The 55,554-nt window shown below is 35.5% G+C and carries 69 protein-coding genes, 1 tRNA gene and 1 other RNA gene (2 of these 71 running past the window's edge); 45 read left to right on the top strand and 26 right to left on the bottom strand.

Annotated features, from left to right (window positions below):
- From HUE88_RS13330 to aroC, 7 genes are all read left to right on the top strand, one after another.
- Positions 1–21, top strand: partial view of a DUF748 domain-containing protein gene (locus tag HUE88_RS13330; RefSeq protein WP_194369738.1) — the 3' portion only. 2,865 nt of this gene lie to the left of the window's left edge; the window shows 21 of its 2,886 coding nt (coding positions 2,866–2,886); its start codon lies off the left edge, out of view; the stop codon is at positions 19–21.
- A gap of 52 nt (positions 22–73) precedes the next feature.
- Complete coding sequence (locus HUE88_RS13325) at positions 74–1,138, top strand: YeiH family protein (RefSeq protein ID WP_194369736.1); 1,065 nt, start codon at positions 74–76, stop codon at positions 1,136–1,138.
- Positions 1,139–1,200: 62 nt separating this feature from the next.
- Positions 1,201–1,668, top strand: coding sequence for a hypothetical protein (locus HUE88_RS13320; protein ID WP_194369734.1), 468 nt, complete (start codon positions 1,201–1,203; stop codon positions 1,666–1,668).
- Positions 1,668–2,714 carry a tetratricopeptide repeat protein gene (locus tag HUE88_RS13315; protein WP_194369732.1) on the top strand — a complete coding sequence of 349 codons (1,047 nt, stop codon included), beginning with the start codon at positions 1,668–1,670 and terminating at the stop codon, positions 2,712–2,714. Before HUE88_RS13320 ends, HUE88_RS13315 begins: the two co-directional genes overlap by 1 nt.
- Positions 2,689–3,120: a ribonuclease HI gene (rnhA, locus tag HUE88_RS13310; RefSeq protein WP_194369730.1), complete on the top strand. Its 432-nt coding sequence runs from the start codon at positions 2,689–2,691 to the stop codon at positions 3,118–3,120. The genes HUE88_RS13315 and rnhA overlap by 26 nt, the downstream gene beginning before the upstream one ends.
- Complete coding sequence (gene rnc / locus HUE88_RS13305) at positions 3,117–3,794, top strand: ribonuclease III (protein ID WP_194369728.1); 678 nt, start codon at positions 3,117–3,119, stop codon at positions 3,792–3,794. The genes rnhA and rnc overlap by 4 nt, the downstream gene beginning before the upstream one ends.
- Entirely contained in the window at positions 3,794–4,867 is a 1,074-nt protein-coding gene (aroC, locus tag HUE88_RS13300) for a chorismate synthase (protein ID WP_194369726.1), read from the top strand. Before rnc ends, aroC begins: the two co-directional genes overlap by 1 nt.
- Positions 4,868–4,880: 13 nt before the next feature.
- Here aroC and HUE88_RS13295 read toward each other — a convergent pair whose 3' ends face one another.
- The 6 genes from HUE88_RS13295 to HUE88_RS13270 all read right to left on the bottom strand — a co-directional run bounded on the left by HUE88_RS13295 (position 4,881) and on the right by HUE88_RS13270 (position 9,942).
- Complete coding sequence (locus HUE88_RS13295; protein ID WP_194369724.1) at positions 4,881–5,939, bottom strand: DUF6781 family protein; 1,059 nt, start codon at positions 5,937–5,939, stop codon at positions 4,881–4,883.
- A gap of 13 nt (positions 5,940–5,952) precedes the next feature.
- On the bottom strand, positions 5,953–6,222 hold the full coding sequence (locus tag HUE88_RS13290; protein ID WP_194369722.1) for an HP0495 family protein: 270 nt from the start codon (positions 6,220–6,222) through the stop codon (positions 5,953–5,955).
- On the bottom strand, positions 6,203–6,673 hold the full coding sequence (gene moaC, locus HUE88_RS13285) for a cyclic pyranopterin monophosphate synthase MoaC (RefSeq protein ID WP_194369720.1): 471 nt from the start codon (positions 6,671–6,673) through the stop codon (positions 6,203–6,205). The genes HUE88_RS13290 and moaC overlap by 20 nt, the downstream gene beginning before the upstream one ends.
- Before the next feature lie 62 nt (positions 6,674–6,735).
- Complete coding sequence (mobA, locus tag HUE88_RS13280; RefSeq protein ID WP_194369718.1) at positions 6,736–7,308, bottom strand: molybdenum cofactor guanylyltransferase MobA; 573 nt, start codon at positions 7,306–7,308, stop codon at positions 6,736–6,738.
- A 1-nt stretch (position 7,309) separates the two neighbouring features.
- Entirely contained in the window at positions 7,310–8,596 is a 1,287-nt protein-coding gene (locus HUE88_RS13275) for an OmpA family protein (protein ID WP_194369715.1), read from the bottom strand.
- An 86-nt stretch (positions 8,597–8,682) separates the two neighbouring features.
- The gene (locus HUE88_RS13270; RefSeq protein WP_194369713.1) at positions 8,683–9,942 is read right to left on the bottom strand and encodes a 3-isopropylmalate dehydratase large subunit; all 1,260 of its coding nucleotides are present in this window, start codon (positions 9,940–9,942) and stop codon (positions 8,683–8,685) included.
- A 183-nt stretch (positions 9,943–10,125) separates the two neighbouring features.
- Here HUE88_RS13270 and HUE88_RS13265 point away from each other — a divergent pair, with 183 nt between their 5' ends.
- Both HUE88_RS13265 and HUE88_RS13260 read left to right on the top strand, forming a co-directional pair.
- Entirely contained in the window at positions 10,126–10,983 is an 858-nt protein-coding gene (locus HUE88_RS13265; RefSeq protein ID WP_194369711.1) for a helix-turn-helix domain-containing protein, read from the top strand.
- Complete coding sequence (locus tag HUE88_RS13260) at positions 10,980–11,126, top strand: hypothetical protein (protein WP_194369709.1); 147 nt, start codon at positions 10,980–10,982, stop codon at positions 11,124–11,126. Before HUE88_RS13265 ends, HUE88_RS13260 begins: the two co-directional genes overlap by 4 nt.
- 151 nt (positions 11,127–11,277) lie before the next feature.
- Here HUE88_RS13260 and HUE88_RS13255 read toward each other — a convergent pair whose 3' ends face one another.
- Positions 11,278–11,781 carry a hypothetical protein gene (locus tag HUE88_RS13255; RefSeq protein WP_194369707.1) on the bottom strand — a complete coding sequence of 168 codons (504 nt, stop codon included), beginning with the start codon at positions 11,779–11,781 and terminating at the stop codon, positions 11,278–11,280.
- Between the two features lie 160 nt (positions 11,782–11,941).
- Here HUE88_RS13255 and HUE88_RS13250 point away from each other — a divergent pair, with 160 nt between their 5' ends.
- Positions 11,942–13,156 carry a NifS family cysteine desulfurase gene (locus tag HUE88_RS13250; protein ID WP_194369706.1) on the top strand — a complete coding sequence of 405 codons (1,215 nt, stop codon included), beginning with the start codon at positions 11,942–11,944 and terminating at the stop codon, positions 13,154–13,156.
- A gap of 33 nt (positions 13,157–13,189) precedes the next feature.
- Positions 13,190–14,164: an iron-sulfur cluster assembly scaffold protein gene (locus tag HUE88_RS13245; protein ID WP_194369703.1), complete on the top strand. Its 975-nt coding sequence runs from the start codon at positions 13,190–13,192 to the stop codon at positions 14,162–14,164.
- A gap of 3 nt (positions 14,165–14,167) precedes the next feature.
- Here the strand turns inward: HUE88_RS13245 and HUE88_RS13240 are convergent, their stop codons facing one another.
- Genes HUE88_RS13240 through HUE88_RS13230 form a run of 3 tightly spaced genes read right to left on the bottom strand, consistent with a single transcriptional unit; the run spans position 14,168 to position 16,125 of the window.
- Positions 14,168–14,992 carry a UDP-N-acetylmuramate dehydrogenase gene (locus HUE88_RS13240; RefSeq protein ID WP_194372709.1) on the bottom strand — a complete coding sequence of 275 codons (825 nt, stop codon included), beginning with the start codon at positions 14,990–14,992 and terminating at the stop codon, positions 14,168–14,170.
- Positions 14,992–15,258, bottom strand: coding sequence for a flagellar biosynthesis protein FliQ (gene fliQ, locus HUE88_RS13235; RefSeq protein WP_194366629.1), 267 nt, complete (start codon positions 15,256–15,258; stop codon positions 14,992–14,994). The genes HUE88_RS13240 and fliQ overlap by 1 nt, the downstream gene beginning before the upstream one ends.
- A gap of 3 nt (positions 15,259–15,261) precedes the next feature.
- Positions 15,262–16,125 (bottom strand): menaquinone biosynthesis family protein, encoded by an 864-nt coding sequence (locus HUE88_RS13230; protein ID WP_194369701.1) that lies wholly within the window; start codon positions 16,123–16,125, stop codon positions 15,262–15,264.
- Between the two features lie 205 nt (positions 16,126–16,330).
- Here HUE88_RS13230 and recA point away from each other — a divergent pair, with 205 nt between their 5' ends.
- From recA to HUE88_RS13195, 7 genes are all read left to right on the top strand, one after another.
- Positions 16,331–17,368, top strand: coding sequence for a recombinase RecA (gene recA / locus HUE88_RS13225; RefSeq protein ID WP_194369699.1), 1,038 nt, complete (start codon positions 16,331–16,333; stop codon positions 17,366–17,368).
- A gap of 42 nt (positions 17,369–17,410) precedes the next feature.
- The gene (gene eno / locus HUE88_RS13220) at positions 17,411–18,676 is read left to right on the top strand and encodes a phosphopyruvate hydratase (protein ID WP_194369697.1); all 1,266 of its coding nucleotides are present in this window, start codon (positions 17,411–17,413) and stop codon (positions 18,674–18,676) included.
- Between the two features lie 25 nt (positions 18,677–18,701).
- A complete protein-coding gene (locus HUE88_RS13215) occupies positions 18,702–18,980 on the top strand; it encodes a hypothetical protein (RefSeq protein WP_194369695.1) in 279 nt (92 codons plus the stop codon).
- A 50-nt stretch (positions 18,981–19,030) separates the two neighbouring features.
- Positions 19,031–19,681 (top strand): AMIN domain-containing protein, encoded by a 651-nt coding sequence (locus HUE88_RS13210; protein ID WP_194369693.1) that lies wholly within the window; start codon positions 19,031–19,033, stop codon positions 19,679–19,681.
- A 255-nt stretch (positions 19,682–19,936) separates the two neighbouring features.
- Positions 19,937–20,305 (top strand): PEGA domain-containing protein, encoded by a 369-nt coding sequence (locus HUE88_RS13205; protein ID WP_194369691.1) that lies wholly within the window; start codon positions 19,937–19,939, stop codon positions 20,303–20,305.
- Positions 20,305–20,598, top strand: coding sequence for a hypothetical protein (locus HUE88_RS13200; protein ID WP_194369689.1), 294 nt, complete (start codon positions 20,305–20,307; stop codon positions 20,596–20,598). Before HUE88_RS13205 ends, HUE88_RS13200 begins: the two co-directional genes overlap by 1 nt.
- Positions 20,595–22,301: an Lnb N-terminal periplasmic domain-containing protein gene (locus tag HUE88_RS13195; protein WP_194369687.1), complete on the top strand. Its 1,707-nt coding sequence runs from the start codon at positions 20,595–20,597 to the stop codon at positions 22,299–22,301. The genes HUE88_RS13200 and HUE88_RS13195 overlap by 4 nt, the downstream gene beginning before the upstream one ends.
- A 19-nt stretch (positions 22,302–22,320) precedes the next feature.
- On the opposite strand, the gene HUE88_RS13190 is transcribed toward HUE88_RS13195, so the two are convergent.
- Positions 22,321–22,905 (bottom strand): lipid-binding SYLF domain-containing protein, encoded by a 585-nt coding sequence (locus tag HUE88_RS13190; protein WP_194369685.1) that lies wholly within the window; start codon positions 22,903–22,905, stop codon positions 22,321–22,323.
- A gap of 123 nt (positions 22,906–23,028) precedes the next feature.
- Here HUE88_RS13190 and HUE88_RS13185 point away from each other — a divergent pair, with 123 nt between their 5' ends.
- From HUE88_RS13185 to HUE88_RS13150, 8 genes are read left to right on the top strand one after another with little or no spacing between them, the layout of a single operon-like run.
- Positions 23,029–23,664, top strand: coding sequence for a DUF3313 family protein (locus HUE88_RS13185; protein ID WP_194369683.1), 636 nt, complete (start codon positions 23,029–23,031; stop codon positions 23,662–23,664).
- 6 nt (positions 23,665–23,670) lie between these two features.
- Positions 23,671–24,417: a metallophosphoesterase gene (locus HUE88_RS13180; RefSeq protein ID WP_194369681.1), complete on the top strand. Its 747-nt coding sequence runs from the start codon at positions 23,671–23,673 to the stop codon at positions 24,415–24,417.
- A gap of 40 nt (positions 24,418–24,457) precedes the next feature.
- Positions 24,458–24,928: a hypothetical protein gene (locus HUE88_RS13175; RefSeq protein ID WP_194369679.1), complete on the top strand. Its 471-nt coding sequence runs from the start codon at positions 24,458–24,460 to the stop codon at positions 24,926–24,928.
- Positions 24,925–25,998 carry an ABC transporter permease gene (locus HUE88_RS13170; RefSeq protein ID WP_268245916.1) on the top strand — a complete coding sequence of 358 codons (1,074 nt, stop codon included), beginning with the start codon at positions 24,925–24,927 and terminating at the stop codon, positions 25,996–25,998. The genes HUE88_RS13175 and HUE88_RS13170 overlap by 4 nt, the downstream gene beginning before the upstream one ends.
- Positions 25,995–26,618 (top strand): ABC transporter ATP-binding protein, encoded by a 624-nt coding sequence (locus tag HUE88_RS13165; protein ID WP_194369675.1) that lies wholly within the window; start codon positions 25,995–25,997, stop codon positions 26,616–26,618. The genes HUE88_RS13170 and HUE88_RS13165 overlap by 4 nt, the downstream gene beginning before the upstream one ends.
- Complete coding sequence (locus HUE88_RS13160) at positions 26,602–28,143, top strand: heme-copper oxidase family protein (RefSeq protein ID WP_194369673.1); 1,542 nt, start codon at positions 26,602–26,604, stop codon at positions 28,141–28,143. The genes HUE88_RS13165 and HUE88_RS13160 overlap by 17 nt, the downstream gene beginning before the upstream one ends.
- Positions 28,140–29,048, top strand: coding sequence for a hypothetical protein (locus HUE88_RS13155; RefSeq protein ID WP_194369671.1), 909 nt, complete (start codon positions 28,140–28,142; stop codon positions 29,046–29,048). Before HUE88_RS13160 ends, HUE88_RS13155 begins: the two co-directional genes overlap by 4 nt.
- 9 nt (positions 29,049–29,057) lie before the next feature.
- The gene (locus tag HUE88_RS13150; RefSeq protein ID WP_194369669.1) at positions 29,058–29,582 is read left to right on the top strand and encodes a YceI family protein; all 525 of its coding nucleotides are present in this window, start codon (positions 29,058–29,060) and stop codon (positions 29,580–29,582) included.
- A gap of 9 nt (positions 29,583–29,591) precedes the next feature.
- Here HUE88_RS13150 and HUE88_RS13145 read toward each other — a convergent pair whose 3' ends face one another.
- The 5 genes from HUE88_RS13145 to topA are packed head-to-tail and all read right to left on the bottom strand — an operon-like array spanning position 29,592 to position 34,730.
- Positions 29,592–29,975, bottom strand: coding sequence for an AMMECR1 domain-containing protein (locus HUE88_RS13145; RefSeq protein WP_229860098.1), 384 nt, complete (start codon positions 29,973–29,975; stop codon positions 29,592–29,594).
- Entirely contained in the window at positions 29,972–31,126 is a 1,155-nt protein-coding gene (locus tag HUE88_RS13140; RefSeq protein ID WP_194369667.1) for a cation:proton antiporter, read from the bottom strand. Before HUE88_RS13140 ends, HUE88_RS13145 begins: the two co-directional genes overlap by 4 nt.
- Positions 31,127–31,141: 15 nt before the next feature.
- Positions 31,142–31,987 carry a biotin synthase gene (locus tag HUE88_RS13135; RefSeq protein WP_194369665.1) on the bottom strand — a complete coding sequence of 282 codons (846 nt, stop codon included), beginning with the start codon at positions 31,985–31,987 and terminating at the stop codon, positions 31,142–31,144.
- The gene (locus tag HUE88_RS13130) at positions 31,980–32,504 is read right to left on the bottom strand and encodes a metallophosphoesterase family protein (protein ID WP_194369663.1); all 525 of its coding nucleotides are present in this window, start codon (positions 32,502–32,504) and stop codon (positions 31,980–31,982) included. Before HUE88_RS13130 ends, HUE88_RS13135 begins: the two co-directional genes overlap by 8 nt.
- 6 nt (positions 32,505–32,510) lie before the next feature.
- Positions 32,511–34,730 carry a type I DNA topoisomerase gene (topA, locus tag HUE88_RS13125; protein WP_194369661.1) on the bottom strand — a complete coding sequence of 740 codons (2,220 nt, stop codon included), beginning with the start codon at positions 34,728–34,730 and terminating at the stop codon, positions 32,511–32,513.
- Between the two features lie 201 nt (positions 34,731–34,931).
- On the opposite strand from topA, the gene HUE88_RS13120 reads away from it, so the two are divergent.
- From HUE88_RS13120 to HUE88_RS13090, 7 genes are all read left to right on the top strand, one after another.
- A complete protein-coding gene (locus HUE88_RS13120) occupies positions 34,932–35,744 on the top strand; it encodes a flagellin N-terminal helical domain-containing protein (RefSeq protein WP_194369659.1) in 813 nt (270 codons plus the stop codon).
- 189 nt (positions 35,745–35,933) lie between these two features.
- Positions 35,934–36,737 (top strand): flagellin, encoded by an 804-nt coding sequence (locus HUE88_RS13115; RefSeq protein ID WP_194369657.1) that lies wholly within the window; start codon positions 35,934–35,936, stop codon positions 36,735–36,737.
- Between the two features lie 190 nt (positions 36,738–36,927).
- Positions 36,928–37,737 (top strand): flagellin N-terminal helical domain-containing protein, encoded by an 810-nt coding sequence (locus tag HUE88_RS13110; RefSeq protein WP_194369655.1) that lies wholly within the window; start codon positions 36,928–36,930, stop codon positions 37,735–37,737.
- A gap of 379 nt (positions 37,738–38,116) precedes the next feature.
- Entirely contained in the window at positions 38,117–38,371 is a 255-nt protein-coding gene (locus HUE88_RS13105; RefSeq protein WP_194369653.1) for a flagellin, read from the top strand.
- A 210-nt stretch (positions 38,372–38,581) separates the two neighbouring features.
- Positions 38,582–39,952: a flagellar filament capping protein FliD gene (fliD, locus tag HUE88_RS13100; protein ID WP_194369651.1), complete on the top strand. Its 1,371-nt coding sequence runs from the start codon at positions 38,582–38,584 to the stop codon at positions 39,950–39,952.
- Between the two features lie 92 nt (positions 39,953–40,044).
- Entirely contained in the window at positions 40,045–40,419 is a 375-nt protein-coding gene (fliS, locus tag HUE88_RS13095; RefSeq protein ID WP_194369649.1) for a flagellar export chaperone FliS, read from the top strand.
- Positions 40,385–40,660: a hypothetical protein gene (locus HUE88_RS13090; RefSeq protein ID WP_229860097.1), complete on the top strand. Its 276-nt coding sequence runs from the start codon at positions 40,385–40,387 to the stop codon at positions 40,658–40,660. Before fliS ends, HUE88_RS13090 begins: the two co-directional genes overlap by 35 nt.
- Here HUE88_RS13090 and HUE88_RS13085 read toward each other — a convergent pair.
- Both HUE88_RS13085 and HUE88_RS13080 read right to left on the bottom strand, forming a co-directional pair.
- Positions 40,655–41,350 carry an SDR family NAD(P)-dependent oxidoreductase gene (locus tag HUE88_RS13085; protein WP_194369647.1) on the bottom strand — a complete coding sequence of 232 codons (696 nt, stop codon included), beginning with the start codon at positions 41,348–41,350 and terminating at the stop codon, positions 40,655–40,657. The genes HUE88_RS13090 and HUE88_RS13085 overlap by 6 nt on opposite strands.
- Positions 41,347–41,880 carry a 5'-methylthioadenosine/S-adenosylhomocysteine nucleosidase family protein gene (locus tag HUE88_RS13080; RefSeq protein ID WP_194369645.1) on the bottom strand — a complete coding sequence of 178 codons (534 nt, stop codon included), beginning with the start codon at positions 41,878–41,880 and terminating at the stop codon, positions 41,347–41,349. The genes HUE88_RS13085 and HUE88_RS13080 overlap by 4 nt, the downstream gene beginning before the upstream one ends.
- A gap of 80 nt (positions 41,881–41,960) precedes the next feature.
- Here HUE88_RS13080 and ffs point away from each other — a divergent pair.
- An RNA gene (ffs, locus tag HUE88_RS13075) (signal recognition particle sRNA small type) lies at positions 41,961–42,058 on the top strand.
- 35 nt (positions 42,059–42,093) lie between these two features.
- Here the strand turns inward: ffs and HUE88_RS13070 are convergent.
- A complete protein-coding gene (locus tag HUE88_RS13070) occupies positions 42,094–42,321 on the bottom strand; it encodes a hypothetical protein (RefSeq protein ID WP_194369643.1) in 228 nt (75 codons plus the stop codon).
- 94 nt (positions 42,322–42,415) lie between these two features.
- Between HUE88_RS13070 and rpmI the strand changes: the two genes are divergently transcribed.
- Together rpmI and rplT are read left to right on the top strand one after the other, a co-directional pair.
- Positions 42,416–42,607, top strand: a complete 192-nt coding sequence (rpmI, locus tag HUE88_RS13065; protein ID WP_194372703.1) for a 50S ribosomal protein L35 — start codon at positions 42,416–42,418, stop codon at positions 42,605–42,607.
- Between the two features lie 102 nt (positions 42,608–42,709).
- The gene (gene rplT / locus HUE88_RS13060; protein ID WP_194369641.1) at positions 42,710–43,069 is read left to right on the top strand and encodes a 50S ribosomal protein L20; all 360 of its coding nucleotides are present in this window, start codon (positions 42,710–42,712) and stop codon (positions 43,067–43,069) included.
- A gap of 76 nt (positions 43,070–43,145) precedes the next feature.
- Here the strand turns inward: rplT and HUE88_RS13055 are convergent, their stop codons facing one another.
- The 3 genes from HUE88_RS13055 to HUE88_RS13045 are packed head-to-tail and all read right to left on the bottom strand — an operon-like array spanning position 43,146 to position 46,081.
- Positions 43,146–44,327, bottom strand: coding sequence for a replication-associated recombination protein A (locus HUE88_RS13055; RefSeq protein WP_194369639.1), 1,182 nt, complete (start codon positions 44,325–44,327; stop codon positions 43,146–43,148).
- Positions 44,328–44,329: 2 nt separating this feature from the next.
- Positions 44,330–45,118, bottom strand: a complete 789-nt coding sequence (locus tag HUE88_RS13050) for a pseudouridine synthase (protein ID WP_229860096.1) — start codon at positions 45,116–45,118, stop codon at positions 44,330–44,332.
- Positions 45,119–46,081 (bottom strand): KpsF/GutQ family sugar-phosphate isomerase, encoded by a 963-nt coding sequence (locus HUE88_RS13045; protein ID WP_194369637.1) that lies wholly within the window; start codon positions 46,079–46,081, stop codon positions 45,119–45,121.
- Positions 46,082–46,163: 82 nt separating this feature from the next.
- Between HUE88_RS13045 and purN the strand changes: the two genes are divergently transcribed.
- Entirely contained in the window at positions 46,164–46,721 is a 558-nt protein-coding gene (gene purN / locus HUE88_RS13040) for a phosphoribosylglycinamide formyltransferase (protein WP_194369636.1), read from the top strand.
- 41 nt (positions 46,722–46,762) lie between these two features.
- Here the strand turns inward: purN and HUE88_RS13035 are convergent, their stop codons facing one another.
- A complete protein-coding gene (locus tag HUE88_RS13035) occupies positions 46,763–47,782 on the bottom strand; it encodes a cytochrome-c peroxidase (protein WP_194369634.1) in 1,020 nt (339 codons plus the stop codon).
- Between the two features lie 158 nt (positions 47,783–47,940).
- Between HUE88_RS13035 and HUE88_RS13030 the strand changes: the two genes are divergently transcribed.
- The 5 genes from HUE88_RS13030 (at position 47,941) to HUE88_RS13010 (ending at position 53,379) form a co-directional block, all read left to right on the top strand.
- Positions 47,941–48,675, top strand: coding sequence for an ATP-binding protein (locus HUE88_RS13030; protein WP_194369632.1), 735 nt, complete (start codon positions 47,941–47,943; stop codon positions 48,673–48,675).
- 2 nt (positions 48,676–48,677) lie between these two features.
- Positions 48,678–50,042 carry an NAD(P)H-hydrate dehydratase gene (locus HUE88_RS13025; RefSeq protein ID WP_194369630.1) on the top strand — a complete coding sequence of 455 codons (1,365 nt, stop codon included), beginning with the start codon at positions 48,678–48,680 and terminating at the stop codon, positions 50,040–50,042.
- Between the two features lie 79 nt (positions 50,043–50,121).
- Positions 50,122–50,901, top strand: coding sequence for a thiazole synthase (locus HUE88_RS13020; protein WP_194369628.1), 780 nt, complete (start codon positions 50,122–50,124; stop codon positions 50,899–50,901).
- A gap of 56 nt (positions 50,902–50,957) precedes the next feature.
- Positions 50,958–51,350, top strand: coding sequence for a response regulator (locus tag HUE88_RS13015; protein ID WP_194369626.1), 393 nt, complete (start codon positions 50,958–50,960; stop codon positions 51,348–51,350).
- Between the two features lie 7 nt (positions 51,351–51,357).
- The gene (locus tag HUE88_RS13010) at positions 51,358–53,379 is read left to right on the top strand and encodes a PAS domain-containing sensor histidine kinase (RefSeq protein WP_194369625.1); all 2,022 of its coding nucleotides are present in this window, start codon (positions 51,358–51,360) and stop codon (positions 53,377–53,379) included.
- Between the two features lie 6 nt (positions 53,380–53,385).
- On the opposite strand, the gene HUE88_RS13005 is transcribed toward HUE88_RS13010, so the two are convergent.
- Positions 53,386–53,718 (bottom strand): hypothetical protein, encoded by a 333-nt coding sequence (locus HUE88_RS13005; protein ID WP_194369623.1) that lies wholly within the window; start codon positions 53,716–53,718, stop codon positions 53,386–53,388.
- A 126-nt stretch (positions 53,719–53,844) separates the two neighbouring features.
- Between HUE88_RS13005 and HUE88_RS13000 the strand changes: the two genes are divergently transcribed.
- Complete coding sequence (locus tag HUE88_RS13000) at positions 53,845–54,381, top strand: YaeQ family protein (protein WP_194369621.1); 537 nt, start codon at positions 53,845–53,847, stop codon at positions 54,379–54,381.
- A 23-nt stretch (positions 54,382–54,404) separates the two neighbouring features.
- Here the strand turns inward: HUE88_RS13000 and HUE88_RS12995 are convergent, their stop codons facing one another.
- Positions 54,405–54,794, bottom strand: coding sequence for a NifB/NifX family molybdenum-iron cluster-binding protein (locus HUE88_RS12995; RefSeq protein WP_194369618.1), 390 nt, complete (start codon positions 54,792–54,794; stop codon positions 54,405–54,407).
- A gap of 130 nt (positions 54,795–54,924) precedes the next feature.
- Here HUE88_RS12995 and HUE88_RS12990 point away from each other — a divergent pair.
- Positions 54,925–55,000 (top strand) — tRNA-Arg (locus HUE88_RS12990).
- A gap of 9 nt (positions 55,001–55,009) precedes the next feature.
- Here HUE88_RS12990 and bamE read toward each other — a convergent pair.
- Positions 55,010–55,339 carry an outer membrane protein assembly factor BamE domain-containing protein gene (bamE, locus tag HUE88_RS12985; RefSeq protein ID WP_194369616.1) on the bottom strand — a complete coding sequence of 110 codons (330 nt, stop codon included), beginning with the start codon at positions 55,337–55,339 and terminating at the stop codon, positions 55,010–55,012.
- Between the two features lie 124 nt (positions 55,340–55,463).
- On the opposite strand from bamE, the gene HUE88_RS13925 reads away from it, so the two are divergent.
- On the top strand, positions 55,464–55,554 hold the 5' portion of the coding sequence (locus tag HUE88_RS13925; protein ID WP_229860095.1) for a hypothetical protein. It continues 290 nt past the right edge of the window; the window shows 91 of its 381 coding nt (coding positions 1–91); it begins with the start codon at positions 55,464–55,466; its stop codon lies beyond the right edge, outside the window.

Genomic DNA, 55,554 nt, shown 5'->3' with positions numbered 1-55,554 from the left:
CTCAATATAGAGGTTAAATAGAAGAAAATATATTTTTGATATAATTCGCTTATCAGTTAAATAAGGATTTTTTATGCCATTTTCAGCGACAAATAGAAAAGGTACTATTAACGGGATTGTTTTTGTTGCTATTTTTGCAGCAGCAGCCACTATGATTTCAGATATAGCATTCATCCGCTCTTTAGGGATTTCACCTCTGGTTATCGGTATTGTGATGGGGATATTTTATGCAAATACACTTCACAATAATACACCGGCAGAGTGGAGCGGCGGAATAACTTTTTCAGGTAAAAAGATTTTGCGTTTTGCAATAGTTTTTTATGGATTTCGTATAACGTTTCAGCAGATTGCTGAGGTTGGGATAGAGGGTTTTATGGTCTCCCTTATTATGCTCTCAACTACATTTATACTCGGAAGCTGGGCTGGATTTAAGTTATTTAAAATGGAAAAAGATACTTCAATGCTTATATCTTCGGGTGCTTCTGTTTGTGGTGCTGCAGCAGTTTTGGCGACAGAGCCTGTTTTAAAAGCAGAGGAGCACAAAACTGCAATAGCAGTCTCTATGGTTGTTCTCTTTGGAACAATATCAATGTTTTTATACCCTGTTTTATATACTGCGATAATTGAACCTGCTACCGGCTTTTTTCACATGAGCCCTAAAGAGTTTGGCATATATGTTGGTGGAACTATTCATGAAGTTGCTCAGGTAGTAGCGGTTCCGGCATCAGTGCCGGGCGCACCTGCTGATATGGCAAACTCTGCCGTTATTGTAAAGATGACTCGGGTTATTATGATAGCCCCGATGCTTATAATTTTAGGTATTTATCTCTCATATAGTTCTAAAAAAACAGGGGCTGTATCTGGTCCGGTAAAGCTGGTTATTCCTTGGTTTGCTGTTTATTTTGTCGCAATGGCAGGATTTAATTCACTGCAATTGGTTCCGCAAAACATAGTTGATGTTATTAATGAGATAGATACTTTTTTGCTTACAATGGCAATGACAGCACTCGGTATGGGTACAAGATTTGCAAAATTTAAAGGACTTGGTTTAGCACCTGTTTATACAGCAGGATTACTATTTATATGGTTGTTGGTTGGCGGTTTTGTGGTTACAAAGTGGGTTATGGCTACGTTTTAATCTAACTATATAAAAAAAAACTATATAATAGAGCAATAAATCTGTTATAGGAGCCAAAAAAGATGTCATTTTTGCCAAGTACACTTAACTCATTTTGGCTCTGGAGAGAAGTTTCTTCAAAACTTGGTGTATCAAATCCCGCATATAAATATTGGAAAAATACACCAAATTTAAAGCTGAACAATAAGTATCTTTTTGTGCAAAAAAACACTCTTCCACCTAAACATGAGCATGTAGAGAAAATATTAACTGATTTGTCCGGCTTTTTACCAATAAAATATGCTTCAGACAGGCTACATGTAAACGAGCATATATTTTCATACGACAAAATGAGACTAAATAAAGAGTTTGAGTATAAGTTTGTAGAAGATGTTAAGTTTGTAAATATAAAAAAGTTTTTTACTGAGTTCGGAATAAAGGTTAGCAAAAATTCTATTATTCAGCTTGGAAAAATTAAAGATTTGGACTTTAGCGCAGAGTGTACGTTTTACAATCTAAAAAATGATTACGGGATAGTGGTTTACGAATAATGAATATGTTTTTTTTAGAGTTCCGCGATCCTCTTTTTGGGATAATAATATTTTTTGTCCTTGTTTTTATCATAACATTTGTTTCGTATTGGTTGGCAAGATTTAAAAAAAGAGAAGATCATAAGCATCTTGATAAATTTTTGAAACAGTTTAATACTCTTCCCTCCCAAAATGAGTTGAAAGTTTTGATTAGCAGTGGCGAGTTGTCTGAAAAATCGTGGCTTCTTCTTGCCAACTCTTATACAAAAAATGGTAATTTTGAAAAGAGCATAGAAATATATAGGGAACTATTAAAAGTTGGAGATAAGGCAAACTACAGAGATACGATGTTTTTGCTCGGCAAGACATATTTTAAGGCAGGTTTTTTAGAGCGTGCAAGACAAATTTTCTTGGAGATTCTCAAAAACAATCCAAGAACACCTCAGGCACTAAACTACTTACTCTTGGTATATGAGCACATGCAAGATTATAAATCTGCACTAGAAGTTTTAGAGCCTCTTGAGGAGTTAAAAAAAGATATTAGCAGTGATAGTGCTTATTTAAACTCTCTGATAATTTTAAATAATCCGGAACTCTCAACGGAAGATAAGGTCCAAGAGCTATTAGCAATATATAGAAAATATAATCAACTTACATATATGATATTTGAGTATATATTCAGGGTCAACCCAAAGATTGCTTGGGAAAATTTTGACTATTCAAAAGCTGAATTGCTCGTTGATATCCTATGGAGTGTTGATAAAAAAGATTTGAACTTAGATATAATAATGCAAAACAGTTACCTAAAAGAGCTTTACAGCGCAAAGGGGTATATTAAAGAGAGTTCAAAAAGTTCTATTTTTGAGTTTAATGTATTGATTAATCTTAATCCAAAGGTTAATGCTACTCTTAGCTTTGAGTATATTTGCGATAACTGCAAACAGGTTTACCCATTTTCATTTAATCGTTGCAGTAGTTGCCACACCATAGATACATCAAGAGTTGAACTTGGTTTAACAAAAAATTATTATAAGGATTTCAGTGAAGAAAATAGCTCTTTTCAGTGATGGCAGTGCTTTGGGAAATCCAGGACCTGGTGGCTATGGGGTAATACTCAGGTTTGCAGGCAAGGAGAGAGAGATATCTGGCGGAGAAGCTCATACTACAAACAATAGAATGGAACTTCTTGGTGCTATAGAGGGTTTAAGAGCCCTTACGGAGCCATGTGAAGTTGATATAGTTTCTGACTCATCATATGTTGTAAAAGGTATAAATGAGTGGTTGGTAGCTTGGATAAAAAGAGATTTTAAAAAGGTTAAAAATCCAGATTTATGGAGAGAATATATTGAAGTTTCAAGGATTCATAAAGTAAATGCTATATGGGTTAGGGGACATGATGGGCACGAGGAAAATGAAAGATGTGATAAACTTGCACGAGATGAGGCAGAAAAAATGAAAGAGTCACTAATATGAATAAACATATAGATATTTTGGAGAAAACTTTAGGATATAAGTTTAAAAACGAAAAGCTCATTATCGAAGCGCTGACACATAAAAGTTATAAACAGCCCTACGATAATGAGCGATTAGAGTTTTTAGGTGATGCAGTTTTGGATTTGATTGTTGGAGAGTATTTGTTTAATAAATTCCCACAATCAGATGAGGGAAAACTCTCAAAGATTAGAGCATCTTTGGTGAATGAGAGCGGCTTTGATATGCTGGCACGCTCCATTAATCTTGGGGAGTATATTTATCTTTCAAATGCTGAAGAGAATAACGGGGGGAGAGATAAGGCATCTCTCTTGTCAAATGCTTTTGAAGCTATTATTGGTGCAATTTATCTTGAATCCGGCTTGAAAGTAGTTGAGAAAATTGCTATTTCTATTATAGAAAAAAATCATAAAGATATATCACTCGACTCGCTTTTTAAAGATTTTAAAACTACTCTTCAGGAGTTGACACAAGCCAGATTTGGACAAATTCCTGATTATCAGGTTATTGCCAGTCGCGGACCTGACCACAAAAAAGAGTTTGAAGTAGCTGTAATCATAGAAGAAAAAGAGTATGCAAGAGCTATGGGCAAGAGTAAAAAAATAGCCCAGCAAGAGGCAGCTAAAATGGCTGTTGAGATGTTAAAGGAAAAATAGTGAATAGTTTTGGTATGAAATTAAAATTTAGTACTTTTGGAGAGTCTCATGGAACAGCAATCGGCTGTTTGCTAGACGGAGTTCCTGCCGGTCTGAAGATAGATGAAGAGTTTATTCAAAGTGAACTAGATAGAAGAAAACCTGGAAAAAGTGAGTTTGAAACAGCAAGAAAAGAGGATGACAAAGTAGAGATACTTAGTGGTGTTTTTGAAGGTCTTAGCACAGGCACGCCAATAGCTATGATTATATATAATACAAATCAAAAATCAAAAGATTATACAAATATTAAAGATGTTTTCAGACCGGGACACGCTGATTTTACATACTTTCATAAATATGGAATAAGGGATTATCGCGGCGGCGGAAGATCCTCTGCAAGAGAGACGGCTGCAAGAGTCGCTGCAGGTGCTGTTGCAAAGTTAATGTTGGCAGAGTTGGAGATTGAAGTACTGAGTGGAATAAGCGAAGTTGACGGTATAAAATCGGAAGTTTATGATTATGAAAAAGCTAAAACAAGTATAATCTATGCGCTTGATCCAGAAAAAGAGCAAGCTCAAAAAGACGCTATTTTAAAAGCAAAGAGTGATCATGACTCAGTTGGCGGAGTTTCAAGAGTTCTTATCAAAGGGGCACCAAAAGGTCTAGGACAACCACTTTATTACAAGCTTGATGGTGTTTTGGCTGATGCTATGATGGGTATAAATGCTGTAAAGGCTGTTGAGATTGGCGATGGAATTTTAAGCGCTTCAACACTTGGTTCTAAGAACAATGATGCAATAAGAGCAGGTGGATTTGAGAGTAATCATTCAGGCGGTATTTTAGGTGGAATAAGTAATGGTGAAGATATAGTTATGAATGTTTACTTCAAGCCAACGCCATCAATCTTTAAGGAACAACATACTGTCACAACTGAAAATGAAGAAGTTGACTTCTCATTAAAAGGGAGACATGACCCATGTGTTGCTGTAAGAGGGACTGTGGTTTGTGAAGCGATGGCAGCTTTAGTTATAGCTGATATGCTACTGCTAAATATGGGCTCACAAATGGATAGAGTTACTAAATATTACAAATAGAACTAAAAGAGTTTTACTCTTTTGGCTCCATTACACTTTTTGCTGATTTTATAGCGTTGCCTAGTGCGGACTTTGCAACACCCCAAGCTTGAATTCCCATTCTTTTTGCCTCTTTGGCTGTATCAGACTTAAGTGCCGTATCTGCCTTGTTTGCAGCTGTTTTTGCCAAGACAGAGAATCTATCTTTCATAACCTGCGCAGCCTCTTTAGATATATGAACTAACTCTTCAAGGTCATAGTGCATTTTTTTGTTAAGCTCTATAAGAATTTTTCTAGTACTCTGACTACTCTCGTTCGCCTGAGTTTGAACAACCTGTAAAAATAAAGTATCAGTCTGATTTAAGTCCTCCATAATCGTGTCATAATCTTCAATAAGTATATGCTTAGCCTCTAAAGGTATAAATGCTAATCTCTCTTTAAATCTATCGATAGAGTGAAGAAGACCAGCTCTCATACCTTTTAGTGTCGCTTCTAAGATATCTTCTGAAATATTTGGCGTTGCCTCTGCTATATCAATAGCTGAATGGAGTATGGTTGAGAGAATCTTTCTTACCCTTATAGTATTGAGCGTTCCCTCTTTAATTGTCTGGTATGTAAGCTCTTTTATAAGCTCTTTAATGGTTTCATTTGCCTCGCTGTCTTTTGATTTTTCTAAAGCAGTGATAATTGCCGACTCAACTGTTTCGCTAAGTAAATCAAAAAGATCAATAGTTTGGAGTTTTACTTGATGAAGTTTTGCTAAAGTTTGAAGATCCTCTTTATCTACAAGAGTTTCTATGCTATTAAACACACTGTATTTTGCTTCTTGAAGTTCATGAGACTTTCTGTCTAATGCTCTTTGTAGCTGCTCTTTTTTTGCAAGAAGTTCTTCAAGTTCACTATGAAGTTTCTGTGTCTCAATATCTAATATCGTTGTTGCTACCACTTTTATCTCATTAAGATTAAGCTTGTTAATATATATACTTTGCTCATCTTTAGCGGCGTTTATAACGGAAGTTACTCTTTTGTCCAAGCTTTTGAATTTCTTGTTATAGAGGTTTTTAAAACTGTTTGCTAGTTCTTCTAAGTTCATAATAAATCCTTTTTTAAAGTACCATTTTTATATTTTGGTGTTGTTTTAGTGCTTCATAGATGAAATTTCTATCATCCTCATTATGTACAAGCATATCCAAATTCATACTGACATACTTGCCGCTTTTAGAGTTGTTTGAGTGTGTTAGTTTGTGCTCACGAGCCTCTATAACATCATGTATAGCCTTCTCTAAAGCCTCTTTTTCACCAGCTATAAGCTTATAGCACCAAGAACAAGGGTAAGTAAGGTCTAGTTTCTCTTCTCTAGCGTTTATAATCTCCACTTTTGCCTCCTGATTTTGTTTCAAGCTGTACATGTCGGATTACCATCCCTTTGTCAATTGCTTTTACCATGTCATAAATCGTTAAAAGCCCTATGCTAGTCCCGGTTAACGCTTCCATCTCAACACCTGTTTGTCCAGTGAGCTTAGCTGTGACAGTTAGTTTAAATCCCGGCAATTCAGCTAACTCCTCTACATCGCAATTGATTCCACTTAGGTTTAACGGATGGCACATTGGAATTAGATCACTTGTCTTTTTAACACCCATTATTGCTGCAATAACTGCAGTTTGAAGAACAGGGCCCTTTTTTGTTTTCTCTGTAACTATTGCATCGTAAGCGTCTTGGCTCATCTCTATTATCCCGCTCGCTACTGCTATTCTAGTTGTTTGATTTTTATCAGATACATCAACCATCTTTGGTCTTTGGTTCTCATCTAGATGAGTTAGATTCATAGCTTCTCTTTTTTATGTAATTATTCATATCGTTTGTACTTTTTTATTATAGCAAAGTGTAGTTAAATAAGTGATAGCGCTTCCGTGTATTCATGAGGGTGGTTAAGATTTAAAAACGGTTTTTCATCTTCAAAATTTACATAAGTTGTATTTGAAGATTTTAATAAAAAGCCCAATTTATGATTGTTGTCTTTTAGCATCTCAATAAATTTACCCTCAATACAACGGTGATAAACTCCACACATTGGTTGTATCCCAAATGAAGTTTTCGCAATAGTGGCATCTGCGGTTGTTGTGTCTGCTTCTATTATTTTTTCAATCTCTTTTTTATTTATAAAAGGGGCATCTACACTTATGGCAAAAAACTTCTCTACATGTAGCTTTGCAAACACAGCGATAAAACCAGTAGTTGGTGCGAAAACTTTATCACTTTTAACATCTTCTATAAAGTTTGCATTAAAATCAAACTTATTCTTGTCTTTACATGAGATATAAACGGTTTTAAAAATTTTATTTAAGCGAAAGAGTTGAAATTGTGTTAGGGTGTCAAAGCCTCCAAACGGGAGAAGAGATTTATCCTCTCCCATTCTGGAACTTCTTCCGCCAGCAAAAATTACGCAGGGTATATTAAGCATACTATTTTTTATTCAATGTTGCTTCTATTCTTCTGTTTTGAGCACGACCTTCTGCTGTTTCATTCGTAGCTATTGGGTTAGACTCACCCATACCGGTTGCTGTAACTCTATCTGACGATATGCCTTGATCTATAATCATGCCTCTTACTGCATCAGCTCTTTTTTGTGACAGTTTCTGATTGCTTGACTCGCGACCAACGCTATCAGTGTATCCAATTATCCCAGCACTGTAATTAGGGCGAGCTTTTAAGAAGCTGGCAAACTTTTCAATATTGCTTTTTGATATAGCATCAACATTATAAGACGCATTTTCAAAATTAATATGCAGGTTTACCTCTTTTGTACAACCTGAATCGTTTACAATATTACCGGCTGGAGTTGTAGGACATTCGTCAATAGAGTTTAAAACGCCATCTTTGTCATCATCTCCATCAATAAAACAACCATCAGAGTTTACAGGTTTTCCTGCTGGAGTTGTAGGACATTCGTCAATAGAGTTTAAAACGCCATCTTTGTCATTATCTCCATCAATAAAACAACCATCAGAGTTTACAGGTTTTCCTGCTGGAGTCTTAGGACACTTGTCAACAGAGTTTAGAACACCGTCTTTGTCATCGTCTCCATCAATAAAACAACCATCAGAGTTTACAGGTTTGCCTGCTGGAGTCTTAGGACATTTGTCAACAGAGTTTAAAACACCATCTTTGTCATCGTCTCCATCAATCACTGGCTCTGGCTCAGGCGTAGGCTCTGGCTCAGGAGCTGTTTCTTGAGCTTTTGGACCAAATGCAAAGTTTATACCAGCTAAAACAGCTAAGTTGCTATCCCATCTGTTGCTATTGTTTTTTAACATATATACAGCTTCTAGTTTTAAAGCGATAGAATCAGTAAATGGAATTTTTGCACCAACACCTGCGTCAAAAAATATACTGTCTCTATTGTCTGATAAACGAGTATCTATAGTCTCGTAACCAACACCTATTTTTGTTAAAGGAGTCATAAAACCAACAGAGTCATATTTATGAACACCATTGATAGCTATGCGGTATATGTCTGTGCTTATGTTGGAGCTTTCATAATCAGCATCGGTATATAAAACACTAAGCTCCGGCTTTAGAACTGAATCAGAATTGTATTGTATCTCAGCCCCGACAAGAGTTTGATTTTCTAAATCAAGGTTGCCCTCAGCAATATTGTAGCCTACAAGTGGAGTAATCTCATACTTATAATCTTGTGCGATTGAAACTGAAGCAAGCATAAGGGCAGGTATTAATAATAGTTTTTTCATGTTTTTCCTTAATTCGTTTCTAAAAGAATATCTGCATATACCTTAAATTAGGTAATACTTGCAGATATTAATATTAGTATTTAAACTTATCTTGGGTCTGAAATATAACCAGTGATTGCTGATATTGCAGCAACTGCAGAATTTGCCAAGTACACTTTAGATGAGCGAGAACCCATACGGCCAACAAAGTTACGGTTGGTTGTTGAAACAGCCACCTCATTGTCTCCAAGTATTCCCATATATCCACCAAGACAAGCTCCACATGTAGGGTTTGAAACTACACCGCCAGCATCTATAATAATGTCCATATAGCCAAGTCTATAAGCCTCTTTTAGAATTTTTTGAGTCCCTGGAGTTACTATTAGACGAACATCTGGATGTACTTTTTTGCCTTTTAAAATCTCAGCAGCTGTTTTTAAATCACCAAGACGACCATTTGTACAGCTTCCGATAAAAGCTTGGTCAATTTTAATTTTATCGCTAACTGCTTGAGTTATAGAGTGCCCATTTGAAGGCAAGAAAGGGTAAGCGATAACAGGCTCAAGGTTTGCTACATCTATATCCAGTATTTGCACATAATTTGCATCTTCATCAGAGTAGTGAATTCTAGGTTCACGTGCTAGATTTTTGTCAGATAAAAATTCTTTAGTGACATCGTCATATGCGACAATTCCACTCTTGGCACCAGCTTCGATTGCCATATTGCACATGCTGAATCTATCATCCATTGTTAGGTGCTCAATCGTGCTCCCGGTAAACTCTAGGGTTCTGTACAGCGCTCCATCAACACCGATTAGGCGAATAATTTCTAAGATAATATCTTTACCTGTCGTATGCAGTCCCGGTTTTCCGCTTAGATTTACTTTTATAGACTCAGGAACTTTAAACCAGTTACCGCCGGTAATCATAGCAAATGCTAAATCAGTTGAACCCATACCTGTAGAGAATGCTCCAAGTGCACCATGAGTACAAGTGTGTGAGTCTGCGCCGATAATGACATCACCAGGGACTACAAGCCCTTTTTCTGGCAAAAGAGCATGCTCTATTCCCATATCTTTTTCATCAAAAAAGTTTTTTAGATTGTGCTTTTTTGCGAAGTCGCGACTAATTCTAGCTTGGTTTGCTGAGGCAATATCCTTTGCCGGGATAAAGTGGTCAAGAACAAGAGAAAACCCATCTGGATTAGCAAGTTTTTGTGCACCGCTTAGATTGAATGCACTTATTGAGATAGGTGTTGTAATATCGTTACCAATAACCATGTCGATGTTTGAGCGGATAATTTCTCCGGCAAAAACCTCTCTGCCAACATGTTGTGAAAATATTTTTTCTGTTATAGTTTGAGCCATAATGAACCTTTTAAATGTGTAAATAATTCTGCGATTATACCATTTATGTTTTAAAGTTAGGATATTGGAATATTTAGGCAAACTAAAACTCATATCGGGGGAATGGTGACGATTTAATACAAATAGAAATTATATAATTTTGCTACAATGTAATAAAAAAAGATAGGTTATAAATGGTTTCTAATGAAATATAATATCTATCAACCATCTGAAGATTTACAAGATATAGTAAATCAATATGTGGTTCTTAATTCTAATGAGGATGTGCAAGACCTCTTGTTTTTGCCTAATGGATGTAATTTTATTGTATTTAACAGAGGCATTAAAACATCCACCTACTCTTTTGGCGGAGGCGATATTGTTAAAATGCCTAAAAACTACTATGTTACCGCTAAAACAAATAAAGTAAAAAAGCTTGTTATAGATTTGGATACTGAAGATTACAAAGATTATTTCCCAATTATATTTGTAGAGCTATCACCTGCTGGCTTTTACAAGCTTTTTAATATGGATGCTTCTGTTATAAGCAACAAATATATGGAGATTAAAAAAGAGACAGCAGAGAGTTATTTTTCAGAGCTATACAAACATAAAAATATTAGCGAAGAGCTTGCATATCTAAACAGTTCTCTTTTAAAGCTAAAGAACTCTCATTGCTATACCTCAAATAATTCCATATTTTGCATTGATGATGTGATTGACAGAATAGAGAATTATTATAACTTTGAAGTTAAGGTTGAGAACCTGCTTAGCGAATTTGGATGCAGTAGAAGTACTATGGAGAGACAGTTTAAAAAAATTATAGGGTTAACGCCCAAAAATTTTATTTTTATCTCAAAGTTTTGCAGAACTCTTCTTGAATATCTTGAAAATAATTATACTTTTCATGAGCTTCAATACATATATAGTGATAACTCACATATGAACGCTGTATTTCAAAAGTTTTTAGGGATACCACCAAGTGAAATATTTGCCAAAGTTGCAAGAGGAGAGTTGTATATTTATCAACTGAACAATTTAAAAAAGCTAAAAACTACATGAACGATAACAGAATAGTTGACAAAATAACCCTTTTTTCAGTAATTTTAATCCTACTGTCTATCTTTGGAGCTTTTTATTTTTCTGATGGGATTAGTGAAACAACATTAAGCGATATAAAAAAAGTGAGAGAACTAAAAGATTGATTTATCTTCATTAAAGAGGTTTGTCAAAAGAAATATTTAAAAGATAATTCAAAAATAGGTGAACAAAGCACCCTGTTGGCCTTGGGTACAAAGTTGGTAATTTCACAGGTGTTATAAGTATTAAATACCAGCACTTTTTTTTAATCTTTGGTTAGCTTTCATACTTCAAAGATTTTTTCATATATTCAGCTGAACAGAAAAACATTGCTGCGAATATAGGGTTTATTGTTACACATGTATCATCGATTTTCTCAAAAATTCTAAAATTAAATCCTGCGCCATTTTCTGACTCTTTTGGAGTTACGGTAAACTCAACCGGTGCCAAAGTTTTAACCATGTTTAAAATCTTTTTCTTCTTTTTTTCACTGTCATTCTCAAGTATATTGAAGCCTATGTCTTCTGAACTTTTGTGAGAGCGAATAACCTCTTCTAAAATATCCAACTTGTCTTTGAAAACAATCTTATTCCACTTGATGCTGACTTCCTTAGAGCTTATATTACACCCTTTAAACATTAGTGCATTTGGTTTTTTCTCTTTCATCGCTTCAAGTAAGCCAAGAAGAAAATTTGCTCCGCCAACAGCGTTTGCACATTTTGCCATCAATATATGTATTAGCGCTTTATTCTCTTCAGTTTGCTTATTAAAATTGCACATGTATAATTCCTGATATTTTATTATAAATATAATTATACCTTAAATTATTCATAAATACAGTTTCTCTTAAGCTTATCATAATCACAAACTTAATATTATGTCAATACAAAAGAGGACAAATTTTGTCTTAATTAGAAAATAACTCAAAAATGAGGAAAATATGCAAGTTTATTTAGATAACAATGCTACTACAATGGTTGACCCATTAGTTGTAGAGGTGATGCAACCATTTTTTAGCGAGCTTTATGGAAATCCTAACTCGCTTCATAAGTTTGGTACTGCAACACATCCAGCTATAAGTAAAGCAATAGATCAAGTTTACACTGCTTTAAATGCGTCAGATTCAGATGATATAGTGTTTACATCTTGTGCAACAGAATCAAATAACTGGGTTTTGCAGTCAATTGTTACAGACCTTGTTAGACACGGCGAAAAAAATCATATCGTGACAACAGAGGTGGAACACCCATCTATTCTTTCTACATGTAGATTTTTAGAAGACCAAGGTGTTAAGGTTACATACCTTCCTGTAAACGACCAAGGCATAGTTGAAGTTAGCACGGTTAAAAGCTTTATAACAGACAAAACAGCTTTAGTTTCTGTAATGTGGGCTTCGAATGAAACAGGAATGATTAACCCTATTAAAGAGATAGGAGAAATATGTAAAGCAAAAGGTGTTCTTTTTCATACAGATGCCGTACAAGCCGTAGGTAAGATACCTGTTGATTTGCAGGATGTACATGTAGATTTTTTAAGCATGTCTGCACATAAGTTCCATGGGCCAAAAGGTATTGGCGCATTGTATATCAAAAACTCTCAAAAGCTGACACCACTTTTACATGGAGGAGAGCATATGGGCGGGCGCCGTTCAGGTACGCTAAATGTCCCTTTTATTGTTGGTATGGGTAAAGCAATTGAGCTTGCTACAGCAAATATAAAAGAGACCGGTGCTAAAATTAGAGCAAAGAGAGATCGCTTAGAAGATGCTATCTTGGAACTTAGTGATACTTTTGTAGTCGGAGACCGTGAAAACAGAACGCCCAATACCATTCTTATATCTATAAAAGGTGTTGAAGGCGAGGGTATGCTTTGGGATTTAAACAATGGTCAAATTGGAGCTTCAACAGGTTCGGCATGTGCGAGTGAAGATTTAGAAGCAAATACTGTAATGTTGGCTATTGGTGCAGACAATGAACTTGCACATACAGGTATTCGTTTGAGCCTAAGCCGCTTTACAACTGATAGCGAAATTGATTATACTATCACACATTTTAAAAGTGCTGTTTTACGTTTAAGAGCTATATCAAGTTCTTTTGCAAAAGTACAGCCAACACCAGGCGGAGAAGTTCAAGAGTGTGAGCTTCACCACCACTAAATAATTAAACGATTTTAAAAAAGGAAAGATATTATGGCAAAAGCTGATATATTGGGGGCATCTCTTTGGGATGCTTACTCTAATAAAGTTACAACATTAATGAATAACCCTCAACACCAGGGTGAGATTACTGAAGAAGAAGCAGAGTCTCATGGCAACAAACTTATTGTTGCAGATTTTGGTGCTGAAAGCTGTGGTGACGCTGTTCGTCTTTACTGGGAGATAGACCCAAAAGACGATAGAATCGTAAACTCAAAATTTAAAAGTTTTGGCTGTGGAACAGCTATCGCATCTTCTGATGTAATGACCGAATTATGTATTGGTAAAACAGTTCAAGAAGCTGTTAAAATTACAAACATAGACGTTGAGATGGCACTTCGTGATACTCCAGATGTTCCGGCAGTCCCACCTCAAAAAATGCACTGTTCTGTTATGGCTTATGATGTTATAAAAAAAGCGGCAGGACTTTATATGGGAGTTGATTCTGATAGTTTTGAGAGTGAAATTATCGTGTGTGAGTGTGCTCGTGTCAGTTTAGGTACACTTCAAGAGGTTATCAAGCTTAATGATTTAAAAACTGTTGAACAGATTACAGATTACACAAAAGCCGGCGGGTTTTGTAAGTCATGTATAAAACCGGGCGGTCATGAAGCAAGAGAGTACTACCTCGTAGATATCTTAAAAAATACGCGCCGTGAAATGGACGAAGAGAAGATGAGAGCTGCAGCTGACGCGGGCGGAAAAGGTAACTTTGAAGCCATGACTCTTGTTCAGCAAATAAAGGCAGTTGATGCTGTTGTAGATGAAAATGTTCGTCAATTTTTAATAATGGACGGCGGGAATATGGAAGTTATAGATATTAAAAAAGGTGATGAGTATATAGATATATATATTAGATATTTAGGTGCTTGTAACGGTTGTGCGTCATCATCAACAGGTACACTTTATGCGATTGAGTCAACACTAAAAGAAAAATTATCTAAAAAAATAAGAGTTTTACCAATATAAATTTTATAAATAAGGATTCAAAAGTTTTGAATCCTTGCCCATATATCTAATATCCAAAATACAAATTTCACACTCTAGCCAAATTCCAAATTTTTCATAAACCCTTTTTTGACCCTCTTGTATTAAAAATATTGCATCATCAAAAGTTCCACCACCATCGTTTACTAAAAAATTTGCATGTTCTTGACTAAAACTCATATTCCCTTTAACCAGCCCTTTTAGTTCAACATCTTCTATAAGCCGCCCTGCATAATCGCCGTGCGGGTTCTTAAAACAACTTCCAGCACTTGGAGTTGATGGTTGGTTGGAACGCATTTTTTTAAACATCTCTATTTTTTTTTCATCGAAACCATAAACTAAAGAAAAAGTTGCTTCCAAAATGGGGCTGCTTATGTTTGTATATCTGTACCCAAAACTAATCTCTTGTTTATCAAAATCACCTCTACATGTAGATATACAAATAAGAGTATTAAATATCTCAAACTCTTTAAGACCAGCGTTCATAAATACAAGCCCGCCAAGCGTCCCAGGGAGATGGGAAACAAACTCGAAGTTTGCAATGTTGTGTTTTTTACAAAATGAGGCAATTTTCCCAGAGGGAGTTGCGGCGCCGATTTTTAGAGTGTTATTTTCTATTTTAATATAGTCATATTTTTTATCTAGCTTCATAAGAGGTGGAGGCTGAGTTCCGACTAATATATTATTACATGAACCAATAATAAAATAGTCTTGATATGGAGTTGTACAATTTTCCAAAAGAGCTACATCAAGAGATTCTCCAATTTTAATAGAAGAAAATTTGGAAAAGTTTATCTTTTTTGTTTTCATCACTCTACAAATGTAGGAATCATGTTAAATACTTGGGTTGAATAGTCTGTCATTGAATTTAACATCCAAGGCATAGTTAAGATAATAACTATTACAACGCCCAAAATCTTAGGGATAAAACTCAAAGTCATCTCATTAATCTGTGTCGTTGCTTGAAAAATACTAACAGCTAAACCGAGGAACATACCTGTCAAAAGACCTGGAAGTGCCAGCATAAGAGCCATTTTAAAAGTTTCAACACCTAGTGATATTAGTTTTGCTTCCATAATCTATGAATTCCTAATCTCTTTATATTCAGATGGTATCATAAAGTCTTCAACTTTTATCAAGGAGTCATAAAAGCCATTTTTATAGCCTATTTCAAAAAGTTTATTTATTGCTTTATATTGAAGTTCACTTAAAGTTATTGAGTCATCATTTGCATAAAGTTCAAGATACCTATCAAGAGTTGGTGCATCAATACGAACTAAATCCCTTTCAATTAACATCTCTGAGAGTTTGCTTTTGTGTTCACGTGCCACCTGAACCGCTTTTGTTAAAGTGGCTTCATACTCTATGGCTTTATTTAGCGGAATTGATCGACTGATTGCCATTCCGCCAAGGGGCAGAGGAAGCTCTTTCCCGGCTAGTTCCTGCCATATGTCCCACATCTCTTTTTCAACTTCTAATTTGTCATCATAAGTTAAAATACTCTCATGTATCAAAACACCAGCATCAACTTTGCCATCAAGTACCGCTTGTTCTATCTCTAGAAAGTTCATGTAAGTAACTCTAGCATCAGGGTAAGCTATGCGAAAAAGCATTGCATTTGTAGTGTGTTCTCCACTAAGAGCAACTTTGAAATTTCTTTTTAGCTTAACCCCTTTTTTCTTAATGAGTTTAGGTCCGTATCCTTCTCCAAAACTAACAGCGGTACGAAGTGGTGCATAATCTTCTTTTATGTGAGGGTAAAGTGCGAAACTAATTGCAACAATCTCATATTCACCTCTTAGAGCTTTCTCGTTTAGAGTTTGAATATCCTCAGCGATGTTGTCAAATTTAGTATCTTTCATGTCTACCCAGCCAAATTTTATGGCGTAGTACATAAATATATCATCGGCGTCTGGAGAGTGAGCAATTAGTGTTTTTTTCAAGTTATTTGTCCGTGTATTAAAGAGATTAAAAATATAAACTAAATTTTAACCAAATATGGATAAAATCTCACTAATTTATACATAAACTTCTGTATAAAAGAAAAGAAAAGAAAAGAATGAATAAATATGGCAATTTGCAATATTTTAAAGTAAAAATTTAAAATTGACATATAATAAGTCTAAATTTAATATAAGTGAGCCCAAGATGGACGCAAACAAACAAAAATCATTAGACTTAGCAATGAAGCAAATAGATAAAGCATTTGGTAAAGGTGCTTTAATGAGATTGGGTGATAAAGAGATTATGCCTATTGAAGCTATTAGTACTGGTTCTCTTGGTCTCGACTTGGCGTTGGGTATTGGCGGTGTCCCTCAAGGGCGTGTTGTTGAGATTTATGGACCTGAAAGTTCTGGTAAAACAACTTTAGCGCTTCAAATAACAGCTGAGTGTCAAAAAGCTGGTGGCGTTTGTGCATTTATTGATGCAGAACATGCTTTAGATGTTGGCTATGCTAAAAACTTAGGTGTTGATGTAGACAACCTGCTTGTCTCTCAGCCTGATTACGGTGAACAAGCATTGGATATTGTAGAAACTATTGCTCGCAGTGGGGCGATTGACTTGATTGTTATCGACTCTGTTGCGGCTTTAACGCCAAAGTCTGAGATAGAAGGTGAAATGTCAGATCAAAATGTTGGTGTTCAAGCAAGGCTGATGTCAAAAGCGCTTCGAAAATTGACTGGTATACTGCATAAAATGAATTGTACAGTTATATTTATTAATCAAATTCGTATGAAAATTGGAATGATGGGTTATGGTTCTCCAGAGACTACAACAGGTGGTAATGCACTGAAATTTTACGCTTCTGTAAGAATAGATGTTAGAAGAATAGCATCATTAAAGCAGGGGGAGAGTCAAATTGGTAACCGTGTTAAAGCAAAAGTAATTAAAAACAAAGTGGCACCACCATTTCGTCAGGCTGAATTTGATATAATGTTCGGCGAAGGTATCTCTAAAGAGGGCGAGCTCGTTGACTATGGTGTTAAATTGGACATTATAGATAAATCTGGTGCTTGGTTCTCTTATGAAGAGACAAAACTTGGTCAAGGGCGTGAAAATGTTAAAGCCAAGTTTAAAGATGAGCCGGAATTAGCTCGTGAAATAGAAGAAAAAATAAAAGTAGCAATGGGTGTTAGTAATCTAATGACTATGGATACAACAGAGATAGAAGAAGCAGATCAATAATTTGATTAAAAGATAAAATTAAAACAAAGAGGCGGATATATAATGTTTATAGATAGCGTAAGTGCAATTGAAGTAATGGATTCTCGTGGAAATCCAACAGTTAAAGCAACGGTAACATTAAGTGATGGCACAGTTGAGAGTGCAATCGTACCTTCAGGTGCAAGTACTGGCAAACGTGAAGCTTTAGAGCTTCGCGATGGCGGCGACAGATATATGGGCAAAGGCGTTCTCAAAGCAGTTGAGAATGTAAATAGCCAGATATCTGATGTGCTAATAGGTCTTTCACCATTTAATCAGGCTGTAGTTGATGCTGAGATGAAGCTGCTTGACGGAACTGAGAACTATGGCAATTTAGGCGCTAATGCAGTTCTAGGAGTTTCTATGGCTGTTGCACGTGCTGCTGCTAAAAGTTTGGGTATTCCACTATATCGTTATCTTGGTGGTGCAAACGCTATGGTTTTGCCAACGCCTATGTTAAATATTATCAATGGTGGTTCTCACGCTGACAACTCAGTTGATTTTCAAGAGTATATGATTGTGCCTATGGGTTTTGAAGATTTTACTGAAGGCTTAAGAGCATCTGCTGAAGTATATCACAATTTAAAAGCTATTTTAAAAGCTAAAAAACACAATACTGCGCTTGGCGATGAAGGTGGGTTTGCACCAGACTTAGGATCAAACGAAGAGCCAATACAAATTATTATGGAAGCTATTGAGAAAGCTGGATATAAAGCTGGAGAGCATATGGGAATAGCTATGGATGTTGCAGCATCTGAGCTAGTTGTTGATGGTGGCTATAGATTGGAGTCTGAAAACCGTACAGTAACTTCAGCAGAATTAGTTGATTATTATGCTGACTTATGTTCTAAATACCCAATTGTGTCTATTGAAGATGGACTAAGCGAAGATGACTGGGATGGATTTAAACTAATGACTGAAAAGCTTGGTGATAAAATTCAGATTGTTGGAGATGACCTTTTTGTTACTAATGTAAATATTTTAAATGAGGGGATCAAAAAAGGTATTGCAAACTCAATATTAATCAAGCCAAATCAGATTGGTTCAGTTTCTGAAACAATGTTAACAGTTCGTCTTGCTCAAAGAAATGGTTATACATGTGTTATGAGCCACCGCTCTGGTGAGAGCGAAGATGCTTTTATTGCAGATTTCGCTGTAGCTCTTAATTGTGGTCAGATAAAAACAGGTTCTACAGCAAGAGGTGAGAGAACTGCTAAGTATAACCGCCTTTTAGAAATAGAAAATGAAATAGTGTATGGTGAATACTTAGGCTCAGCAATTTTTAATTAAGACCAATAATATTGTAGGTGCTTATATGAATAATGAAGAACTTTATGAAGGTATAGATGATACTCAGAGTATAACTCAAAGGTATCTCGGGCTATCGGTAGCAAAGTTTTTGATATTAGCACTTATAGTTCTTTGTATTGGAATATATCTTGGTGTTTTGCTTTATGGTACAAATTCATTGGAGGTTCTTTTTGGACTTCAAGATTATGAAGAGTATCTTCATAGTGAGATATATAGATTAAAAGATGAAAATGCAGAACTACAAAGAGAGTATTTTGAACTAAAAGAGATTTCTGCAAAATAGTACGAAATTATAATTAACTTGTTATAATACTCGAAAAATTAGGGGTGGTTTTGATTAAAGTTTTTCTAATAACTACTTTTTTACTTGTAACTTTACATGCTCGTGAAAATCCATTTTTCCCATCTAAAGGGGAAAAAGATATCCCTTATTCATCTAACGAGAACATAGAAAAAGTCCCTCTTAAAAGAGCAACAATCACCTTGCCAGCACAAGCTAGAATTCTTCAAAAAGTAACAATAGAGTATAAAAATTTAGATGGTTCACTTGAGACTAAGAACATAGAGCTAGATAACTCTATTGACTGGCATTTACCTATTTTTATATCGCAAGATTATGGTTCGGCGCCAGCACCTGAGCCAATAACTAAGAACAAAAATGAAACATTAAAGAAAAGTATAGAGTATGAACAAATTGCATCAACTCAATATTTGAAATTCTACTCTTCTGGCAAAAACCTAAAAATTATTACCTCAGACAACATGATAAGAAATTTTTTACTTGTTGACCCACACAGAATTGTATTAGATTTTAAACGAGATAGCAGCATGAAAAGTTATAGTAAAAAAAATTTTAAAAAAATTTTTAACAATATCAGGGTTGGGAATCACGATGGTTACTACAGAGCCGTTATAGAGCTTGATGGACTTTACAGATATAAACTTGATAAAATTTCTGATGGGTACTTGTTAAAACTCAGATAATGCTAAAAGTAGTAATTTAAATTTAATTTTATGCTGTCTTCTTTCTCTTTCAAGTCAAAGTTGAATCTCTCTTTGTAGTCATAGCTAAATGAAAGCTGTGTGTTTTGTGATACTCTAAAACTTTGGTCCACCATTATTAATTGTTGGTTTTATACTATATCGCACTGCATTTTTGTTATATTCAATTAAATAATCTGCTATTATGTCATCATTATTTTCAATAATGAAAATATATACTAACCTTAAGGACGTAAAATGATAGAAAAAACTTTAGTTGGCCTTGCATTGGCATCAAGCATGATATTTGCGAGTGCAACAATAATCTCTGGTAGCAATCAAAATGTTACTTTTAATAGTAATCCAGAAGGCGCAACGGTATTAATTGATGGTGTTGCATCTTGTTCAACTCCTTGTACAGTCTCTTTACCTAAAGCACATGCACAAAAAAATGTTTCTTTTAAAAAAGATGGATATGAAATTTTTACAATGCCAATGGGAACTTCATACAATGGTGTAGCATTGCTTAATATTATTTGGGATTTTAGTACAACTGACCTTATTACTGGCGCTGCGTGGAATTATGCTCCTAACAACTATTATTCAGAACTTAAGAAAAAAGATTAATGAAACTTTTTCTTAGAAGTGTAATAGTTACAGCTATATTAGTGAATCTACTTTTAGGTTCTGATAATATACAATATTCTAAGAAATATCAAACACACGCTGAATCTTCAATAATGAGCTTCATTCTACTTAATCATTCTCGTCTTATTCATGAAATTGAATTTGGTGAAGGTGATTACGTGGAAAGTTTAATAGCACAAAAGCCTATAATGAATTTTCTAATATTGCATAAACTAGCAAGCTCCACTAAAGACACTTACTATTTTGCAAAAGCAGTTGTAGAATACCGTTGAAATTTTTCTTTTCAGTTATCTTTGCTGTTTTTTTTGTAATTAACTGCGCCCATGCTCAGCCATTAGCTGAATCACCTGAATGGCATTCGCTTCTGCATATTCGCGATGATAACAAAAGTGATATCAACGATCCTAAATTTTTTTTATCAAATCCTTTTTCTCCAGAAAATGAGTTTAATATCGCTATAAGTGAATTGAGAAGTGATAAAAAAGATGAAATGCTTTGCCGATTTCCTGCTCGCTACCGTTATTTAAACAAGAAATTAGATTTAAATATAACTTTTGACCACTGTACTAATTTAAACGAATTTTTAAAAGACTCCCGTGGAGAATCTGTAAGTATGTCATTTGCTTCCTCATATCTTGGTTCGCCCATATCCTATTTTGGTCACACGTTTATCACAATCCATAAAACTAATAACCGATTTTTTTCACAAACACTCAGTTTTGCTGCAGAGATTCCTCAAGAAGTTGGATTTATTGACCTGCTATCTAAAGGTATAAGAGGAGGATTTAATGGAAAATTCGTAGCAGAGCCTTATTTCAAGTTACATGAAGGTTATAACATTGTTGAACAACGAAGCCTCAGTGAATATCGTCTTAATTTAACACAAGATGAAATTGAAAATATGCTCTGGCATGCCTATGAGCTTTATGATGCAAACATTAATTACAAATTTTTTACTGAAAACTGCGCCTATGAAATGCTTTGGTTTTTAGAAGTAGCTAGACCTGGGCTAAAGCTTAGAGAAAATTTTCCATATGCTGTAATTCCATATGAAACTATAAATGAAATAAAAAAAGCAGGGCTTGTCATGCAAATCGACACTCAACCACCATTAATTAATAGTTTACATACGATATATAATGGCTTTACTGCTGAAGAAAAAGATTTTTTTTCCAGATGGAAAAACAGTGGAGATAAAAAAGAAGAATTAGAGAGTATAAACTTATCTAATGAAACTAAAGATAAGCTTGGCTATCTTATAAATGGCTACTATGATATTTTATTTAAACGCTTTCATCAAGGAAAAGGTGATTTCGAAGATGTAAAACAACTCCCCTATACTCCACCTAATGAGCGATATATAGGAGAGCCAATACGCCATGGAAGCTCTAAAATAGAGGTTGGATATCTTCAAGTAAATGGAGTTGAAGGATTAGACCTAAACGTACGTCCTATACTATTTAACCGAATTCATGATTTATATTCAGAATTGGGTGATGGAACTCTAGAATTTTTAGGATTAGAAATGCGACGTATTGAAAATAAAACTTCTCTTCAATCGTTTACTTTGCTTAAAATCGAATCGCTTACAAAGAGATTCGATTTTTATCATCCTGTATCTTGGAAAATATACGCAGGAGCAGATCGATCACTCAAAGATAGTTCATTACAGCCACTTGTGCAAGTTGGATCAGGAGTTTCATATGGGACATCTTCTCTGCTATGGTATGGAATGGGACAGGCAACTGTTTATCCACTAAAAATGACAGCAGGTATTGAAGTTTTAGCAGGCCTTAGCTACTGGAACGGTTTAAGCCACATAGGAATCGACTTTAGAGAACCAGTATTCTTTACCGGAAGGAAAAGCAAAGGTGACTTTGAAGCATATTTTACTACTCCAATTACTAAGAAAATTATATTTAAAATTTGGGGCAAAAATCAAGAAGCAGGAATTCGCTTAGTGCTAGCTTTTTAAAGACCTAAATAATTATTGTTTAGTTAAGTTCAGCATCTTTCCAATATTTTGTACCTTGTACTGTTGCTTGAATTGCAAGACCGTTTTGAGTCAACTTGTAGAGTCTTACTCCAGGAGCAACTGTAATTGCAGCATTTACAGCTCCCCCCTCTTTGCCAACTTTGGCAGCCGCATCTGCTTGAGCGTTAGCTTCCCACCCTGAATTAACAAATGAATCAAAGGCTTTTTTGTTTTCAAATAAAAATACAGCTCTAAAATCCTTAATGCCAAGCCCTAGACCAACTCCGCCAGAGGCCATATTCATATATGTTGTCCATCCAGTTCTATTGTTGCGTGCCATACCTTTTCCACCTTCTACGGAAAATAAAACTATATTTACACCAACATTAGTAAATGTTGCGTATCCGTAAGATCTTAAAACCATATCTCTAGCTTTGGGTGCGTATTTATATAGAAGCTGAAGTGTTTCATTGTTTACCTTGTGGCGCTCTATTCTCTCCTGCCTATTATCCTCTTTTATCTCTTTATCGCTTTTACCTGACCAAAAACCTGAGAGCATAAACGCTGTTAGTAATAAACTGAAAATAATTTTTAAATGTTTCACTATGAAGCCTAATATTAATATCATTAATGATAGCATAAAATATTAAATTATCTATTTGATTTAACAAGGGTAGAGCGGTTTTAATATAGAATGTTGTTAATATAAATATACAAAGGATTAGATTTGAGATTACAAACTTTAGCAGTAGGTATAGTCGTTGGTGTCGTGTTTTTAATGAGTGGGTGTTCAAGCCGAACTATACAAGCAAAAAATAGCGGCTTTTTTGAAAATTATACACATCTTAATAACTCTAATATAAATAAAACTGATTTATTAAAATACAAAAATATAATCGTGGCTCCAGTTTTGGTAATATCCTCAATTTCAGAAGATAAGCAAACTCTCTCGCAAAAAAAATTATATAAAGAAATCTCTGAGTATTTAACATCAGCATACAAAAAAGAGATTGAAAATAGTGAAAAGTTTAAATTGACAGAGGTAAAATCAGTGAATACTCTAAAATTTGAAAGTGCTGTTTCTGCCGTTGAAGTACATTTCAATGATAATAAATGGGATAATTTTACACCAATAGCAATGGGACTAAATGTAGTCTCTTATAATGCCTACATGGATGAAGATGTGAGGCTATTAGGCGAGAGTCGTCTGCTAGATTCTCAAAACGGAAAAGTTTTACGCATCAGTAGAAATATACAAGAGGGTGATAAGATTGTTCTTAATAACAATAGTTTAGAGTTTGCTGATTTGAAAATGTCACTTGACGGTTTACTAGAACAATTCAGAGAAGATTTGAGTAGATAATACATTATGTCATTACAAACCGGCTGGACACATTTTCCTTTTGAAGAAATCAGTTTGCAAGCACAAAATTTCTCCTCATCTCTTAAGGGTCTTCGCATTGTTCAACTCTCGGACCTTCATCTTACGCAAAATATTGAGATAAGCTATCTAAAAACACTGATTGCAAAAATCAATGGTTTAAATCCAGACCTTGTAGTTATAACAGGCGATATTCTTCAAACATTCGCAACAAAGCTTCATAAGCATCTTAAAACTTTTAAATTACTAGTGGCGCCTACCTATTATGTCACAGGGAATCATGATATTGTTTACGGCCCAACTGCTTTAAAAGATATGCTTTTTGATGCCGGGGTAATATGCTTGGATAACAAGATTGAAATACTCTCTATAAATGGTGTGCCCCTGCAACTCGTCGGACTTAGCGACAGATATAGTTTTGCACGCGGCATAAAGCGACCAATCAAAGAGCTTTTTGCAAAGCTTGACCCAAACCTCTCAACAATATTACTAGCACATCAACCAAAAGATATTCTGCATGTAGATAAATTCCGCATAGATATTCAGTTGAGCGGACATACTCATGGAGGGCAGGTTTATCCCTTCAATATTGTCGTGAAATTCTTTCAGCCATATTTTTCAGGACTCTATGTCAGAAATAAAACACTTCTCTATGTCACGAGAGGGTTGGGATATTGGGGACCGAAGGTTCGATACAGGGTTCCAAGCGAGATTCCTGTTTTTACAATCAATTAGTATTTAAAGAGTATAATTCTTAACAAATCAAGGAAAAGATATGAATAGATTTTTATTAATAGTAAGCATTTTTGCAGCTTTTTTAGGTGCAAGCTCGATTGAAATTGGTTCTGCTCTTGGCGAACTTAACGGTTTTAAATATGAAACTCCGCAAGGGCGTGAGATGAGAGTTCCTAAAAACCCAAAGCTTGTAATTGCCGCTTTTGACAAAGAGACAGGAGCTTTGGTAAACGAGTATCTAGATACTCAAGATGCATACTATCTGCAAATGAATCGTGCTATTTTTATAGCCGATATCAATAAGATGCCCACTGTAATTACAAATATGTTTGCCCTCCCAAAGCTTAGAAAATATAAACATCTTATATATCTGCATTATGATGAAAAATTTGGAACTGTTGTTCCAAACAAAGAGGCAAAGATAACGCTACTAAGGGTGGAAGATGGAAAAATTAAAAATATCTCTTACATATCCACAAAACAAGAACTAAAATTGGCAATTGAAAAGTGATTTCATTAAAAGCTTTAAGCAAAAACCGCTTTAAAAGTTTGCTTATATTTTCATCTATTACCATAGCGGTAATGGCAATTTTTTTAATCACTTCGGTCTCTCAGGGGATAATCGGAATGTTCTCTACCATGATTAAAACAGACGGAGATATTATAATTACGCAAAAGGGTATCTCTGATACTTTCTTTTCCAATGTAGATATTACGCTTCTGGATAAAATAAACAAAACGCAGAGTGTTAAATCAAGCTATGCGATGGTTGTTGGAGCCTCTCCCGTTGGACATATTCCAATAGCCGGAATATATGGGACAACAAAAAATCATTTTGGGCACTACAAACTCTCAAATGGTAAATACCCAAAGAGTGGGGAGGTTATGTTGGGCGGAAATATAGCTAAACAGTTCACCACTCCAAGCATAAAAATTGGAAACAAGCTCTTTATGATCTCAGGCACTTACAGTAGTGATGTTGGCTTTGAAGAGGGTGGTTTAGTTATGAATATAGAAGATGCCGGGGAGCTTTTTAACCGCTCAGCCTCATATATTATAGTATCTTCCTTGTCCCCGGACTATACAAATAAAATTCTAAAAAGCATCTCCGCTTTGGATAGTGAAATAGAGGTAAAAACAACAAAAAGTTTTGTCAAAGAGTATAACCAGTTCAAGATTATAGAAAACTCATCTTTAGTTATCTCTACTCTTGCATTTGCCATGGGTCTTATGGGCATCGCATCTGTTATGAGTATGATAGTCAACTCCCGCAAAGAGGAGTTCGGCATTATGCGAGCTCTTGGAAAAAGCAGACTTTTTATAATTAAAAATCTTTTTTTTGAGACACTTATTATGAGCATATCAGCTTATATATTTGCTCTTATTTTAAGCTTGATAATTTTGGAGATTATTCCACATGTAGAGACTCTTCAAGGATATGTCAATGGGTCACTTTCACTCTCCACTGCTCTATATGTCTTAGTCTCAACACTGCTTATGGCTCTTGTTGGCTCACTAATCCCAGCGTGGATAGCTTCTAAAACAGACCCAATACTTCTGATAAATCAGGGGTGCTCATGATAAAAACATCTAATATTTCACATTTTTATGGAAAAGAGCAAGTCCTTTATGATCTCTCGTTGGAGATAAAAGAGGGTGAATTTGTATTTTTAAGCGGAGATAGTGGAAGTGGAAAATCAACTCTCCTCTCTATCCTCTCAACCCTGCTTAAACCATCAAGAGGAGAGTTCTTAATAGACAACTTTCATATGGATGAGATTTCAAATTTGGACAAGTTTCGTCAAAAAAACATAGGCTTTGTTTTTCAATTTCACTACCTTATAAACTATCTCAGTGTGTATGAGAATATTGCTTTAGCAGCCATAGATGAGAAAAAGAAAAACATTAGTAGACTGCTAGAGCAACTTGGAATTTTGGAGTTGGCAAAACGTTATCCAAATGAGATTTCAGGTGGGCAAAGACAGAGAGTTGCTTTGGCACGTGCACTTATAAATGAGCCAAAAATCATCTTTGCAGATGAGCCTACAGGGAGTTTGGACTCTAAGAACAGTGCAATTGTATATGAGCTTTTAGCAAAGTGTGTAAAAAATGGTACGACGGTTGTGGTAGCTTCTCATGACATGAAAGTTGAAGAGTATGCAACTAAAAAACTAAGGATGGTAGATGGCAAACTTCAATAAGTTAATACACTCTATTGTGCCGGTGTGGGCTTTTGTATTTTTAGCTTCTGTCTTAGTTGGAGCTATATATGCCGCACAACTCGTTGGATTTAGTATGCTTGACAATACACTTCTAAATGCTGCAACAACCCGTTCACTTCATATAACACTAATGCTTTATGGTCCTATGATGCTTGCACTCTCTCTGCTTCCGTTTGCACTGTTCTCTAAAGATGGATTAAATTTGGATGATGCCGTTGTTCCAATTAGAAATTATTTTTTTCTTTGGCATCTGTTTTTGTTTATGGCAGCTCTCTCAATTGGATTGGGAGTTCAAAGAGGTCTCCCTTTTTATGATTTTGCTTACGAGCTTAACTTCTTACTTGCTCTTAGCGGAGTTTTTTATATTATTGCAATTTTTAAAATTATTAAACAGTATTCCGTTCCCCCAATATGGGTAAAAGTCTCCAAGGCTGCTCTTTTTAGCGCACCAATAGCACTTTTAATTTTGATGAATCCAGAAATTGGTCAAGTAGAAAAAACTCTAGTCGGTCCTCACGGTGATAACACTTTGGGGATGAGTTTTACCTTAATTCCTCTGTTTTATCTTCTTATAAAGATTCATGCAAAAGATGACTTCAAGCCAAAGTGGCATATATTTTGGGTACTTCCATTTGTAGCTTATATTGTATCAGTCGCTACTCGTATACTTAGAGGTGATTTGTCATACGGTGAGGAGTGGATTTACCAGTGGATGACATTTGCCTATGCCCCACTGCTTATAAAATGGTGCAGAGATGCAAAAATCACTCTTAGATCTGCGCCATACTTGGTTATATCTATCTGGACCTTTTTGTTTGTGATGATTCAGGGCAATATTCTCTTCTTTCCAGAGATTAGATTTGCTATGCATAAAAATGACATTACAATCGCACATGCACATCTTGCCGTTGGGCTTGGCATATTTTTTATGTCGATGAGCGTTCTTAGCTATTTTTATAAATTTCATAAAGCATTTATCCACTTTTGGCTTTATGTCATTGGAATAATCTTTGTCTCCCTCACTTTAGCTGGTTTTGATGAAGCTGGTTTCCTTAAAATAGATGTTATTACAATGTGGTATGCTCGTCTTATAGCAGGGGTATTGGCGGTAACAGGTTTAGCTTTTTATATCCTCCAGAAGATGGAGTACAAAAAGCCATCCATACTTCAGCTTTATCATTTAAGCGGTTTTGCATCAGATGGTCTGGGCGCTTTAATTCTCATCTTGGCGGGACCTCTTCTTTTTGAATTTTTGGGACTATCTTTTTCCCCTTACTACTATTTGGTTTTTGGTTTTATGGGTTTTGTCGGCATCTTACATCTCATAGGTATTACTAAAGAGGCTCACCTTTTGGCATATCTAACCTCTATCGCAAGGATTATTACCGGCACCATGTTCTTATCTTTGTTTTACCTAGAAACTATAGATATGCTTGGCCTCCTGGTAGGTTTTTACGATATCTCATTTGCCTTGGTTTACCTACTGTTTAGGAACCGCTTATGATTAATTCGTTCGCTCTTGTTTTACTTCTTGGATTTGAACTAAGCTATTATCTTTTAATAATTCAAACAGGAGTTGTCGCGCATTACAACTCTGATTTAACAGTGCTTTTTCCTATGTTTGTGGGTGGCATTTTAGGAACAATCTTAAGCGGCAGGTCTTGGGGCAAGATAGTTGAACCGATACACAAAATCATGATTGCCTTAACGCTTCAGCTGCTACTATCATTTACTTATCCACACTACAACATATACACTCTCTCTATTTTAGGGCTAGCTGTCGGTCTTATGGCTCCATTGGGAATTTACCTGTTTAAAGTAAAGCAGAGCAACCAACTTCTTCTTGCTCTGGCTATTGCTTACATCGCCGGTACGTACTTTTATACATCCGATGTTGATGACAGACTGTTGTTGGCAATTATTTTCTCTTTTATTGCTCTTTTTAGTGCAGTTTTGCTTAAAAATTACAAAGTTGATACAGATGCAAAGATTCTATCATTGTCATTTGTTTCTTATGCTCCTTTGATATTATGGATACTTTTAGATTCTACTTTGTTTGAGACTCTCTCTAGGCATAATGAGTTGGATATTTGGTCTAAACATACACTTATAATTGGGATATTTCATGTAGTTGGTTTATTGGCTGCATACCTTATAGCTATTACAAAGAAAAAACAGCATATTATTATTGCTTTGTTGTTTTTAGGAAGTTATTCTCTATTTTATTTTGAGATGCCTCTTTTACTTGCGATACTTTACCCTTTTACAATTTCGTACTATAATGTTACAGTCTTTAGAACATTAAGCAAAGAGATGAGCCTCTCTAAACTTGCGTTTATAATGGTGTTTGTTGGCTGGATTGCTTCTGGTCTGGGTTTAGCGTTAGCGCTTTTTAAACTTATATATTAAGGATTTACAATGAAAAATTTACTAATAGTTCTACTTCTAAGTCTTCCTCTTCTCGCAATGGATTTAAAACTAAAAGATGGTTCGGTTGTTGCACATACAGAGATGATGATGGATAGTGAAATTAATCCAACGAACAACTCTTTGAAGGCTGAGTTAAGCATACAAAACAATGATATTACTACCATAAAAGGAAAGTTTTGGGTTGATATGATTGGTTTTATCAGCAACAAAACAGACAGAGATGAGAGTATGTATAAAGAGGTTGAAGCCGATAAGTTTAAAGATGCAACCTATACTATTTTAGATATAACAAAAAAAGAGGCAAAAGACTCTTATACTATAAATGGAACAATGAGTTTTCACGGACAAGAGAGACCTCTAAGTGCAAATGCAGATATAAAAGTTGAAAATGGCAGTTTGGTTATAAACGCTTCTACAATGATACTTGTTAGCGACTTTGGTATTGAGATGCCGTGCATGGTCTTCATGTGTGTCAGAGATCAGGTTGACCTTGCAATAAAAGCCTCATTTTAACTATGATAATTAAATATCTTTTCCAAGCGAATAAGAAGTTGTTTTAAGAATTGATGGGTCTTTTTCGCTTATAACTCCATCGGGAGTTGTAATGAGTATCTCTATCTCACAGCTTAAATACTCAGAAGTTGAAATAGGGGTGAAACTCTTATCTTCAAATGCTGATATTTTTGCATTTCTTATTATATCCTCAAGAAGTGTAAAAGATGGGATTTTTGTTTTTGAGCTTCCTCTAAGTTTATTGTCAATGTAAATATTTACTGTGGTAGCAATCATCTGATTTAAAAGAGGATGTTTACGTAAAAGAGCTGCCTTGTTTATCGTTCTTTTTGCCTCTAGCACTTCTTGTATTGAGTCACGAGCAAGTTGCAGTAAAACAGAACGTGGCATCATAACCCCTTCGCAAGCTTATAGTTATTGATAAGTTTAATAACAATCATAACAGCAATTACCTGAAAAAGAGAAGCTAAAATAAAAGCATAGTAGTGAAGTTCATCTATACTGTTTGCATTATACGCTAGGGTTGCCATTGCAATAAGAAGAGTAAGAGGCATAGAGTGTGACAGACCCATAAGTATAGAATCAGCAAGCTTTAACTCTTTTATAAAGACAAGAGAAGCTACCACTCTCATAACAATCATGGCAAAAGCTATGATTGCAGCTTTTGAAATCAGACCTTCAATCACTAATGCATCAAGATGAAAAGAACTTCCAATATGGATAAAAAATATAGGAATTAAAAATCCAAACCCGTATGAGGCCAACTTCTCGGGTAGTTCATGTTTGTGCTCAAAGAATGTTGGAATAAATATTCCAGCCAAAAATGCTCCAAAGGCAAGCTCAAGTTTTAAATATAGCATGGCACCCACAAGAAGAAAGAATATCCCCATCGAGAGTCTTATATCTTGTTCTTTGTTGTCGATATGTGGCATTAAAGATGTTGATACTTCAGGAAACCACCAAAAAAGTAGTTCCATCGCTCTAAATAGTAAGAACATAAAAAGTAGAAATACTAAAAGAGCAAAAATTGTTTTAATAAGTCCCAATCCAAATCCGGACTGCAGCGCAGCAGAAGTGAGGGTTAAAAGACCGATACTTACCACCTCTCCTATTCCTCCTGCTGTCATAGATAGAGTAAGCCAAGGTGTTTTTCCGTACTCCTTTGAAAGTGTAGCAACCAAACCAACTGATATTAGCGGTAAAAGTACCATAAATATTTTTCCTAAATCAAGGTACAGAGATAGAGATATGGAAAAAGTATATAAAAGAATAAGGTAAATAGTAACCTTTTTCATTATGTTAGAAGGGGTTTTTAGAGTATTCTTTAAGTTAATCTCTGTCCCGGCTATAAACATCAGATATAAAAATCCAAGCTCTGCAACTATCTCAAAAAGATGCTCATTATGTAAAAAACCAACATATCCAAAAATGGAACCTAAAATTATCTCTATCGGTGTGGTAGGAAGTTTTAGAAGTTTGGCAAAGAATGGTGAGAATATAATAATAAGCGAAATAGTTACTATTAACACAACGTTATCAGACATAAATGTTCTCCGTATCTATTTTACTAATTTTGCAACTTTTAAACTAAGGTATTCTAGCATATCTAAGTCTTTACTTATAACTCTTCCGTTTGTTGTAAGATAGTTTCCTATTACAATTGAGTTTGCACCGTAGTTAAAAATCTCCTCTTGCCTCTCACCAAACATAATTTCTCTGCCACCTGCAACCATGATTCGCTGTGCATTTGGAATTGTCTCGCGTGTTAGCTTTATAAGATTGAGTGCTTCGTCTGTAGTTAGAGAGTTTGGTTGAAGCTCTAATGCTTCATTATGGTGGTAAAAGTTTATAGGGACAGAAGTTGGATTTAGAGAATTAAGTGATTCTAGCATTGATACTCTATCTTCTTGTGTTTCACCAAGACCAAAAATTCCACCAGTTATAAGTACTAATCCAGCCTCGTTTACATTCTTACATGTAGAGTATCTCTCATCCCATGAGTGTGTTGTACAAATTTGTGGATAAAACGCTTTTGATGTTTCAAGGTTATGGTTATATGCCTTAATGCCGGATGCTTTAAGGGTTAAAAGTTGCTCTACGCTTGCTGTGCCGTTACATGCAATTAGTCTTAGCTGGGGAACTTCTTTAGTTAAGACTTTGGCAATAGAGCATACAAAATCAAGAGTTTTTTTATTTAGACCCTTATCGGCAGTAACTAAACAAAAACCCAATGCTCCCCCGTCTCTTGCAATTTTAGCCTCTTTTAAAATATCTTCTATATTTTTTTGTTTGTATCTTTGTATATCTGCTTTGTATCGTACGCTTTGAGAGCAAAATTTGCAATCTTCGTTACATGTACCGCTATTTATATTACAAATAGAGCATAAAAATATCTCTTTATTCATTGTGTTCCCGTTTATATTTAAAATGTTTTTGATTAATATTATCGCTACTGTTGGCTTTTGTGTAATGGGTGACCAAAAATTCACTTTTCTTCACTTCAAGCATTGCCCATTCAGAGAGAGGTTTGCTTCTCGCACACACTTCACCAGAGTTTAAAAATAGAGTGTTTCCTTTAAAATCGCTGTCAAATGTATGTGTATGGCCGAATATTACAACATCAGCATCTGGTGACATGTAAAAAGGGAGATGCATTAGTTTAAACTTTGTCTGTGCAATTTTAAAAAAATAAGGCTCTTGAACGAGGTTGAATTCACTATGGTACTCTGCTAAATGTGCATCATTATTTCCATATACCGCTACATATTTCAGACCGCAATCGCGAAGAAGCTCAAGTGTTTCAAGCTCTACTATATCACCTGCGTGAACTATAAATTCAGCACCGTCCCTCACTAAGGTATCAAGAGCCTTCTTGGCTTTTTTAACCTTAGAGTGAGTGTCTGAAATAATTCCTATCTTCATGTTGTTCTAGTTCTCTTCCCTCGGTGTTTTAGCTTTACATTTTACACACTCATAAATTTCTTTTTTTCTAAAAGTTCTTTCAGCTAGTAGACCATTACAGTCTTTCTCTTGACACTTGATTTTTGTCGGTTCAAATTTTGAAATAAACTTACAATCAGGATAGTTTTCACACCCCCAAAAAGGACCACGACGAGAATTCTTAAGGCTTATCGTCCCACCACAGTCTGGACAAGGTGTCTCAGATGTTTTCTCTTCAACATTAATGCTCTTAGTGTTTTTACAATCTGGGTAATCGCTACAAGCTAAAAATTGACCGTTTCTGCCATTTTTAACTATCATATCTTTCCCACACTTATCACATATCACGCCGCTTGTCTCAACTACTACTTCTACTTTATTTCCATCTTCATCAACTTGTTCCGTATATTTACATGTAGGAAAGCCGCTGCATGCAACAAAGTTTCCAAATCTGCCAGAACGAAGAAGCAACTCTTCCCCACATTTAGGGCAAGCTCTACCAAGTGGTTTAGCCAATTTTAGTGAAACAATTTTCTCTTTACCTTCGTTAATCTGCTCTATAAAAGGGAAATAAAATTCACTTAAAAGTTCTTGCCAGTCACTATTTCCTTCTGCTACTTCATCAAGTTTTTCTTCCATATTGGCTGTAAAAGAGATATCTACAATGTTAGCAAAGTTTTTTTCCAGCATATCAGTTACAGTAAATGCAATCTCAGTTGGAATAATCTGTTTTTTCTCAATAGTCACGTAAGTACGACCGCTTAGTGTTGCAATTGTTGGAGCATAAGTAGATGGACGTCCAACCCCTTCGCTTTCAAGTTTTTTAATCAGTGCAGCCTCAGAGTATCTAGCCGGCGGTTCAGTAAAGTGTTGCTCTTGTTTAACACTCTGAATCTCTGCTTTGCTACCCTCTGTCAAAGTCGGTAAAAGCTTATCTTTGTCTTCCGCCCCTGTTAGTGCATAAAAACCATCAAAAATAAGTTTTCTGCCACTTGCTCTATACTCGTTGTTCTCACCAGTAAATATAATACTCTGTTGTTCAAATATCGCATCATTCATCTGGCAAGCCATAAATCTTTCATATATTAGACGATAGAGTTTAATCTCATCAGCTTTAAGAAATTTTTGTGCAACTTCAGGAGTAAAATCAAGCATAGTAGGACGGATAGCTTCGTGAGCCTCTTGCGCACCTTTAGATTTTTTATTATAAACTTTTGCCTCTTTAGGTAGGTATTTCTCCCCAAATCTGCTCTCAATAACACCACGAACAGCATCTACAGCTTCCGCTGCGAGGTTTAGTGAATCTGTTCTCATATAGGTAATAACACCAGAAGTCCCGCTCGGTGTTTTTACACCCTCGTAAAGCGCCTGTGCTACCATCATAGTCTTTTTAGGGGTAAATCCCAATTTGCTTGAAGCAGTTTGTTGTAGAGTTGAGGTCATAAATGGCGGTGGAGTAGAACTTTTTCTCTCTTTAGTCTCTATTTTAGAGATTATAAATGAGTCATTATTTACACTTTGTGTTATCACTGCAGCTTCATCTTTGTTAGAGATTGAAAGTTTTGAAAGTTTATCTCCCATATGAGATGTAAGAGTTGCCTCAATATCTTTTTTAAACATAGTGTCGATAGACCAGAACTCTACAGGTATAAAAGCATTTATTTCACGTTCTCTGTCTACTACAAGCTTAAGAGTAGAAGACTGAACACGACCGCCTGAAAGCCCTTTTTGAATTTTTGAGCTAAGAAGTGGAGAGAGTTTATAGCCTACAACACGGTCAAGCATACGACGAGCTTGCTGTGCATTTACCATATCCATATCAATTTTGCGGGCATTTTCAAGTGCATTGTTTATTGCAGTTTTTGTAATCTCATGAAATACGATACGAGGTAACTCTTCTGGGTCTTTTTTTATAGCATGAGCAATATGCCATCCAATAGCCTCACCCTCGCGATCCTCATCGGTCGCGATATATATTGTATCAGCTTTTTTTGCAAGCTCTTTGATCTCTTTTACAATGGCGGAGTTCTCTTTTGCAACACTATATGCTGGTACAAGGTGCTGAGTCTCTTCTTCTACAGTTATTCCAAAGCGAGACTTAGGCAAATCTCGTATATGCCCTTTAGATGCGATAACCTCATACTCCTTGCCAAGGAAGTTCTTGATAGTTTTAGCCTTAGCTGGTGATTCGACGATAATTAAGTTCAAATAGTTTTCCTATATATAGTATAGTTGTTTTAATTTCGAAAGTGTACCCGAAAAAGATTAAATAAGTAAAATGATAAAAAGTTTACAAATTTACTTAAAGTTATTATTTTTAGTGTCGATATGTAGAGTGTAAGATAGAAAAATCAGCAAGGATGCTGAAATCAACTAGAGCGAAAGGCTCTTACCCAAAAAGGATTTATTATGGGATTTAGAATAAACACAAACATAGGTGCTATGAACGCACACAGAAACGCTTCGATGAATAATGTTGGACTTGATAAAAGTCTTAATGCGCTTAGTTCAGGTTTAAGAATCAACAAAGCTGCTGATGATGCTTCAGGTCTTGCTATCGCAAATAAACTTTCGGCACAGTCTCAAGGTCTTGGTCAAGCTATCAGAAATTCAAATGATGGTATTGCTTTGCTTCAAACTGCAGATGGTGCTATCAATGAGATGACAAATATTGCTCAGAGAATTCGTGTTCTTGCTGTTCAATCATCAAATGATACTCAGGATGCTACTTCTCGTGGATTTATTCAAGCGGAAGTTAATGAGCTTATTGTTGAGTCTAACCAGATTCGTACCAGTACTACTTTTAATGATAAGCCACTTCTGGACGGTAGTCAGGTAGCAGGCGGTCTTAATATACAAATCGGTCATAAGGCTGCTGATGCTAAAAATGTTGCAATTGCTGATACAGTAGTTCTTGCTGCTCAAAATGTTTCAACAACTGTTGGTGCACAAGGTGTTATTACTGCGATGGACGCTCGTATCACTGCACTTGATACAATTAGATCAAATGTTGGTGCGGATCAAAACTCACTTGAGTCAGTTGTTAGAAATATTTCTGTTACTCAAGTAAATGTAGCTGCTGCTGAATCTAACTTAAGAGATGTTGACTTTGCTGCAGAGAGTGCAAACTTTGCAAAACACAATATTTTAGCTCAATCTGGTTCATACGCTATGAGTCAAGCTAATGCTGTTCAACAAAACGTGTTGAGATTGTTACAATAGTAACAATCGTTAGAGCTACGAAGTAGTGAGCACGTTTCTTTAGAAAACGTGTTGAGATTATTACAATAATCTCAATCATTTGTTTAAAGTTATTTTTTTAACTGTCGATATATAGAGTGTAAGATAAAAAATCAGCAAGGATGCTGAAATCAACTAGAGCGAAAGGCTCTTACCCAAAAAGGATTTATTATGGGATTTAGAATAAACACAAACATAGGTGCTATGAACGCACACAGAAACGCTTCGATGAATAATGTTGGACTTGATAAAAGTCTTAATGCGCTTAGTTCAGGTTTAAGAATCAACAAAGCTGCTGATGATGCTTCAGGTCTTGCTATCGCAAATAAACTTTCGGCACAGTCTCAAGGTCTTGGTCAAGCTATCAGAAATTCAAATGATGGTATTGCTTTGCTTCAAACTGCAGATGGTGCTATCAATGAGATGACAAATATTGCTCAGAGAATTCGTGTTCTTGCTGTTCAAGCATCAAATGATACTCAAGATGCTACTTCTCGTGGATTTATCCAAGCGGAAGTTAATGAGCTTATTGTTGAGTCTGATCAAATTCGTACTAGTACTACTTTTAATGATAAAGCGCTACTAACTGGTACGGGAGCTCTTAATATACAGATTGGTCATAAAGCTGCTGATGCAAAAGATGTTGCAATAGCGGATGCAACAGTAGTAGGTGCTCAACTTGTTGGAACGGCTGCTCAAGCGCAAGCTACTATCACTGCAATGGACGCTCGTATCACTGCACTTGATACAATTAGATCAAATGTTGGTGCGGATCAAAACTCACTTGAGTCAGTTGTTAGAAATATTTCTGTTACTCAAGTAAATGTAGCTGCTGCTGAATCTAACTTAAGAGATGTTGACTTTGCTGCAGAGAGTGCAAACTTTGCAAAACACAATATTTTAGCTCAATCTGGTTCATACGCTATGAGTCAAGCTAATGCTGTTCAACAAAACGTGTTGAGATTGTTACAATAGTAACAATCGTTAGAGCTACGAAGTAGTGAGCACGTTTCTTTAGAAAATGTATTGAGATTATTACAATAATCTCAATCATTTGTTTAAAGTTATTTTTTAACTGTCAATATATAGAGTGTAAGATAGAAAAATCAGCAAGGATGCTGAAAATCAAGTAGGGCGAAAGGCTCTTACCCAAAAAGGATTTATTATGGGATTTAGAATAAACACAAACATAGGTGCTATGAACGCACACAGAAACGCTTCGATGAATAATGTTGGACTTGATAAAAGTCTTAATGCGCTTAGTTCAGGTTTAAGAATCAACAAAGCTGCTGATGATGCTTCAGGTCTTGCTATCGCAAATAAACTTTCAGCACAGTCTCAAGGTCTTGGTCAAGCTATCAGAAATTCAAATGATGGTATTGCTTTGCTTCAAACTGCAGATGGTGCTATCAATGAGATGACAAATATTGCTCAGAGAATTCGTGTTCTTGCTGTTCAATCATCAAATGATACTCAGGATGTTACTTCTCGTGGATTTATTCAAGCGGAAGTTAATGAGCTTATTGTTGAATCTAACCAGATTCGTACCAGTACTACTTTTAATGATAAAGCACTATTAAATGGTACTCAGGCTGCTATTAATATACAGATTGGTCATAAAGCTGCTGATGCAAAAGATGTTGTAATTGCTGATACAGTAGTTCTTGCTGCTCAAGATGTTACAACAAGTTCTGCTACTGCGAAAGCTGTTATCACTGCAATGGACGCTCGTATCACTGCACTTGATACAATTAGATCAAATGTTGGTGCGGATCAAAACTCACTTGAGTCAGTTGTTAGAAATATTTCTGTTACTCAAGTAAATGTAGCTGCTGCTGAATCTAACTTAAGAGATGTTGACTTTGCTGCAGAGAGTGCAAACTTTGCAAAACACAATATTTTAGCTCAATCTGGTTCATACGCTATGAGTCAAGCTAATGCTGTTCAACAAAACGTGCTTCGTCTACTTCAGTAGATGAGTTGAGGGCGTAAGCCCTGCACGTTTCTTTAGAAAATGTATTGAGATTATTACAATAGTGACTCTTTAAAACTTCTACAAGCAGGGGATTCCTCCCTTGCTATTTTTTTACTTCATAACCTTACTTCATAACTTGGAATGTTTTTTGCTTTTTATAATCTAAATACTCATTAAGGGATTTATTGTTGAGTCTGATCAAATTCGTACTAGTACTACTTTTAATGATAAACCATTACTAAGTGGTACAGGACCTCTTAATATACAGATTGGTCATAAAGCTGCTGATGCTAAAGATGTTGCGATTGCAGACACGCTAGCTGTTGGTGCTCAAGATGTTTCAACAAATGCTGCTGCCGCACAAGCTGTTATTGCTGTAATGGATACTCGTATCGGTGCACTTGACACAATTAGAGCAAATATTGGTGCGGATCAAAACTCACTTGAGTCAGTAGTTAGAAATATTTCTGTTACTCAAGTAAATGTAGAGTCAGCTCAATCAACTTTGAGAGATGTTGACTTTGCTGCAGAGAGTGCAAACTTTGCAAAACACAATATTTTAGCTCAATCTGGCTCATACGCTATGAGTCAAGCTAATGCTGTTCAACAAAACGTTCTTAAACTTTTACAATAGTAAAAGTTTTGGTCCGTTTCCTCGTAAACATGTAAATATATTACTTTAATAGTAATATATTTAATTTCTATTTTTTGTAGCTACCTGCAAAACCACATTATATTTTCAGAGATATATTTTGCCACTAATTTAAAGTAAAAAATAAAATTGTCGATTTAGTTGTTAAGAGAAAATAAAACAAACGGAATTGTTTTATTTAAAGGATATATCATGGCTATAAGTTCACTAGGTGTTGGATCAAGTATTTTAACACAGGATGTCATAGATCAGCTTAGAGCGGCTGATGATGCGCAATTTATTAATCCTATAGATAGAAGTATTTCAGCCGATAAGGCAAAACAAGATGAGTTGGATGTCGTTGATGCTCATATGACAAATCTTATAGATAGTATTAATGAAATTAAAAGTAATACTCTTTTTGATGAAAGAAGTGCAGAAGTAACAGGAACATCTGTAGAGGTTACAGCTGATGCAAATACAGATGTTCAAGATTTTACATTAAATGTAGTAAATTTAGCCACTAAACAGATAGAGCAGTCAGGAGCCTTTGCTTTAAATACTGAAACTATCGCAACAGCTGCAGGCAGTATAAACTTAAATATAGATGGCTTAGATTTTAGTATAGCATATGATGAAACTACAACTTTGGATGACTTGAAAAATGCTATAAATGATGCTGCTACAGATAAAGCAAACGCTACTGTAGTTCAAATAAGTGCTGGAGAGTTCCGTTTATTTGTAAGTTCTGCAGATACAGGGACAACGCAGGATATAACTATAACAGACAGCACCGGAAATCTTACAGATACTCGTTTGACTACTGATATGACTGCAATTCAAACTGGTGTTGACGCAAACTTTACATTTAATGGTCAGGCTATAACCCGTACTAGTAATAATATAGATGATTTAGTCACAGGCTTAAATATTACTTTAAAAGAAGTGGGCTTATCTACTGTCAGTGTGCAGCAAAATTTAGAAACTATTATGGAAAAATTTGACAGTTTTGTTGAACATTACAATGCAACAATTTCAGAATTAAATAAAATGACTACACCTGGTGAAGAGGAAGAGGATAGAGGAGTCTTCTCTAAAGAGAGCACTATTAAAAGTATGAAGAGTTCAATTGAAAGCATGGTCCTGAGTATTGGTGGCGGTGTTGGTTCAATGATTGATTATGGTTTTGATGTAGATAAAGATGGTGTAATGAGTCTAGATAAAGATTTGTTAACTGAAAAACTTAATGATAATTCAACAAATGTTGAAGCATTTTTTGCTGGGGGGACATTTACTAATCCTGATGCTTCGACTGTTTTACTAGATGGCGCATTTACAGAATTTTCAACAAAAGTAGAGAGTTATACAAAATATAATGCGATTTTAGATCAGTTTAGAGATTCTATTACACATAATATTTCCTCACTTGAAGATAGAAAAGAATCAGCTACTGCAAGACTAGAAGCTAAGTATGAAATAATGGCTAAACGATTTGCTGCATATGATTTAATGATTAGCAAGTTCAATTCAGCTTCATCAATGTTTACTCAAATGGCAAATGCTCAGACAGCAGCTTCAAATTAGTAAAGTTACTCTAAAAGGACTAAATAAAACAGTGAGATAGCCGATATATTATCATGAAAGAAACTAGTAAAGACAGTAAAAAAGGATCTAACATGTATGGTAGCGCAGCTCATAATATTTATGCACAAAATAATGTAGAGGTTGAATCTCCGGCTAAGCTGATTGAGATGCTCTATGAAGGTGTTCTTCGTTTTAATGCTCAGGCAAAAAAAGCTGTTAAAGACAAGGATATAGAAAAAAAAGTTTATTGGATAAACCGTTCTATTGCTATTATTACTGAACTTATATCTATTTTGGACCTAAAGCAGGGGAAAGTATCCAAGTACTTAGAGGGTCTTTATAACTATGAGATTCAGCTTTTGTCACAAGCAAATGTACATAATGATATAACAAAAATTGATGAAGTAAGTAATGTATTTAAAGGTCTCTCAGATGCATGGAGAGAAACGAACAATGTGGCTCACTAGGCTAAAAATAGCTATAATTGAGAAAAATACAGTTAAATTAAACGAGCTAATGGATGAACTTCCGAAGCTTGAGAGTGAGCAAGAGATAGAAGAAGCTGTTTACCTATTGAGGGAAGCTTCAGAATTAATCTATACGTTAAAAGATGAAACATCTGTTTCGATGAAACTTATAAAAAGAAATTTACAATTTTTACGTTCAACTGATATACCCACTTCAAAAAAAATAGATATTAAACTATAACTTCTTTTTAGAAATCCCAAAATTCAAACTTCTTATGGTGTATTCGCTTACAACTGCACCCTTTCTCATGCTTATTATATGTTCAACGGCATCGGCTATGTCCGAAGCTAACAGTTTTTCATCCTCTTTAGAGCTTGTTTCAAATCTAAGCTCGTCATAAAAATTTGTTTGGGTCATATCTGGATTTATATTTGTAACACTTAGTCCGCTTTTTCTTGTCTCTTCAAAAAGAGAGTCGCTAAAAGCTTTTAGTCCAGCTTTTGTTGCAGAGTAAACCCCCGCAAACTTACTCGCTTTTATAGCCTCAATACTACTTATGTTTATAAGATAGCCACTGTTTTTTTTCAAATTTCTCAGACAAGCATTAGTAAGTAGCATTGGTGCTGTGAGATTAAGATAAACCATATCTGCAATAGTTTTGGTGCTTAACTCCTCATGAGGCTCAAATCTTCCAAATCCAGCGCAGTTAATCAGCATGTAGATATCCTCTTGTGCAACACTCTTACATGTAAAGATTGTTAAATCTGAGTTTGATAGATCAGCCTTGAGTGGTATAAAGTTTTCACTGCTAAAATCTGCATTATCAATACCTCTGCTGATTCCAATAACCGCATATCCAAGTTTCAAAAGTCTTAAACTAATCTCTTTTCCTATTCCGCTACTAGCTCCAGTTACAACAATTTTTTTCAACTTTGCACCTTTTTCATAATCTCATCTATTGCGTTAAATATTAGTAATTTAGTCTTCTCTTTTGTAACTTGCTTAGGCTCAAAGTGATCACTAACAACTTTGTACATGTAGATGTTTTTCATCTCTTTTGTGGCCTCATAAAAACCAAATGATTCCATGTCTACAATAGCAAAGTTCTCTCTATCAACTTCACTATCTTCACAGTTAATTACATGTAAAGTATTTTCATTTATCACAAAGTTTTCATTTTTGTATATTACAGAAGCAATCTCTACAAGCTCACCAATTTTGTACTTTTTATTTGCACCACAAATACCAATATTTAAAAAAATATCATCTTCATTTGGTTTAAATTTTTCAATAATTTTAGCTGTAGCAATTTTTGCATTCAAGACTCCAACTCCGCTAACAATCAGAGTCATATTTTCATTTACATGTAGAGTAAAATTTTCAAGTTTTGTTTTTGTAAGTTTGTATTTATCTACAAAGGCTTGGGCTTCAGGTTTTAATGCGATTATGATATATAACATGCAATATTGTACCCGATTTGTAATAATTTCAAGTCAACTCTTTGTAATTTCAGCTTTTTTGGCTACAATTTCAACGCTCTTCTTTAGACCTGTGCAATGGTGTTTTAGGATACTGTGTCAGGGTAGGAATACAGCAGCACACCTTAAAGTGTTATGTGCCGCAGGTATCTGGGGAAGGGTACTCTCTCTCAATAAAAATCATAAAATAAATTTTCAATCTTCTCTATGTTTAGATATTCCACATGGCTGATTTAGTTTTGGTGGATTGTTTTTTAAGTATGTTAAATCATCCAATGTTTGAGTTAAGACTCTTTTTACCTGAAGCTTAGGAAGCATTAGATTATCTTTTTCATTTAGTGGAATACTCCAATCCAACAATATTTCCTCAACTTCTTTATCTAACTCTTTTAGCGCATTTTCTATGTGTTTAATTGAATTCATGTCACTAGTATAACAAAAAATAAAGAATATTTGGGTATAATTGCGCTCTCAAAGTACGCTTATGTGTGCGGAGAATTTTATGAAGGAGTTATCGATGCCAAAAATGAAATCAGTTAAAGGCGCTGTAAAGCGTTTTAAAGTTAAGAAAAATGGCACTGTTAAACGTGGTACAGCGTTTCGTAGTCATATTCTAACTAAACAAGATGCAGGCACTCGTCGTGATCAAAACAGCTCAAAAGTTGTTTCTAAAGCGGATGAAGCAAATATCAAGGCTATGATTAACTAATTTTAGTTATATCATAAATCTCCAGATAATATCTGGGCAAGACCACCAAATAAGTGGCACCTTCATCACAAATTAGTGAGTGGGTAAAGAAAAAGGAAAGAAATGCCAAGAGTAAAAACAGGTGTTGTTCGTAGAAGAAGACACAAAAAGATTTTAAAATTAGCGAAAGGTTTTTACAGCGGACGCCGTAAACACTACCGTAAAGCTAAGGAACAAATTGAACGTTCATTAGTATATGCACACCGTGACCGTAAGCAGAAAAAACGTGATTTCCGTAGTTTATGGATTGTACGTATTAACGCTGCTGCTCGTCTTAACGGTATGAACTATTCAACGTTTATGAATGGACTTCACAAATCTGGCATCGAGCTTGATCGTAAAATTCTTGCTGATATGGCGATGAATGATGCAGCAGCATTTACTGCAGTTGCAACAGCATCTAAAGCAGCATTAGCTTCATAAGCTAAGAGCAAAGTGTAACTTTTGTTACACTTCACTCTTCACACAAATAGTACCCACCAATTAAAGCTTTTTATTTTTAAATATTAGTAATGCTTATTATCCAATCTTTCATTTTCTTCTCATAACCAATATCTTTAAGCTCAACAAACTTCAAATATTTTGACATGTAGCTCTGTTTTACAAAGCCTCCAAAATCATGAGGGTATAAATAGCCATCTCCATGCTGTCTTAGATGCTTTGGAATCTCTAGCATCACCCCATTGTTTACAGCGTTTAAAGCTTTGTTGATTGCTTCATAAGCTGAATTTGACTTTGGTGAGGCACAGAGATAAATCACAGCTTGAGCTAAAATAATTCTGGCTTCAGGATAGCCTATTTTAGAGACGCTTGTCATGGCGGATGTTGTAAGTGTTAAAGCTTGAGGATTTGCATTTCCTATGTCTTCGCTGGCTAAAATAACTAGTCGTCTGGCTATAAACTCAGCACTCTCCCCACCATCTATAAGTCTCGCAAGATAGTATATACCAGCATCAGCATCAGAGCCTCTAATGGATTTAATCATAGCACTTGTTAGGTCGTAATGAACACCGGCTTCACTGCTTCCTGCAGAGAGAGCATTTGGTCTTAAAGATTTTAAAATATCAAGTGTTATATTTGTATTTATATTTGAAGAAAATTCTAAAAGTTTTAGCATCGCTCTTGCATCTCCACCGCTACTAGCAATCAAATACTCTTTGGCATCATCAGTACATGTAAGCTCAGAATTTTCCAGTGCAATATCTAAAAGTTTAAAAAGTGCTTCGTTTGATATGTGATGAAGTTCAAAAAGCATAGAGCGGGAACGGATGGCAGATGTTAGTGAAAAGAATGGATTTTCAGTTGAAGCTCCTATGATTAAAACAGAGTTGTTTTCCATAACAGGAAGTAAGACTTCTTGCTGGTTTTTAGCCAAACGATGAACTTCATCTATAAATATAAGAGGTTTTTGTAAAGCATTTCTATACTGCTCAAAAATTTTTCTAAGTTGTTCTATTTTTAAAGAGGTGGCATTAAACTCATAAAATGGCATATCCATTTTTTTAGCAATAATTCTAGCAATTGAAGTTTTTCCACACCCTGCAGGACCAAAGAAAAAACTATGCCCAAGAACGCCCTTTTCACACAATACCCTAAGCGGAGAGGTTGGAGAACTAAGATGCTCCTGCCCAACTAAATCATCAAAGCTTTTTGGTCGTAAAAGGTGTGTGAAATCTGACAAGGCTACTTCTCGCCACGCTCTCTTTTGAGTTTTTGTTCTGCTTTCATAAAAGTAGTTAGAGCCGAGTATTCGCTTCTAGATAAAAATCTTGTTTTCCCAGTTGGAAGATTATTTAACTCTACCTCTGCAAAACTAATTCGTTTAAGGTCTGCAACATCAGTTCCAAAGTGGGCAAAGAATCTTCTGATTTCACGGTTTTGACCCTCAGAGATTGCTATTTTTAAAACAGAGTAGTTATGTTCGCTCTTTTGGATCTTATAACCTATAAAAGGTGCAAACGTCATTGAAGTGATTTTTGAGTGTGAGTGTCCACCGGCAGTAGCATCATCAATAGTCATACCATTCATCATAGCGCTCTCCATTTCAGAAGTGATTTCGCCTTTGATTTTCACCTTGTATATTCTCTCTAGGTTGGAGTTCATAAGAGCAGTCGCGATTTTAGAAGCATCCGTAAGAAGTAAAACACCCTCGGTTGCGTAGTCTAAACGCCCAACAGGGATAAAGTGTTTGTACTGCTTATCTAATCCGTCATATATTGTTCTTCTACCTTTAGGGTCACTCTTTGTTACAAGCTCACCCTTTGGTTTGTTATAGACTATAACAGTGTATTTATCTCTAGGAGTGATTTGTTTTCCGCTTACGTAAACTATATCATCCTTTTCATCAACTTGTGTTGCGGGGTTGTCTTGAATTTCACCGTTGACTCTTACATAGCCATCTTGAATGGCTTTGTCAGCCTCTCTTCTTGAGTAGCTTGAGTGGTGGGCAATGTATTTATTTAATCTCATCATTTATGAAATACCTTTTTCTATCAAAGTATGGATGTGAAGCACACCTTTTACTTTTTTATCTTTATCTGTTACAACTAAAAGTTGTATCTTCATCTCTTCTATAGCTACAAGTGCTTCACTTGCAAGTATATTTTCATTATCTATTGTTCTTGGATTATGAGTAGCATATTTGTAAACTTCATCTTCAAGTGAAAAATCTTCGCTTAAAAGTGCTCTACGAATATCACCATCACTTACAAGTGCCAACAGTCTGTTCTCGCTGTCTGTAACTAGTACAGTTCCAAGCCTACCTTCGCTAATCTTAACAATGGCATCTTTTAATTTTGTATCTGAACTTATAATTGGTAAATCTTTAGTTCTCATCAGGTCACTAACTTTTACAAATAGCTGTTTTCCTAAAGCTCCACCAGGGTGAAACGAAGCAAAATCACTTTTTTTGAAATCTCTAGCCTTCATTAGACAAACCGCAAGAGCATCACCTAAAGCTAAAGTTAAAGTTGTTGAACTTGTCGGTGCAATATTTAGAGGACAAGCCTCTTTTTCAACCACTACATCTATAACTAAATCGCTATATTTTCCAAGTGTTGAATTCCTGTCTCTTGTCATACCGATAAGAGGAGTGTTGAACCTTTTTACATGTGGAAGTATTGAGCTTAGCTCCTCACTCTCTCCGCTGTAGCTAATTGCGATAACAACATCTTCTTTGCCAATCATGCCTAAGTCACCGTGAAGCGCCTCAGTAGGATGTAAAAAAAAGCTAGGAGTTCCAGTTGAAGCGAAAGTAGCAGCCATCTTTGCGCCGATTAGTCCAGATTTTCCAACACCAGTAATAATAAGTTTACCACTACATGCAAGTATAATCTCAACCGCTCTGTCAAAAACGTCATCTATCTTTTTTGCACTCTGTAAAAGAGTGTTTGCTTCAATCTCTAAGGTCTCTTGTGCGATTTTTTTATAATTCATAGCGCAATTATACCCTTTTTGTCTTCATTTTTTGGTACATGTAGATATAATTTTATTGCATAAAAAATAGGAAATTATTAAAATGAAAAAAATTGTTATACTCTTTAGCGGTGATGGCTTTAATGCACAAAATATTGTTCAGTCGCTGCATAAAAAAGAGTGCTTTGTTACATGCGGAATTACAAATAACAAAGATGCGAGAGGTATAGAGAAGCTAACTCTGCTCGGTGTAAAAACAGAGGTTTTGCAACATGTGGATTTTGATTCAAGAGAGAGCTTTGACGCTGAGCTCGTAAAATTAATAAATTCATACGCTCCTGATTTGGTTGTGCTTAGCGGATTTATGAGAATACTATCTTCTGTTTTCACTTCAAATATCAAAGCAATAAATCTTCACCCTTCTTTGCTGCCAAAATATAAAGGCGCCAAAGCAATAGAGAGAAGTTTTGCGGGGGAGAGTGATAGGTGTGGAGTGAGCGTGCATTGGGTAAGTAGTGAGCTTGACGGCGGAGATATAATCTTGCAAAAAGAGTTTATCCGCAGTGAGAACGAGACTTTGGAGAGTTTTTCAAAAAAGATAAAAGAGCTAGAGTATGAGTTAATGCCAAAAGCAATTGTGAAAGTTTTTAGCGAAGAATAGAGCTACTTGTATACCCAAGAAGGGTATAAAAATAGGAGTGGCTAGTTAAGGTCCGGTTTAGGGGTAGTGCTTGTTGAAGCTGGAAGCATAGGGATAGAGAGAACAGGTTTTCTCCCATCTAATGCTTTTAAGAACTCCTCTATAGAAGAAGCTTCTTTGTCGCTGATTTTTTCACCCACTTGAATACGACCCATCTCAACTATTGCCTCTTGTAAATTCCAAACTTTTCCATTATGAAAGTATGGTGCAGTTTGTGTGATATTTCTAAGTGTAGGTACTTTTACCATACCATTTTCGTTACCCTTAAAATCACCAACATTTTGGTGAATGTAAGTTCCTGTAATGTTAAAAGCATTCATCTCTCCGCCTAATGCAACGCCGTTGTGACAAGTTGCACAACCTTTATCTATAAAGGTTTTAAGACCAGCTTTTTGAAGAGGAGTCATCGCATCATCTTTACCGTTTAAGTAGTCATCATATGCGGATGGAGTGACAAGTGTTCTCTCAAAAATGGCAATCGTATCTGTAACTTTTTCAAAGCTTATCTTTACGTCATCTCCGTAAGCAAATTTAAACTCATTTACATAGGCAGGGATAGAGGTTACAGTTGCAACTACATGCTCTTTTGTTGCTGCCATTTCAGGATGGGCTTGAATTGGTCCTTGTGCCTGTTTTTCTAAGTCAGGGTCACGACCGTCCCAAAACTGAGAAGAAAAAAATACTGAATTATAGACAGTCGGTGAGTTTAAGTGGTGTGGATTTGAAGCCCATTTATGACCGACTGCCGCACTTATCCCATCATCTCCACCCTCGCTAAGGTTATGGCAACTGTTGCAACTGATAAAACCACTCTTGGACAATCTTGGGTCAAAGTACAATTTTTTACCAAGTTCAATCTTCTCTTTAGTGATTGGATTTTTTGGATTGTCAATCAACTTTAAAAGTTCAGTTTCAGAACTAGGTATTGGCAGTAAACCTGCATTTTTTGCATTATCAGACAAGCCAGAAGCGAGAAGCGAAGCTGTAGCAAGAGCTAAGGAGAGAAGAGTTTTTGAGTACATATGATTTCCTTATAAATATTATTTGCGAATTGTATAGCTAATTTGCTTTATGAAATATAATTTTTTTATATTAGATTTAAAGCGTATGTAAAATTAAACTTTTTTATTCTTTTTTATAAGATATAATATTTGTTAAAAACTTTATCCAGAGGCATAAAATGAGAGATAGACTAGGGAAATACGAAAGCAGTATAAATACGTTGAGACTAGAGGAGAGATCACTTCGATACAACACTCTAATTTTAGGGGAAGAGGGTTCTGGCAAAACAAATCTGGCATGCAAAATAAGAAATTTTGTTATTGACAGCGATGTTCCGACTTTATATCTTGATTTTTCAGACTCAAACGAGGATAATATTGAGTTAAGATACAAAGACGAGCATTTTAATTATATAAGGTTTGATGAGAGTGAATCATTTAAAGATGAATTAAACAAGCTAATAGCTGAGAAAAAACATATATATATGTCTGTTAACCCTAACTATTTCTCCAACAAAAGAGATATCAAAAGCAAGCTTACACAGGTACTTCAAACACAAGAGCTTTTGGACAATTATTATTACTTTTTTCATGATATTGAAAATCTAAATGGCTTTTATACAAAATTTGAGGACTTTTTGCTTTACATGCTTGGCTTTTTAAATCTAAAAAAATATGGGTTCACTTTTTTGACTCAGCCTCACAGTATCTTTGAAAATCCTCAGTTAAAGCTTTTATTTACGTTTTTATATTTGGGAAAATGTTCGGATCTTGAGTCTTTTAACACAAAAAGGTTGAAAAAATTACCAAAAAATAGATTTTTTTATCAGTACAGAACGGACTATCACACTCTACTTTTTAACGACATTAAGAGCAATGTGGTTCAGATAGATGAGTATATTTTTGAAGAGTAGATGTGCAAAAACTTTTTGAAGAGGTAGCTACTTTAGATAAAAGATGCTACGAAGAGTTCTTTCTAAATGAAGATATTTTGATGGAACATGCCGCCAACGGTATAGCTGAGTATATTCGTTCAAAATTTTCAAAGGGCGCAAAAGTGTTATTTGCATGTGGAAGCGGAAATAATGGCGCCGACGGCATCGCATGTGCAAGACTTCTACATGTAGAGTATGACGTATCGATTTTTTATGCTAAAAAACCAAGCTCTAAAATGGCACTTCTTCAAGAGGAGCGTGCCAAAAGTATCGGTGTTAAAGAGTCCAAAAAACTTGAAGATTGTGATGTATTAGTCGATGCAATAGTTGGAACAGGTTTTAGTGGTGAACTTAGTGATAACTTAAAAAATATAATAAGCGAGATGAATTCGTCTAATGCTTTTAAAATCGCTTGTGATATCCCATCTGCCTTTAAATTTAGAGCAGACGTAACTCTTACAATGGGTGCTTTGAAAAGAAACATGTTCCTAGATTCAGTAAAAGAGTTTATAGGAGAGATAAGAGTTTTAAATTTAGGTCTCAGCAGAGAGCTGTATGAAAAAAGCAGCAACTGGAATTTACTTGATTTAGATGACTTAACTCTTCCATTTAGAACTAAAGAGGATTCACACAAGGGAAGCTATGGACATCTGGCACTGGCATGTGGAGATAAAAGTGGAGCAGGGATAATCAGTGCTCTGTCTGCTTTGAGATTTGGAAGCGGGTTGGTTACCCTTGTCGGATTTGAAGATATAAATATTCCACATACCATAATGTACTCACATGAAGTTCCAAAAAATGCAACTGCCATAGCAATCGGTATGGGCTTGGGAGAAGAGTTTAGCGACAAAGAGTTGGCTAAATTTTTAGACAATGAGTTACCTTTAATCGCAGATGCAGATATATTTTACATGTCAATAATTTCAGATATTTTAAAGAGAAAAAATGTAGTTATAACTCCACATGTAAAAGAGTTTATCTCACTTCTCAAAATAACAAAGATAGCAGATATAAGTGTAGAAGAACTACAAAAAAACCGTTTTAAATATGTAGAAGATTTTTGTAAAGTGTTTCCACATGTAACACTTATCTTAAAAGGGGCAAATGTAATTATAGCCAATGGTAATAAGTTTTATATAAATCCTCATGGAACTTCTGCTTTGGCAAAAGGCGGCAGCGGCGATGTTTTAAGTGGTTTAGTGGGTTCACTTCTTGCTCAAGGACATGATTGTTTTTTTGCTGCTATAAACGGCTCTTTAGCACATGTGAAACTGGCGCTAAACTACAACGGTTCTAATTTTTCACTTACTCCGGATGACCTGATAGAGGGTATAGGTAAACTATAAGATGGCTTATGTTATAAAGGCACTAAAGCTAGGTTTATACGAACCAAAAAACAATAAAAACAATAAAGGAAAATAAATTATGGACAACATTTTAAAAATTGGAAAATATGAACTAGGTTCTCGTTTGATAGTTGGAAGTGGAAAATACAAAGATTTTCAAACAACAAAAGAGGCAACACTAGCAAGCGGGAGTGAACTAATAACAGTTGCGGTTCGTCGTTTAAATATTACAAATCCAGACCAAGAGAATCTTCGTGATACTTTTGCCGGAACCAATGTAAAATTTTTACCAAACTCTGCCGGCTGCGTAACAGCAGAAGAGGCTATAACTACTTTTCGTTTGACTCGTGAAGCTACCGGTATTGACTTAATAAAACTCGAAGTTATCGGAGACACTCAAAAAACACTTTATCCTGATGTTATAGAGACTATCAAAGCTTGTGAAATTCTATCTAAAGAGGGTTTTACTATTATGGCTTATACTTCAGATGACCCTATAATGGCAAAAAGACTTGAAGATGCCGGTGCACATGCGATTATGCCACTTGCTGCTCCTATTGGGAGTGGCTTGGGTATTCAAAACCCTTACAATATAGTTTTTATTCGCGAAGCTGTAAACGTGCCTGTAATAGTTGATGCAGGAATAGGGTGTGCGAGTGATGCTGCATACGCCATGGAACTTGGAGCTGCGGGTGTCCTTACAAATACGGCAATCGCTCAGGCACAAAATCCGATGTTTATGGCAGAGGCTATGAAACATGCAGTTATTGCCGGACGAATGAGTTACTTAAGTGGAAGAATTCCAAAAAGACCTTACGCAACAGCATCTTCTCCAATAGATGGAATGATACAGTTTTAGTTTGTTTAATGGTTCTATTGGCTAATATACTGTGATAATATAATCGGAGTTAGACTTTGAGAGATAATTTAAAAGAACTTATAAAAATCACTAAAACTTTAAAACTACTGTATGTAGAGGATGATAAGCAAGTGAGAGATTCTACTCTCGAAATGTTAAACAACTTTTTTAGTGATATAGTTATAGCAATGGATGGACAAGAAGGTCTTGAAAAGTTCAATGAAAATCAGTTTGATTTGATTATCACAGATATGCAGATGCCTAATTTAAATGGTTTGGAGATGCTAAAAAAGCTAAATTCAAGAGTGCCATCTTTAGTTCTATCTGCATATGATTTTGGAAGTCAAGTGAGTAAATACGGAGTTCATGATTATATACTAAAGCCATTGGAATCAGAACAGTTTATTATGGCACTCCATAAAGTAGTCGAAAAAATACAACAAAAATAGGGTATTTATGGAATTAAAACTTAAAAACATCATTGAAGCTCTGAAGAACTCCTCAGGGCAACAGTTTTTTGAGAAAATAGTTCTTAGTTTGGCTTCTACCATTGATGTCGAGTATGTTTTCATTGCCCGCCTTGATGACAAACACAACAACTCCTCAACAATTGCCCTTGCCGCAAAAGGCAAAATTGTCGATAATTTTGTATATGATTTAAAAAATACACCCTGCGCTGATGTCAGCGATAACACTGTTTGCTGCTTTACACAGGGGATAACTAAACTTTACCCTAAAGACCAACTTCTAATAGATATGAATATTGAATCCTATATAGGTACTCCATTGCAAGACTCCAAAGGTAATGTTATGGGGATAATAGTAGCTCTCTCTGAGAAAAAAATAGAGAATGAAGATTTTATTAAAACACTCTTTGAAGTTTTCTCGGGGCGAATAGCCGTAGAGTTGGAGAGAGAAATACTTGAGGCTAGCAACCGTGAGTATAAAGAGCGCTTAGAGTTGGCATTGGAGGGGAGCAGTGACGGATTATGGGATTGGGGCTTAACTACCAATGAGCTGTATCTATCTCCTAGATGGAAAGATATGCTTGGATATAAAGATGATGAACTCTCTAGTGAGTTTTTAACATGGAAAGATAACGTCCATCCAGAGGATATTGAAGAGATTTTGCATAAAGTTGACTCTTATCTAGGACACAAGACAACTGTTTTTGAACACACTTTTCGGATGAAACACAAAGATGGCTCATGGGTGTGGATTTTAGGACGGGGCAAGGCTCAGTTTGACAAAGATGGGAATCCTTTTCGTTTTAGCGGAACACACAGTGATATAACGAAAGAAAAAAACTTAGAAATTAAGCTAAACGAAGCAAACAATTCGCTTGCATCCAAGGTTCAGGAGCAGACTAAAGAACTTCAAGAATCAAAAAATTTCCTTGAAACTATTTTTAATACTACAAAAGAGAGTATAGCTATTTTAGATTTGAACTCTAATTTTTTATTTGTTAATGACGCATATGAAATAATGACCGGTTTTACAAAAGCAGAACTCTATACTACATCATGCATTGAGCTCACAGTTGCTGAGATGATAGAAGAGTCAAAGAAAGTTCTAGCAAAAGTAATTAAAGATGGCTATTATGAAGGTTATGAAAAAGCCTGTATTACGAAAAACAACGGGCTAATTGATGTGAAAATGAACATTAGTCTTATGCCTGGTGGGGACAAGCTTCTCTCTGTAGTTCGGGATGTAACAATAGAAAATATCCTAAAAGTAGAAAGATTAGTGCAGGAGAATAGGTTTATTGAGCAGTCTCGTCTTGCTCAGATGGGGGAGATGCTTAGTATGATAGCCCATCAATGGAGACAACCTCTCGGTGCAATTTCTTCAACAGTTGTAAATTTGCAAATGAAAATTGAGTTGGAAACATTTGACTTGGAGACACAAGAGGGCAGAGATGCTTCTTCTAAATATTTTTATGACAGGCTTGTGAAAATAGAGGGCTTTGTTAAAACTTTAACGGAGACTGTAGATGATTTTAGAAATTTTTATAAACCCAATAGGGAGTCCGTAGAAGCAACCCTTCAGGAGGTGGCGATAAAAGCACTGTCTATTATTAAAGATTCCCTAAAGAGTGATAATGTAGAGTTGATATGTGTATATAACTCTAGCGCTAAGCATAAAATACATGTTAATGAGATGATGCAGGTTGTCTTAAATATATTGAAAAATGCACAAGATAACTTTAAAGAAAAGCATATAAAAAACCCTCAGATTATAATTATTACGGAAAAAGAGAGTATCTCTATCTGTGATAACGGTGGAGGAATATCTCCCGAGATAATGGATAAAATTTTCGATCCATATTTCTCTACAAAAAGTGCAAAAAATGGAACAGGTTTGGGACTTTACATGTCAAAAAGAATTATAGAAGAGCACCATAAAGGTTCATTAAATGTCTACAATAAAGGGGGTGGCGTCTGCTTTAATATACGCTTACATGCGCCGAGTATATAAAATAAGTTAAATAGAATCAGAACCTTTTTGAGTTAAGACTAGTGTGACCCCATCCTCTTTTACTTCGATTAAGCCATCACGCTTTAGTTCATTCATGGCTTTTTCTAAGGCATCATTTTGTTTTGCATCAAGTTTAGTTAAAATGTTTTTTACAACATCCTGCTTGCTCATAATCTGTCCAACGTTATTGTTTTTTTTAAACCAGTTTATAAACATCTCTTTAACCTCGTTTTTCGGGGCTACGTCAACTGTTTTATTTTTAGGTGGAGCTTTTCTTTTACTATTGTGGGGTGCAGATTTTACACTGTTGTTATAATTTTTTTTAATAGGTGTTTTCATACTTGGCCTTCACTGCTTTGTCATTAAATTTATGGCGGTATTGTCACATAATTTTACTAAAAAGATAGAATAAAAACTCTATTACTGTATACTCTCAATTATTATAGAACCAAAAAAAGGAATTATATGGCTGCAAAAGCTACTATTTACAAGGCTGCGCTTAACATCGCCGATATGGACCGTAATTATTACGCAGAGCATAACTTTACACTCGCTAAACACCCGTCGGAAAATGACTTGCGTCTAATGGTAAGATTGAGTGCCTTTGTTTTTAATGCTGATGAGAGCTTGGTGTTTTGTAAGGGGATTTCGCAGGATGATGAGCCTGATTTGTGGCAGAGGTCTTTAGACGGTGAGATAAAGTTATGGATAGATTTAGGTCAGCCTGATGAGAAACGTATTAAAAAAGCTTGCGGACGCTCAGAGAAGGTTATACTGTATACATATCAAGACGGTGCCGCATTAGCATGGTGGAAACAGGCAGAAAAAGCCCTTAAGCGTTTTAAAAACCTCTCCGTTATTTATCTTAGCATTGATGGGGATATAGAGCAGTTGGTTGAGAGGACAATCTCTTTGCAGTGCAATATGAGTGACGGCGAACTTAGCCTTATAGGCGAAGAGAGCAGTGTAACAATCAGACAAGAGAGATGGAAGGAAGCCTAGACTCCCTCTTCGAATGAGAAAAATTATTTAATAAATTGAGAAGAGACTTCTTTTAAAATAGAGTCTGCCTGAGATGAATCACCGCTGTATTTTACAATCTTAACACCATGTGAGTTCATTGTGTTTGCAGTGTTTTTACACGCTCTTGCAACGACAATATAGTCGCACTCATCAAGAACTGTTCCCATTCTCTCATGTTGAGCTACATGCGCTGCATCGTCACCGTCATGGGCACAGCTGTGTTCCTCGTCATTGTAGTCAATGTCAGTTCTTGGATTGTTTTTTACAACTTCCAATTTAAAAGATCTAAACATTCCTGTTCCGTTCATATTGTATATAGCAAACTTCGGAGTGTGTCCAGCGTTGCCAAAAAATTCTAAATTTTCATCTTTTACCGGAATAGCTATTTTCATTATATTTCCCTTCGTTATATTTATGCAATTGTAGCACTTTTAATGATTAACTATCTAACGCTAATTGAAAATTGTGACATTTAGAAGTTTTGGATAAAATAGCGCAAGCGGTTATAATAACGTTTTATTTCTCCTTATCGCTTAACTGGATAAAGCAGTCCCCTCCTAAGGGATAGCTCGTGGTTCGAGTCCACGTGGGGAGACCACTTTGGATATTATTTCACATCTGTAGTGTTGAAAGTATAAGAACTTACCCGTCCGCTATTGTCAAACTTGACAACCAAGTCTTTAGTATCTGTTTCACCTATAAGACGATAAGTATAACGGCCATAAGTCCACTGAGTTACACCATCCATCACACCTTGACGCCAAGGCTTTCCAAACATTGCAACAATCTGCTCTTGCGTAGTTTCACCAATTTTTATTTCTTGAACATTTTGAGTCTTAAAATCAGTTCCAATTCTTGCGCAACCTCCAACACTTAAAACAGACGTTGCTATAACAAATATCCAAATCAACCCAATCTTATTAACTATGTTTCTCATACTATAAACTCCTCTTATTTAAAGGAATATCATAACATAACTTTGCGATAATATTTAAAATACTCACTAAAATAAGATTGATTTAAACCTATCCTGATACCATAAAAAGAAGAGGTGATATAAAATGCAAATTAATAAGGCAACATTTGAGTCGGCAAAAAACGTAGCAGCATCATGGCAAGGCGAGATTGACAAAAGCAGACATAGCAGTGAGA

It is taken from the genome of Candidatus Sulfurimonas baltica (assembly GCF_015265455.1).
Lineage (GTDB): Bacteria > Campylobacterota > Campylobacteria > Campylobacterales > Sulfurimonadaceae > Sulfurimonas > Sulfurimonas baltica.
This window is presented reverse-complemented; position numbering and strand designations above follow the sequence as displayed.

Coding starts and splice junctions, on each gene's coding strand:
- HUE88_RS13315 (WP_194369732.1), top strand. CDS start 1,668: ATGAATATGTTTTTTTTAGAGTTCCGCGATCCTCTTTTTGGGATAATA.
- HUE88_RS13275 (WP_194369715.1), bottom strand. CDS start 8,596: ATGAAAAAACTATTATTAATACCTGCCCTTATGCTTGCTTCAGTTTCA.
- HUE88_RS13265 (WP_194369711.1), top strand. CDS start 10,126: ATGAAATATAATATCTATCAACCATCTGAAGATTTACAAGATATAGTA.
- HUE88_RS13135 (WP_194369665.1), bottom strand. CDS start 31,987: ATGAATAAAGAGATATTTTTATGCTCTATTTGTAATATAAATAGCGGT.
- HUE88_RS13070 (WP_194369643.1), bottom strand. CDS start 42,321: ATGAATTCAATTAAACACATAGAAAATGCGCTAAAAGAGTTAGATAAA.
- fliS (WP_194369649.1), top strand. CDS start 40,045: ATGTATGGTAGCGCAGCTCATAATATTTATGCACAAAATAATGTAGAG.
- HUE88_RS13200 (WP_194369689.1), top strand. CDS start 20,305: ATGAAACTTTTTCTTAGAAGTGTAATAGTTACAGCTATATTAGTGAAT.
- HUE88_RS13115 (WP_194369657.1), top strand. CDS start 35,934: ATGGGATTTAGAATAAACACAAACATAGGTGCTATGAACGCACACAGA.
- HUE88_RS13260 (WP_194369709.1), top strand. CDS start 10,980: ATGAACGATAACAGAATAGTTGACAAAATAACCCTTTTTTCAGTAATT.
- moaC (WP_194369720.1), bottom strand. CDS start 6,673: ATGAATCTAACTCATCTAGATGAGAACCAAAGACCAAAGATGGTTGAT.
- recA (WP_194369699.1), top strand. CDS start 16,331: ATGGACGCAAACAAACAAAAATCATTAGACTTAGCAATGAAGCAAATA.
- fliQ (WP_194366629.1), bottom strand. CDS start 15,258: ATGGAAGCAAAACTAATATCACTAGGTGTTGAAACTTTTAAAATGGCT.
- HUE88_RS13120 (WP_194369659.1), top strand. CDS start 34,932: ATGGGATTTAGAATAAACACAAACATAGGTGCTATGAACGCACACAGA.
- fliD (WP_194369651.1), top strand. CDS start 38,582: ATGGCTATAAGTTCACTAGGTGTTGGATCAAGTATTTTAACACAGGAT.
- HUE88_RS13105 (WP_194369653.1), top strand. CDS start 38,117: ATGGATACTCGTATCGGTGCACTTGACACAATTAGAGCAAATATTGGT.
- HUE88_RS13175 (WP_194369679.1), top strand. CDS start 24,458: ATGAATAGATTTTTATTAATAGTAAGCATTTTTGCAGCTTTTTTAGGT.
- HUE88_RS13150 (WP_194369669.1), top strand. CDS start 29,058: ATGAAAAATTTACTAATAGTTCTACTTCTAAGTCTTCCTCTTCTCGCA.
- HUE88_RS13245 (WP_194369703.1), top strand. CDS start 13,190: ATGGCAAAAGCTGATATATTGGGGGCATCTCTTTGGGATGCTTACTCT.
- HUE88_RS13090 (WP_229860097.1), top strand. CDS start 40,385: ATGCATGGAGAGAAACGAACAATGTGGCTCACTAGGCTAAAAATAGCT.
- HUE88_RS13030 (WP_194369632.1), top strand. CDS start 47,941: ATGAGAGATAGACTAGGGAAATACGAAAGCAGTATAAATACGTTGAGA.
- HUE88_RS13250 (WP_194369706.1), top strand. CDS start 11,942: ATGCAAGTTTATTTAGATAACAATGCTACTACAATGGTTGACCCATTA.
- bamE (WP_194369616.1), bottom strand. CDS start 55,339: ATGAGAAACATAGTTAATAAGATTGGGTTGATTTGGATATTTGTTATA.
- rpmI (WP_194372703.1), top strand. CDS start 42,416: ATGCCAAAAATGAAATCAGTTAAAGGCGCTGTAAAGCGTTTTAAAGTT.
- HUE88_RS13180 (WP_194369681.1), top strand. CDS start 23,671: ATGTCATTACAAACCGGCTGGACACATTTTCCTTTTGAAGAAATCAGT.
- HUE88_RS13270 (WP_194369713.1), bottom strand. CDS start 9,942: ATGGCTCAAACTATAACAGAAAAAATATTTTCACAACATGTTGGCAGA.
- HUE88_RS13110 (WP_194369655.1), top strand. CDS start 36,928: ATGGGATTTAGAATAAACACAAACATAGGTGCTATGAACGCACACAGA.
- HUE88_RS13325 (WP_194369736.1), top strand. CDS start 74: ATGCCATTTTCAGCGACAAATAGAAAAGGTACTATTAACGGGATTGTT.
- HUE88_RS13130 (WP_194369663.1), bottom strand. CDS start 32,504: ATGAAGATAGGAATTATTTCAGACACTCACTCTAAGGTTAAAAAAGCC.
- HUE88_RS13295 (WP_194369724.1), bottom strand. CDS start 5,939: ATGAACTTAGAAGAACTAGCAAACAGTTTTAAAAACCTCTATAACAAG.
- rplT (WP_194369641.1), top strand. CDS start 42,710: ATGCCAAGAGTAAAAACAGGTGTTGTTCGTAGAAGAAGACACAAAAAG.
- HUE88_RS13240 (WP_194372709.1), bottom strand. CDS start 14,992: ATGAAAACAAAAAAGATAAACTTTTCCAAATTTTCTTCTATTAAAATT.
- HUE88_RS13050 (WP_229860096.1), bottom strand. CDS start 45,118: ATGATGAGATTAAATAAATACATTGCCCACCACTCAAGCTACTCAAGA.
- HUE88_RS13045 (WP_194369637.1), bottom strand. CDS start 46,081: ATGAATTATAAAAAAATCGCACAAGAGACCTTAGAGATTGAAGCAAAC.
- HUE88_RS13165 (WP_194369675.1), top strand. CDS start 25,995: ATGATAAAAACATCTAATATTTCACATTTTTATGGAAAAGAGCAAGTC.
- HUE88_RS13215 (WP_194369695.1), top strand. CDS start 18,702: ATGAATAATGAAGAACTTTATGAAGGTATAGATGATACTCAGAGTATA.
- HUE88_RS13035 (WP_194369634.1), bottom strand. CDS start 47,782: ATGTACTCAAAAACTCTTCTCTCCTTAGCTCTTGCTACAGCTTCGCTT.
- HUE88_RS12995 (WP_194369618.1), bottom strand. CDS start 54,794: ATGAAAATAGCTATTCCGGTAAAAGATGAAAATTTAGAATTTTTTGGC.
- HUE88_RS13020 (WP_194369628.1), top strand. CDS start 50,122: ATGGACAACATTTTAAAAATTGGAAAATATGAACTAGGTTCTCGTTTG.
- HUE88_RS13155 (WP_194369671.1), top strand. CDS start 28,140: ATGATTAATTCGTTCGCTCTTGTTTTACTTCTTGGATTTGAACTAAGC.
- HUE88_RS13010 (WP_194369625.1), top strand. CDS start 51,358: ATGGAATTAAAACTTAAAAACATCATTGAAGCTCTGAAGAACTCCTCA.
- purN (WP_194369636.1), top strand. CDS start 46,164: ATGAAAAAAATTGTTATACTCTTTAGCGGTGATGGCTTTAATGCACAA.
- HUE88_RS13005 (WP_194369623.1), bottom strand. CDS start 53,718: ATGAAAACACCTATTAAAAAAAATTATAACAACAGTGTAAAATCTGCA.
- HUE88_RS13255 (WP_194369707.1), bottom strand. CDS start 11,781: ATGTGCAATTTTAATAAGCAAACTGAAGAGAATAAAGCGCTAATACAT.
- HUE88_RS13140 (WP_194369667.1), bottom strand. CDS start 31,126: ATGTCTGATAACGTTGTGTTAATAGTAACTATTTCGCTTATTATTATA.
- eno (WP_194369697.1), top strand. CDS start 17,411: ATGTTTATAGATAGCGTAAGTGCAATTGAAGTAATGGATTCTCGTGGA.
- HUE88_RS13145 (WP_229860098.1), bottom strand. CDS start 29,975: ATGATGCCACGTTCTGTTTTACTGCAACTTGCTCGTGACTCAATACAA.
- mobA (WP_194369718.1), bottom strand. CDS start 7,308: ATGCTTAATATACCCTGCGTAATTTTTGCTGGCGGAAGAAGTTCCAGA.
- HUE88_RS13000 (WP_194369621.1), top strand. CDS start 53,845: ATGGCTGCAAAAGCTACTATTTACAAGGCTGCGCTTAACATCGCCGAT.
- HUE88_RS13080 (WP_194369645.1), bottom strand. CDS start 41,880: ATGTTATATATCATAATCGCATTAAAACCTGAAGCCCAAGCCTTTGTA.
- rnc (WP_194369728.1), top strand. CDS start 3,117: ATGAATAAACATATAGATATTTTGGAGAAAACTTTAGGATATAAGTTT.
- HUE88_RS13205 (WP_194369691.1), top strand. CDS start 19,937: ATGATAGAAAAAACTTTAGTTGGCCTTGCATTGGCATCAAGCATGATA.
- HUE88_RS13320 (WP_194369734.1), top strand. CDS start 1,201: ATGTCATTTTTGCCAAGTACACTTAACTCATTTTGGCTCTGGAGAGAA.
- HUE88_RS13160 (WP_194369673.1), top strand. CDS start 26,602: ATGGCAAACTTCAATAAGTTAATACACTCTATTGTGCCGGTGTGGGCT.